At 59.3% G+C, this 57671-nt stretch carries 50 protein-coding genes and 2 pseudogenes (1 of these 52 running past the window's edge); 31 read left to right on the top strand and 21 right to left on the bottom strand.

Translation table 11 applies throughout. From position 1 onward, the window contains the following. From AC1DZP_RS31645 to AC1DZP_RS31605, 9 genes are all read left to right on the top strand, one after another. A protein-coding gene (locus tag AC1DZP_RS31645; protein WP_477307803.1) for an MBL fold metallo-hydrolase crosses the window boundary here: on the top strand, window positions 1-718 show its 3' portion. The gene continues 233 nt to the left of window position 1, outside the view; 718 of the gene's 951 nt are visible here — the last part of the coding sequence; the start codon falls outside the window, past its left edge; its stop codon occupies window positions 716-718. A gap of 32 nt (window positions 719-750) precedes the next feature. Continuing rightward, complete coding sequence (locus AC1DZP_RS31640) at window positions 751-2370, top strand: FAD-dependent oxidoreductase (protein ID WP_477307819.1); 1620 nt, start codon at window positions 751-753, stop codon at window positions 2368-2370. Then, window positions 2367-2570: a DUF2783 domain-containing protein gene (locus AC1DZP_RS31635; RefSeq protein ID WP_477307801.1), complete on the top strand. Its 204-nt coding sequence runs from the start codon at window positions 2367-2369 to the stop codon at window positions 2568-2570. The genes AC1DZP_RS31640 and AC1DZP_RS31635 overlap by 4 nt, the downstream gene beginning before the upstream one ends. Continuing rightward, a complete protein-coding gene (maiA, locus tag AC1DZP_RS31630; RefSeq protein WP_477307799.1) occupies window positions 2567-3202 on the top strand; it encodes a maleylacetoacetate isomerase in 636 nt (211 codons plus the stop codon). The genes AC1DZP_RS31635 and maiA overlap by 4 nt, the downstream gene beginning before the upstream one ends. A 613-nt stretch (window positions 3203-3815) precedes the next feature. Then, entirely contained in the window at window positions 3816-6263 is a 2448-nt protein-coding gene (locus AC1DZP_RS31625; RefSeq protein ID WP_477307797.1) for an FAD-dependent oxidoreductase, read from the top strand. Window positions 6264-6271: 8 nt separating this feature from the next. Further along, window positions 6272-7321 carry an NAD(P)-dependent oxidoreductase gene (locus AC1DZP_RS31620; RefSeq protein ID WP_477307795.1) on the top strand — a complete coding sequence of 350 codons (1050 nt, stop codon included), beginning with the start codon at window positions 6272-6274 and terminating at the stop codon, window positions 7319-7321. Between the two features lie 4 nt (window positions 7322-7325). Then, window positions 7326-8612 (top strand): aminotransferase class III-fold pyridoxal phosphate-dependent enzyme, encoded by a 1287-nt coding sequence (locus AC1DZP_RS31615; protein WP_477307793.1) that lies wholly within the window; start codon window positions 7326-7328, stop codon window positions 8610-8612. Further along, the gene (locus AC1DZP_RS31610; protein WP_477307791.1) at window positions 8612-9631 is read left to right on the top strand and encodes a phosphotransferase enzyme family protein; all 1020 of its coding nucleotides are present in this window, start codon (window positions 8612-8614) and stop codon (window positions 9629-9631) included. Before AC1DZP_RS31615 ends, AC1DZP_RS31610 begins: the two co-directional genes overlap by 1 nt. A 178-nt stretch (window positions 9632-9809) precedes the next feature. Continuing rightward, window positions 9810-10589, top strand: coding sequence for an IclR family transcriptional regulator (locus AC1DZP_RS31605; RefSeq protein WP_477307789.1), 780 nt, complete (start codon window positions 9810-9812; stop codon window positions 10587-10589). 10 nt (window positions 10590-10599) lie between these two features. On the opposite strand, the gene AC1DZP_RS31600 is transcribed toward AC1DZP_RS31605, so the two are convergent. Continuing rightward, window positions 10600-11391: an SDR family NAD(P)-dependent oxidoreductase gene (locus AC1DZP_RS31600; protein ID WP_477307787.1), complete on the bottom strand. Its 792-nt coding sequence runs from the start codon at window positions 11389-11391 to the stop codon at window positions 10600-10602. Between the two features lie 424 nt (window positions 11392-11815). On the opposite strand from AC1DZP_RS31600, the gene AC1DZP_RS31595 reads away from it, so the two are divergent. Genes AC1DZP_RS31595 through AC1DZP_RS31555 form a run of 9 tightly spaced genes read left to right on the top strand, consistent with a single transcriptional unit; the run spans window position 11816 to window position 23883 of the window. Beyond that, window positions 11816-13201 carry an aminotransferase class III-fold pyridoxal phosphate-dependent enzyme gene (locus AC1DZP_RS31595; RefSeq protein ID WP_126070425.1) on the top strand — a complete coding sequence of 462 codons (1386 nt, stop codon included), beginning with the start codon at window positions 11816-11818 and terminating at the stop codon, window positions 13199-13201. Next, a complete protein-coding gene (locus AC1DZP_RS31590; protein WP_477307785.1) occupies window positions 13201-14730 on the top strand; it encodes an aldehyde dehydrogenase family protein in 1530 nt (509 codons plus the stop codon). The genes AC1DZP_RS31595 and AC1DZP_RS31590 overlap by 1 nt, the downstream gene beginning before the upstream one ends. Beyond that, on the top strand, window positions 14727-16412 hold the full coding sequence (locus AC1DZP_RS31585) for a thiamine pyrophosphate-requiring protein (RefSeq protein WP_477307784.1): 1686 nt from the start codon (window positions 14727-14729) through the stop codon (window positions 16410-16412). Before AC1DZP_RS31590 ends, AC1DZP_RS31585 begins: the two co-directional genes overlap by 4 nt. Window positions 16413-16455: 43 nt before the next feature. Next, complete coding sequence (locus AC1DZP_RS31580) at window positions 16456-17505, top strand: ABC transporter substrate-binding protein (RefSeq protein ID WP_126070422.1); 1050 nt, start codon at window positions 16456-16458, stop codon at window positions 17503-17505. 60 nt (window positions 17506-17565) lie between these two features. Beyond that, window positions 17566-18777 (top strand): ABC transporter permease, encoded by a 1212-nt coding sequence (locus AC1DZP_RS31575; protein WP_477307782.1) that lies wholly within the window; start codon window positions 17566-17568, stop codon window positions 18775-18777. Window positions 18778-18779: 2 nt separating this feature from the next. Continuing rightward, window positions 18780-19607 carry an ABC transporter permease gene (locus AC1DZP_RS31570; RefSeq protein WP_477307780.1) on the top strand — a complete coding sequence of 276 codons (828 nt, stop codon included), beginning with the start codon at window positions 18780-18782 and terminating at the stop codon, window positions 19605-19607. Between the two features lie 30 nt (window positions 19608-19637). Continuing rightward, a complete protein-coding gene (locus tag AC1DZP_RS31565; protein ID WP_477307778.1) occupies window positions 19638-21302 on the top strand; it encodes an FAD-dependent oxidoreductase in 1665 nt (554 codons plus the stop codon). Further along, window positions 21299-22765 carry an NAD-dependent succinate-semialdehyde dehydrogenase gene (locus AC1DZP_RS31560; protein ID WP_477307776.1) on the top strand — a complete coding sequence of 489 codons (1467 nt, stop codon included), beginning with the start codon at window positions 21299-21301 and terminating at the stop codon, window positions 22763-22765. The genes AC1DZP_RS31565 and AC1DZP_RS31560 overlap by 4 nt, the downstream gene beginning before the upstream one ends. After that, window positions 22762-23883: an ABC transporter ATP-binding protein gene (locus tag AC1DZP_RS31555; protein WP_477307774.1), complete on the top strand. Its 1122-nt coding sequence runs from the start codon at window positions 22762-22764 to the stop codon at window positions 23881-23883. Before AC1DZP_RS31560 ends, AC1DZP_RS31555 begins: the two co-directional genes overlap by 4 nt. Before the next feature lie 666 nt (window positions 23884-24549). Here AC1DZP_RS31555 and hpaH read toward each other — a convergent pair. The 5 genes and pseudogenes from hpaH to AC1DZP_RS31530 all read right to left on the bottom strand — a co-directional run bounded on the left by hpaH (window position 24550) and on the right by AC1DZP_RS31530 (window position 29200). After that, window positions 24550-25353, bottom strand: coding sequence for a 2-oxo-hept-4-ene-1,7-dioate hydratase (gene hpaH / locus AC1DZP_RS31550; protein ID WP_477307772.1), 804 nt, complete (start codon window positions 25351-25353; stop codon window positions 24550-24552). Next, the gene (locus AC1DZP_RS31545) at window positions 25350-26228 is read right to left on the bottom strand and encodes a fumarylacetoacetate hydrolase family protein (RefSeq protein WP_477307770.1); all 879 of its coding nucleotides are present in this window, start codon (window positions 26226-26228) and stop codon (window positions 25350-25352) included. The genes hpaH and AC1DZP_RS31545 overlap by 4 nt, the downstream gene beginning before the upstream one ends. Window positions 26229-26262: 34 nt before the next feature. Beyond that, window positions 26263-27243, bottom strand: a complete 981-nt coding sequence (gene hpaD, locus AC1DZP_RS31540) for a 3,4-dihydroxyphenylacetate 2,3-dioxygenase (RefSeq protein ID WP_477307768.1) — start codon at window positions 27241-27243, stop codon at window positions 26263-26265. Between the two features lie 14 nt (window positions 27244-27257). Continuing rightward, a pseudogene (gene hpaE / locus AC1DZP_RS31535) lies at window positions 27258-28762 on the bottom strand (5-carboxymethyl-2-hydroxymuconate semialdehyde dehydrogenase). Window positions 28763-28792: 30 nt separating this feature from the next. Next, window positions 28793-29200, bottom strand: coding sequence for a 5-carboxymethyl-2-hydroxymuconate Delta-isomerase (locus AC1DZP_RS31530; RefSeq protein WP_407067897.1), 408 nt, complete (start codon window positions 29198-29200; stop codon window positions 28793-28795). Between the two features lie 138 nt (window positions 29201-29338). Between AC1DZP_RS31530 and hpaR the strand changes: the two are divergent. The 4 genes and pseudogenes from hpaR (at window position 29339) to AC1DZP_RS31510 (ending at window position 34834) form a co-directional block, all read left to right on the top strand. Further along, window positions 29339-29793, top strand: a pseudogene (gene hpaR, locus AC1DZP_RS31525) (homoprotocatechuate degradation operon regulator HpaR). A 384-nt stretch (window positions 29794-30177) separates the two neighbouring features. Further along, window positions 30178-33153 carry a Tn3 family transposase gene (locus tag AC1DZP_RS31520; RefSeq protein ID WP_477307766.1) on the top strand — a complete coding sequence of 992 codons (2976 nt, stop codon included), beginning with the start codon at window positions 30178-30180 and terminating at the stop codon, window positions 33151-33153. A 1108-nt stretch (window positions 33154-34261) separates the two neighbouring features. Further along, window positions 34262-34468: a hypothetical protein gene (locus tag AC1DZP_RS31515; RefSeq protein WP_477307764.1), complete on the top strand. Its 207-nt coding sequence runs from the start codon at window positions 34262-34264 to the stop codon at window positions 34466-34468. Window positions 34469-34591: 123 nt separating this feature from the next. Next, entirely contained in the window at window positions 34592-34834 is a 243-nt protein-coding gene (locus tag AC1DZP_RS31510) for a catalase (protein ID WP_477307762.1), read from the top strand. Here the strand turns inward: AC1DZP_RS31510 and AC1DZP_RS31505 are convergent. The 4 genes from AC1DZP_RS31505 to AC1DZP_RS31490 form a co-directional block, all read right to left on the bottom strand. Beyond that, complete coding sequence (locus AC1DZP_RS31505; RefSeq protein WP_477307760.1) at window positions 34818-34961, bottom strand: hypothetical protein; 144 nt, start codon at window positions 34959-34961, stop codon at window positions 34818-34820. The two genes, AC1DZP_RS31510 and AC1DZP_RS31505, sit on opposite strands and share 17 nt — an antisense overlap. A 117-nt stretch (window positions 34962-35078) precedes the next feature. Further along, the gene (locus AC1DZP_RS31500; protein ID WP_477307758.1) at window positions 35079-35537 is read right to left on the bottom strand and encodes an RrF2 family transcriptional regulator; all 459 of its coding nucleotides are present in this window, start codon (window positions 35535-35537) and stop codon (window positions 35079-35081) included. A 61-nt stretch (window positions 35538-35598) separates the two neighbouring features. Then, a complete protein-coding gene (locus AC1DZP_RS31495; protein ID WP_477307756.1) occupies window positions 35599-36003 on the bottom strand; it encodes a group III truncated hemoglobin in 405 nt (134 codons plus the stop codon). 1306 nt (window positions 36004-37309) lie between these two features. Then, on the bottom strand, window positions 37310-37807 hold the full coding sequence (locus AC1DZP_RS31490) for a PTS sugar transporter subunit IIA (protein ID WP_477307754.1): 498 nt from the start codon (window positions 37805-37807) through the stop codon (window positions 37310-37312). Between the two features lie 625 nt (window positions 37808-38432). On the opposite strand from AC1DZP_RS31490, the gene AC1DZP_RS31485 reads away from it, so the two are divergent. The 3 genes from AC1DZP_RS31485 (at window position 38433) to AC1DZP_RS31475 (ending at window position 40308) form a co-directional block, all read left to right on the top strand. Further along, window positions 38433-38846: a DUF5602 domain-containing protein gene (locus tag AC1DZP_RS31485; RefSeq protein WP_477307752.1), complete on the top strand. Its 414-nt coding sequence runs from the start codon at window positions 38433-38435 to the stop codon at window positions 38844-38846. A gap of 17 nt (window positions 38847-38863) precedes the next feature. Then, the gene (locus AC1DZP_RS31480; RefSeq protein ID WP_477307750.1) at window positions 38864-39367 is read left to right on the top strand and encodes a plastocyanin/azurin family copper-binding protein; all 504 of its coding nucleotides are present in this window, start codon (window positions 38864-38866) and stop codon (window positions 39365-39367) included. Between the two features lie 110 nt (window positions 39368-39477). Further along, window positions 39478-40308, top strand: coding sequence for a two-component system sensor histidine kinase NtrB (locus tag AC1DZP_RS31475; protein WP_477307748.1), 831 nt, complete (start codon window positions 39478-39480; stop codon window positions 40306-40308). Between the two features lie 17 nt (window positions 40309-40325). Here AC1DZP_RS31475 and AC1DZP_RS31470 read toward each other — a convergent pair whose 3' ends face one another. Further along, window positions 40326-41177 carry a LysR family transcriptional regulator gene (locus tag AC1DZP_RS31470; RefSeq protein ID WP_477307746.1) on the bottom strand — a complete coding sequence of 284 codons (852 nt, stop codon included), beginning with the start codon at window positions 41175-41177 and terminating at the stop codon, window positions 40326-40328. Between the two features lie 865 nt (window positions 41178-42042). Here AC1DZP_RS31470 and AC1DZP_RS31465 point away from each other — a divergent pair. The 4 genes from AC1DZP_RS31465 to AC1DZP_RS31450 all read left to right on the top strand — a co-directional run bounded on the left by AC1DZP_RS31465 (window position 42043) and on the right by AC1DZP_RS31450 (window position 47201). Then, window positions 42043-42492 (top strand): (2Fe-2S)-binding protein, encoded by a 450-nt coding sequence (locus tag AC1DZP_RS31465; RefSeq protein ID WP_126067797.1) that lies wholly within the window; start codon window positions 42043-42045, stop codon window positions 42490-42492. An 11-nt stretch (window positions 42493-42503) separates the two neighbouring features. Further along, window positions 42504-44759, top strand: a complete 2256-nt coding sequence (locus tag AC1DZP_RS31460; RefSeq protein ID WP_477307744.1) for a xanthine dehydrogenase family protein molybdopterin-binding subunit — start codon at window positions 42504-42506, stop codon at window positions 44757-44759. A 230-nt stretch (window positions 44760-44989) separates the two neighbouring features. Beyond that, the gene (locus AC1DZP_RS31455; protein WP_477307742.1) at window positions 44990-46285 is read left to right on the top strand and encodes a c-type cytochrome; all 1296 of its coding nucleotides are present in this window, start codon (window positions 44990-44992) and stop codon (window positions 46283-46285) included. A gap of 196 nt (window positions 46286-46481) precedes the next feature. Next, window positions 46482-47201 carry a uracil-DNA glycosylase family protein gene (locus AC1DZP_RS31450; protein WP_477307817.1) on the top strand — a complete coding sequence of 240 codons (720 nt, stop codon included), beginning with the start codon at window positions 46482-46484 and terminating at the stop codon, window positions 47199-47201. 191 nt (window positions 47202-47392) lie between these two features. Here AC1DZP_RS31450 and AC1DZP_RS31445 read toward each other — a convergent pair whose 3' ends face one another. The 6 genes from AC1DZP_RS31445 to AC1DZP_RS31420 form a co-directional block, all read right to left on the bottom strand. After that, window positions 47393-47608, bottom strand: a complete 216-nt coding sequence (locus AC1DZP_RS31445) for a hypervirulence associated TUDOR domain-containing protein (RefSeq protein WP_199645970.1) — start codon at window positions 47606-47608, stop codon at window positions 47393-47395. A 110-nt stretch (window positions 47609-47718) separates the two neighbouring features. Further along, complete coding sequence (locus AC1DZP_RS31440) at window positions 47719-49254, bottom strand: FAD-dependent oxidoreductase (protein ID WP_477307740.1); 1536 nt, start codon at window positions 49252-49254, stop codon at window positions 47719-47721. A 138-nt stretch (window positions 49255-49392) separates the two neighbouring features. Next, a complete protein-coding gene (locus AC1DZP_RS31435; RefSeq protein WP_477307738.1) occupies window positions 49393-50214 on the bottom strand; it encodes a universal stress protein in 822 nt (273 codons plus the stop codon). A 207-nt stretch (window positions 50215-50421) separates the two neighbouring features. Next, the gene (locus AC1DZP_RS31430; protein WP_126067802.1) at window positions 50422-50709 is read right to left on the bottom strand and encodes a hypothetical protein; all 288 of its coding nucleotides are present in this window, start codon (window positions 50707-50709) and stop codon (window positions 50422-50424) included. Between the two features lie 98 nt (window positions 50710-50807). Continuing rightward, the gene (locus AC1DZP_RS31425; protein WP_477307736.1) at window positions 50808-52343 is read right to left on the bottom strand and encodes an FAD-dependent oxidoreductase; all 1536 of its coding nucleotides are present in this window, start codon (window positions 52341-52343) and stop codon (window positions 50808-50810) included. Between the two features lie 270 nt (window positions 52344-52613). Continuing rightward, window positions 52614-52877, bottom strand: coding sequence for a hypothetical protein (locus AC1DZP_RS31420; protein ID WP_477307734.1), 264 nt, complete (start codon window positions 52875-52877; stop codon window positions 52614-52616). Between AC1DZP_RS31420 and AC1DZP_RS31415 the strand changes: the two genes are divergently transcribed. Then, window positions 52876-53862 (top strand): hypothetical protein, encoded by a 987-nt coding sequence (locus AC1DZP_RS31415; protein WP_477307732.1) that lies wholly within the window; start codon window positions 52876-52878, stop codon window positions 53860-53862. The two genes, AC1DZP_RS31420 and AC1DZP_RS31415, sit on opposite strands and share 2 nt — an antisense overlap. A 116-nt stretch (window positions 53863-53978) precedes the next feature. On the opposite strand, the gene fsa is transcribed toward AC1DZP_RS31415, so the two are convergent. Beyond that, window positions 53979-54635 (bottom strand): fructose-6-phosphate aldolase, encoded by a 657-nt coding sequence (fsa, locus tag AC1DZP_RS31410; protein ID WP_477307730.1) that lies wholly within the window; start codon window positions 54633-54635, stop codon window positions 53979-53981. Between the two features lie 143 nt (window positions 54636-54778). Here fsa and AC1DZP_RS31405 point away from each other — a divergent pair, with 143 nt between their 5' ends. After that, window positions 54779-55150, top strand: a complete 372-nt coding sequence (locus AC1DZP_RS31405) for a DUF488 domain-containing protein (protein ID WP_477307728.1) — start codon at window positions 54779-54781, stop codon at window positions 55148-55150. Window positions 55151-55155: 5 nt separating this feature from the next. Here the strand turns inward: AC1DZP_RS31405 and AC1DZP_RS31400 are convergent, their stop codons facing one another. From AC1DZP_RS31400 to AC1DZP_RS31390, 3 genes are all read right to left on the bottom strand, one after another. Then, complete coding sequence (locus AC1DZP_RS31400; protein ID WP_477307726.1) at window positions 55156-55368, bottom strand: hypothetical protein; 213 nt, start codon at window positions 55366-55368, stop codon at window positions 55156-55158. 42 nt (window positions 55369-55410) lie between these two features. Further along, complete coding sequence (locus AC1DZP_RS31395) at window positions 55411-55818, bottom strand: c-type cytochrome (RefSeq protein ID WP_477307724.1); 408 nt, start codon at window positions 55816-55818, stop codon at window positions 55411-55413. 115 nt (window positions 55819-55933) lie between these two features. After that, the gene (locus tag AC1DZP_RS31390) at window positions 55934-57670 is read right to left on the bottom strand and encodes a GMC family oxidoreductase (protein ID WP_477307722.1); all 1737 of its coding nucleotides are present in this window, start codon (window positions 57668-57670) and stop codon (window positions 55934-55936) included. Between the last annotated feature and the right edge of the window lies 1 nt (window position 57671).

The raw sequence follows: 57671 nt of genomic DNA, 5'->3' as shown, positions 1-57671 counted from the left end.
GCACTATCATGCTGTCCGGGTTCTCGGTGCCTCCGCCTACAATGCGGAGCAGATATTCATGTCGGAAAAGGCGCGCGGCATGGTCGCCGAGCGCGGCAAGGAAGATTGGGATTCGGAGTTCCAGCGCTTCCCGCGCCTATTCCAGGGACACGAAAGCATTCCGGGCCTGACCTGGCCAACCATGACCTTCAAGGAACGCATGACGGTCTATATGGGCCAGCGCCGGGTCGACCTGATGCATCTTGGTCGCGCTCACACCGCGGGTGACATCGTAGCCTATGTCCCCGACCAGAACGTCATGTTCACCGGTGACATCATCGAATATCACTCTGCTTGCTACTGCGGCGATGGTCACTTCAGCGACTGGCCGGCAACGATCGAGGCGATCCGTGCATTTGACGTCGACGCGATCGCGCCGGGGCGCGGCGACGCGCTGACCAGTAAGGAGCTGGTGAAAAAGGCTCTGGACAACACTGTCGACTTCGTGCGCTCGACCTATCGACCGATCGCCCGCGTTGCCCAGGGCGGCGGCACGCTGAAGGAAGCGTGGGACGCCTGCCGAGCCGAGTGCGACCCGAAATTTGCCGCCTACGCGATCTACGAACACTGCCTGCCATTCAACGTCGCACGCGCCTACGACGAAGCGCTCGGCATCGACACTCCACGGATCTGGACCGCCGAACGCGACCGCCAGATGTGGGACGCCCTGCAGCGATAAATGCTGTCGAAAGGTTCGATTGGGAGGCACACATCACCAAGATCTTCGAAACACCGCTCTATACCTACCGGCGATCGTCTGACCAGGACGCCGAGAGACCCGTGCGCCGCCCTGTCGCCATCGTCGGGGCGGGGCCTGTGGGCCTTGCTTTGGCGATCGACCTGGCCAGTCAGGGCATTGCCGTCGTTGTACTCGACGACAATGACAAGGTGAGCTTCGGTTCGCGCGCCATCTGCTTTGCCAAGCGCTCGCTGGAAATCCTGGATCGGCTCGGCTGTGCGGCTCCGATGGTGGAGAAGGGTGTGCAGTGGAGCGTAGGCAAGGTGTATTTCGACGAACGACAGGTCTTCGAATTCAACCTGTTACCCGAAGGTGGTCACAAACAGCCGGCTTTCATCAATCTCCAACAATACTACCTCGAGCAGTATCTGGTTGACCGTGCCTGCACGCTGGAGGCGGAAGGGCGACCGATCGAGCTGCGCGGCAAGAATCGCGTGACAGGCGTCAATGATACCGGAAACGGTGTCCGTGTCTCCGTCGATACGCCGGATGGCCCGTATGATCTGATCGCCGACTGGTTGATCGCCTGCGATGGCGCAGGTTCCCCCGTGCGCAAGGCACTCGGCCTCGATTTCATCGGCAGGATCTTCGAGGACAACTTCCTGATCGCCGACATCGTTATGGAAGACAGTCCTGCTTTTCCGGTTGAGCGCCGCTTCTGGTTTGATCCGCCCTTCAACCGCGGCCAGTCCGCGCTTTTGCACAAGCAGCCTGACAATGTCTGGCGGGTCGACCTGCAGCTTGGCTGGAACATCGACAAGCAAGCGGAATCGACGCCGGCAAAGGTGGTCCCGCGGTTAAAGGCTTTTCTCGGCGAGCACGCGCAGTTCGAACTCGACTGGGTCTCGATCTATACGTTCCAATGCCGGCGCATGGAGAAATTCCGCCATGGTCCTGTGATCTTTGCCGGCGACAGCGCGCATCAGGTCTCGCCCTTCGGCGCTCGCGGCGCCAATTCGGGCCTGCAAGACACTGACAATCTTGCCTGGAAGCTCAAGCTGGTGATCGACGGCAAAGCGCCTGCGAGCCTGCTGGACAGCTATGACGCCGAGCGGGTGCAGGCAGCGGATGAAAATATCCTCAATTCGTCGCGCTCGACAGACTTCATCACGCCGAAGTCCGAGACCAGCCGCCTCTTCCGCGACGCCGTGCTCGATCTTTCAGAGCACCTTCCAGCCACGCGCCCCATGGTCAACTCAGGCCGCCTTTCGGTTCCATCGACCTATGACGGCTCTCCGCTGAACGGGCCCGATTGTGACGGTTTGCCGATGCAAACCCGACCAGGTTCGCCGGCTGTGGATGCGCCTGTGGGCGGAGGCTGGCTACTCGACCGCCTTGGTGGCGGCTTCCAGCTTCTTACCATCAATGCCGGAGCGCCCGAGATGCTGGACATCGACGGCATTCCGATCGAACGCGTCGTCGTGGCCGCGACCGGCGGCGACACCGAGGCTTTTCGCGCACGTTGGCTCGGGACCGCCACGAGCGCCGTTTACCTGCTTCGTCCAGATCAGCACGTCGCTGCCCGCTGGCACGCATTCGACGAGACAGCGGTTCGGAGTGCGTTGCTGAAAGCCATCGGGAGATTGCGATGACGGCACTGACAACCATGCCCAACATAGCTCGACCCGACGATTTCTATGCGGAACTGCTCGACGCTCATGAGGGGTTGAGCAAGGCTGAAAGCGATGCTTTGAATGCCCGTCTTATTCTGCTGCTCGCCAACCATATCGGTGACCGAATGGTGCTGAGTGAAGCGCTCAAAACTGCGTTACACTGCGGCAAACCGACGTGAGCGACATCGTTCTCTACGACTACTGGCGCTCGTCTGCGAGCTACCGTGTGCGCATCGCGCTTAACAGCATCGGCCTCGCTTATCGAGCAGTCACCGTAAACCTCCTGGACAAGACCCATAAATCGCGGGACCATCTGGCACGCAATCCGCAAGGTCTCGTACCCGTGCTCGACATCGACGGCGTGATGCTGACCCAGTCGCTGTCGATCATCGAATATCTCTGCGAAACCCGCGAGGCCACGTTGCTGCCGAAAGATGCGCCGGGCCGCCAGCGCGTTAGGGCTCTCTCCCACGCGATCGCCATGGATATTCATCCTGTGTGTAACATGGGCGTCTGCGCCCATGTCGTGGAACTCACTGGAGGCGGCGACGCAGTCCGCACTGCTTGGATGCGTAAGTTTATCGGCGAGGGGCTTCGCGCGTTTGAAACCCTGCTCACGCATCCGTCAACTGGCAGATTCTGTCATGGAGACAGCCCGACTATGGCAGATTTCTGCCTTGTGCCGCAGGTCTACAATGCTGAGCGATGGGGTGTCGATCTCAAGGACATGCCCCGCATGAGGGCCATCGATTCCACTTGTGCGGAACTGCCAGCCTTTCGCGCGGCCCATCCGGAAGCGGCAAAGACATGATTGCGAAAGTTCGCCCCGTGCACCTAGGGCGACCACTTGAACGCCAGCTCACGACATAAAAAGCAGCCCGATAGCCTTCCCATGAAGGCCGGTGCCGCGTCGGTCGCGGGCGCGCTGTCACAGGGCCAGAACTGAGCCTCACCAAAAACTTCTCCGGACCGGTGCGTCCGATTTGGCCTGCTTCGCCGGCTTCGGCGTCGGCAATCCTGCCCTTTGCAATTCTTCGCGTAAACACCGAACTGACATCGCATTGCTGGTCTGACTTCGCTTGCGCCGAGTTCTATCGGACGTCACCGCCGGCCGCAGGCTGACGAGCCTGATAACCGAGGCCGTGCAGAGGCGCTCTGGGTCAACGGCTTTGCACGACGGTCCAGCCTTCAATCGGCTCCTTCACTGCTGGACGGGCATTGACAGTCGCGTTTGCGCCGGAAATAGTAATGAAACGGCGTTGCGATATAATCAACGATTCACGATCGTATCGAACAAGCGTCGCGTATGGACCGATAGGCGGCAAGACAAACGCGGAGGGCTGATGCCTGAAGGCGATCACTTTTCCATCTTGTTCGAGCTTATCCAGATCGGCTTGGAAGCCGCTTTTTGAGGGAGAAAGTCAGTGTCCAAGCAAATTCCCGCACGCGCCGACGTCGTAATTGTCGGGGGTGGAATCGTTGGAACCTCGATTGCCTACCATCTGCCGAAGTTCGGAAAACGTGACGTCGTCTTGCTGGAGCGCAAGAAACTGACATCCGGAACGACTTGGCACGCGGCCGGCATTGTCGGTCGACTGAGGCCATCGAGATCAATGGCTGATTTAGCGAAATATTCGATAGATCTTCTGCGCCGCCTCGAAGAAGAAACCGAGCAATCCACAGGATTCAAGCAGAATGGCGGCTTTATGATCGCCCTCGACGAAAATCGGCTGGAACTCCTGAGGCGCTCCTCTTCCTATGCCCAATATATTGGCGTTCTGGCCCCCATGGTGACGCCAGAAGAACTTCAAGAGGCGTGGCCGCTTCTGAACATTGATGGCATCCTAGGGGCGCTTCATATTCCCGAAAATGGTCAGGTCAATCCTGTGGACTATACCATGGCCCTGGCCAAGGGCGCTCGCCAAGGTGGCGTCAGCATCTTCGAGGATACAAATGTCACTGGACTCCTCAAACGCGGCGATAGGATCGTCGGCGTCGAGACTGATGACGGGCAGATCGAGGCGAACACGGTTGTTCTGGCCTGCGGCATGTGGACTAGGGAACTGGCGCGCAAGGTCGGCGTGGCTGTGCCGCTTCACGCGGCCGAACACTTCTATATGGTTACGGAACCGATCGCCCAGCTCGACTCAAAAACACCCATTCTGGTGATTTCGGAAGAACGATCTTACTACAAGGAGGACGCAGGCAAGCTGCTTGTCGGTATTTTCGAGGAGCGTGGCAAGGCATGGGCCACGCACGGCATTCCAGAGGAATTCGAGTTCGATAGTCTGCCGGGGAACTACGAGCACTACGAAAACGAACTTGCCATGGCAACAAAGCGCGTGCCGCGTCTAGAAAGCGCTGGTGTGCAGACCCTTTTCGTCGGGCCGGAGAGTTTTACCGCAGACGGCCGCTATCTCATAGGGCCGGCCCCCGAGGTCGGCGGATTATTTGTATCAGCTGGCTTCAATTCCAGCGGCATTATGTCATCAGGCGGCATGGGCAAGGTCGTGGCGGAATGGGTTGCCTCAGGCAACAGCCCGGTCGATATGCATGCGTTCGCCCTTACCCGCACAATGCCATTCCAAGCCAATCGCCACTTTATGGCCGAACGAGTGACCGAGTCGATTGGCATCTGGTCAAACATGCCTTGGCCCGGCAAGCAAATGAAGAGCGCTCGCGATGTGCGTCGGATGCCATTGCACCATGAACTGAAAGCGGCTGGTGCGCGCTTTGGTGAGCGCGTCGGCTGGGAAATCCCGCTTTGGTACGCACCCAAGGATTCCAGCGAGTTCCGATACAGATTGGGGCGGCAGGATTGGTATCCGTTTGCGCGCGAAGAAAGCCTGGCTGTCCGCGACAATGTCGCGCTGATTGACCAATCGGCCTATGCCAAATTCGTCATCTCCGGTCCGGATGCACTCCGCGATCTCAACAGGCTCTGCGCAAACGAAATCGACGCACCGGTCGGAAAAGTGGTTTACACAGCTTGGTTGAACGAGAAGGGTGGGTTCGAGGCGGATCTCACGGTCACAAGATTGGCCGAGGATCGCTTCCTGGTCATTTCTGGTTTCGCCGATCAGAGGATCGATCTCGCGTGGTTGGATGCCAATTTGCCGAAAGGCGCGGCGACTGTCGTTCAGGATGTCACAAGTTCTTTTGGTCTCTTGGCTATAATGGGCCCCAAGAGCCGGCAGTTGCTACAGAGTCTGAGCGATTCTGACCTTTCGAACGATGCCCTCAATTTTGGGTATTCCGACGAAATCAACCTGGGACATGTAACAGTTCGCGCTTCTCGCGTGACCTTTGTAGGTGAACTCGGATATGAAATCCTGGTGCCTACCGAGATGTGTGGCTATCTCCACGACCTGATCGTTGGAGCAGGTGCCGGCTTCGGATTGCGCTATGCTGGACTCTATGCGGTAGCGGCGTGTCGCCTGGAGCGCGGATATCGCCTGATGGGCTTGGACATCACTGCCGACGAAACACCGGTTGAGGCCGGTCTCGGCTTCGCGGTGGGCTGGCACAAGGTGGGCGACTTTATCGGCCGGGAAAGGGTCGAGGCGCAGCGGGGACGCCCCCCAGAATCTCGGCTCGTTCAGTTCGCCTTGGAAGGCAACGACGCACCGATCCTGATCGGCAACGAGATCATCTGGCGCAACGGCGATCGGGTGGGCAACATCACCTCCGGTGGCTGGGGCTTTCGCATCGACCGATCGCTCGGCATGGGTTACGTATTCGCCCCCGGCGGTGCTTCTGCTGATTGGCTGAAACAGGGAAGCTTCGAGATCGAGGTGGCAGGTGCGAAGTTTCCTGCCGTGGCTCAATTGGCTCCATTCTACGATCCGACTGGCGAACGGACACGTATGTGAACCCCCAGATGCCACGTTCGAGCAAGATAGAACCGTCGCGATTTGTGGTCGCAGTCCCGGAGAGCGCGATTCTGCGCGATGCACTCGATCATGCTCGAGCGATGGTGAAATCCGCCGGCCACGAAGTGGTTTCACCACGATTGCCACCGGAAGAGTGGGGAGACCTCACTACCCGCGTCGACATTCTGGTGCTGACGCCGCGGGGTCGTTTCCCGGTCGCCTTGATGAAGAAGGCAGGGAGGTTAAGAAGCATTGTTTTTCCGACGATCGGCGTCGATCCACTCGACGTCAAGGCTGCAACGCTCGCCGGTATAGCGGTCGGCCATGGAGCACCGGCTGAGAGTGTCTACAGCATGGCGGAAGCAACGGTGATGCTCATTGCGAGCTTGATGCACCGTGTTGCAGAAAAGCAAACGGTGTTGATGAATGGAAGTTGGCGCGAGCCGTTGGTGCTTGGCCGTATGCTACGAGGAAAGACAGTAGGGCTGGTCGGATTTGGCCGCATCGGTCGAGCGGTGGCTGAGCTTTTGGCGCCGTGGCAGGTGAGAATCCTTGTCGCCGACCCCGCAGTGACGGATGCAGACCTGGACGCGACCGCAGTGCCTCTAACAAATCTCCTTCGTGAGAGCGATGTCGTATCGCTCCACATGACGTTGACCGGTGCCAGTCGTAGCTTGATTGGGAGAGATGAACTTGCTCTGATGAAACCAGGCGCCGTGATCGTCAACACGTCACGAGGCGCGTTGATCGACGAAGATGCGCTGGCAGACGCGCTACAGGCAGGTCGCCTCGGCGGGGCGGCAGTTGACGTCTTCGCAATCGAACCCCTGCCAGCCGAAAGCCGGCTGCGTCATTGTGCCAACGCAATCCTCACGCCGCATAATGCGGGTCACACCGTTGAACTGATGCGCGCACTTACGGAGTCCTTGATCGACAATCTGCACGAATTGCTGGCCGGTAACCCTCCGCGCCATTTGTACAATCAAGAAGTCGCTGCCAATTGGCAAGGGCGCTTCGGCTCGGCAGCGCCCAAACTTCATACAATCGTTGACAGATAAGAACATGGCCCAGCAATCCGATCTGGTGGCGCGGCGCGCCAAACTTTTGGGGGCCAAGTCTCAGCTCTTTTACGCCAATCCGATCCACCTCGTGCGTGGGGAGGGTGTTTGGCTTTTCGACTCGGACGGCAGGCGCTATCTTGACGCTTATAACAATGTGGCCCATGTCGGCCATTGTCATCCGCATGTCGTAGAGGCGATGCATCGACAGGCGTCGCTGCTCAACACCCACACTCGCTATCTGCACACGACCATTCTCGACTATGTCGAACGTTTGACAGCGACGTTCGCTCCGCCGATTTCGACTGCGGTTCTTGCGTGTACCGGCAGCGAGGCGAATGATATCGCGCTACGAATGGCGCAAGCTGTTACCGGGCGCCTGGGCGTTATCGCTACGGACGCGACGTATCATGGAAACACCGCCGCGGTCTCACAGCTAAGCACGCGCATGCCGCCGATCGGCGGCCATGCTCAACATATTCGGCTCGTACCGGCACCGGATAGCCTTAGGCCAGGGGATGGGCAGGAAGGTGAGCGGTTCGCTGCCGACGTCCGCGAAGCTATCGCCTCGCTGCAGGCCGCCGGAATAGGCATGTCGGCCTTGATCGTGTGTCCGATGCTGGCCAATGAGGGATTTCCAAGTTTGGTCAACGGCTTCTTCGATGGCGCCATCGAAGCCGTGCGCTTGGCTGGTGGACTGGTGATCGCCGACGAGGTGCAACCTGGATTTGGTCGCACAGGCACGCATTTCTGGGGCCACCAGCGCGTCGGCTTCCTGCCTGATATCGTAACCATGGGCAAGCCGATGGGTAATGGCCACCCCGTTGCTGGCGTTGCGACATCAGAAGCGATTTTGGCATCGTTTCGCGAGGCCTTCCGCTACTTCAACACTTTCGGCGGCAATCCAGTGTCGTGTGCGGCAGCCAACGCGGTGCTGGACGTGCTAGAGGGCGAGAACCTCATCGACAACGCACAGCGAGTAGGTGAAGCGTCGCTGGCACTGATGCGCCCCTTGACCGAGAGTCATAAGTGCGTCGGCGATATCCGAGGTACGGGGCTGTTTTTCGGGCTGGAGTTGGTCCGTAACCGCGCTATCCGCGACCCAGCGCCTGACTTGGCGACCGCCGTCGTCGATGAAATGCGCGAACGTGGCGTTCTGATAGGCAAGACCGGCATTCACGGCAACGTTCTAAAAATAAGACCACCAATGCCTTTTGGCATTGAGAATGCGACATTCCTCGTTGGTATCCTTGATGAGGTTCTTGCCGACCTTGCCTGCGAGGCGCTCTGATGACCGGGCATCAGAACAACGCCGATGAAGCCGTCGCGATGAAGAATCTGGCTCGTCAGGCGCTGATAGCCTGGGGGGTCGAAGACTGCGATCCAGTATTGCTCAAATACCGGGAGAACGTCGTTTTTCGTGTCGTCATGCCAAGTGGCCTGCCTGCGGCATTGCGTATCCACCGGTTTGGCTACCATTCCGACGCCGCGTTGCGATCGGAGTTGCAGTGGATGAACTACCTGCAAGCCAGTGGCATCCCGACGCCCCGGCCGATTGCAGCTTTGTCGGGTGAGTTGTTCGTGCATGCTCGGACGGAGGCTTCCTCTCAGTCGCGGCAAGTTGACTGCATGTCCTGGGTGGAGGGGCGGCCGCTTGGCCAGAGTGGCGTCCCGCTAAACATGTCAGGTGACGAAGCGAAGCGTTCTTTCTCAGCCTTGGGACGCACGATCGCGCGGATGCACAATCTGACTGAGGCGTGGCCTCTTCCCTGTGATTTTGAAAGGCACGCATGGGACTTCGGAGCTTTCTTCTCCGAAAATCCATTGTGGGGGCCTTTTACCAACTCGCGTCTGCTCGATCATGCCTTGCGTGACCTCGTATCGAAATCTCGGGAAAAGGCGATGGGTGCTTTAGTGGGTTTCGAGAAAAGCGCCAGGACTTTCGGATTGATACATGCAGACCTTGTGCGCGAAAATATTTTGATGAGCGAGGACCACTCGGCCCAAGTCATCGATTTCGATGATTGCGGCTTCGGATGGCGTATGTACGACGTTGCGGTGAGTCTCTATCAGAATCGAGAGGATCCGCTCTATGACGTCATCGAATGCGCATTGCTGGAGGGGTATGCCTCCGAAAGGACGTTGACAGCGCGTGACATCAAGGCACTGCCATTGTTCACCGCCTTACGCGCTTTTGCAATGATAGGGTGGATGCAAAGTCGAGCCGACAGCGATGCGGCGCGTGAGACCGGAGTCAGAATGTCAAAGAAAGCGGCCGAAACGGCAACTTGGTATTTGGATCATGAATAGAAACGACAGGTTGGTTCGCATCGCGGTCATATTGGTTTGTGCGGCTCCGTCCGCACCGTGCCTTTTTCAAAGCCTGCTCTTTCCAACCGCGCGCTCCTGGTCCCATCGCACCATTGCAGCTACTTGACCGAGAGGTTGCGAGGGGACTAGTCACGAGGAGCATTTAAGTCAGGGCGCTATGAAAACGGCAAAGCTTACGATCCGATTGCTTCGAGAATTTAGTGTTCAGCATCCCGAACTCGGGGTCAGCGAACTCGCCCGCCGGCTGGTGCTCGACAAGGCAACAATACATCGACTCCTGCGATCGCTGTGCGAAGAAGGCATTATTGAGCAGAATTTGGCGACCAAGAGGTACCGCCTAGGGTTGGCGATTTTGGATTTGGCGGCTTCGCGTCTTCAGGCGCTTGGCTTTGTTGAGCTCGCCGCAGGCGAGATGCGCAGCCTTCGCGAAGAGGTTGGTGAAAGCGTTGGCCTACATGTACGAGATGGCCGCGATATGGTTTGCGTACACTATAACGAAGCGTCACACCCGCTGACTGTTCGTTTCACTTTGGGTGAGCGATCACCGGTCCACGTCACGGCTACAGGGCTCATCAGTCTCGCGGAGATGTCGGCGCAAGATTCGGCGAGCGTGGTCGAGGAGGCAGCCCGCGCATATCCGGCATTTCCCGCGCCAGACATCAACGATTTTTCGGAGAAGCTGGCCAAGGTACGGCAAGAGCAGCTGTCAGTTGCCGACCAAAGTTACCAGAAAGGCGTGCGGGGAATTGCGGTTCCTATTCGCGATGGGGATGGTTCCCTGATTGCCACGCTTAGCATAGTTGCGCCGGCCAGCCGGCTCTCGACAGTGGAACTGCTTAAACACCGATCAGTGTTAACCGAAACGGCCCGGAGAATTGGTCGTAAAATTCCAGTCGGAATGGAGGTGTTGGCGGCGAACGCGGCGCAGACGTCCTAGTTAAGGCTTTCTAGACAGCGCTTCTACCGCCTTCGCAAGGTAAAATAGCGCCCGTCGTCCAGCGCGATTCATCCGACAACAGGAATAGCGCTGCGCGAGCCATGTCCTGAGGGTGCGCGACATAATTCATCGGGAATGCCTCTGCGAGTTGCTCGCGATCCTCTTCAGATGGCTTCCAAGCATCGAACATTTCCGACCGCGTCGGGCCAGGTGCGATGGCGTTGACGCGAATTCCATCACGGGCATAGTCAAGCGCGGCGCAACGCGTTAGCGCGGTCAAGCCCCACTTGCTGGTAGCGTAGATGCTGTTGCCAGCGGCGCTGATCATGCCAGCAATGGACGAGGCATTGACGATCGACCCACCTCCCGATTGAAGCATAGTTGCGGCCTCGTGTTTCAAGCAAAGGAACACGCCACGCAGGTTGGTTTGCATGACCCGATCGAATTCCTTCACTTGTGCCGTGTGAATTGGCATCCGCGCGCCGCTCACTCCTGCACAGTTGAAAGCGCCATCCAGACGACCGAAACGTTCTGATGCGAAGCGAACGGCGTTCTCCACGGACACTTCATTACATACGTCACAGGCGACCGCGGCAGCCTGCAACCCCTCGGCACGCAATTTGGACATAGCGTCTTCAACACGTTCGGTACGTCGGGCCGCTGCTACGACTTTGGCGCCTTCCCGAGCGAAGAGCTCAGCCGCTGCTGCGCCAATGCCGCTCGAAGCGCCCGTTATGAAAATGACCTTGTCTTGCAGTCGCGTGTAGCAAGTCTCAAGTGGCGGTGGATTGAGATATCCCAAAGAGTTCCTCCGATTTTAGTTCTGTCGCTCGAACCACCCGAACCAGCTTTGCTGGTGCGGCACTCCTGGCGTTGATTTCGCGAGAGAATGCTCGCGGCCGCCGATGCGTTGGCGCACTACGCCGGTGATGGTGTGAACTCCTGTTGATACAGCGTTGACTTATTATCAATGACGTCTCGCGCGCAGAATGTAAATCATGCAATTGTTTAGGGAAAACTTCAGGCGTTCAGCCGGCACGAACGCCGTTCGCATGACGGTTTGGGATTTCGCCAGATAACAGCGCAGCCCCTAAGCCGAGCCCGTGGCAACGCGCCCGACAAAGTGGGCTCGATCCCCCGCCAGCTTTGTTGACACGAACTGCTTTTGACCATAGCGTATCGATATCGACACCGGTGTTGATTTATTTGAAACGAGACAGAATGCGATGAGCCCGGATTTCAAAAACTATGCTGCCTTCATCAAGGCCAACAACGCGCGGCACATTCTGCATCCGATGATTTCGCCTCAGGAGACGGCCAGGTCGGCGCCGTTAATCATCAGCAAGGGCAAGGGCGTGTTCGTCGAGGATATCGACGGACGGTCCTATCTCGATGCGGTCGGCGGTCTCTGGAACGTCAACATCGGCCATGGGCGTGAGGAAGTGAAACACGCAATCGTCGAGCAACTCGACCGCATCGCCTACTACACAACCTTCGGCAAGACCTCGAACCCGCCGCAGATCGAACTGTCGACGCGTCTGAGTGAAATGCTCGCGGCCGAGCAAATGGCCAAGGTGTTATTTTCATCCGGCGGCTCGGACGCAGTCGAGACCGCGCTCAAGCTCGCGCGCCAATATCATAAGCTGACCGGGCAGCCGGAACGCACGAAGTTCTTCTCGTTGAAATACGGCTATCACGGCGTCCATTTCGGCGGATTGTCGGCCGGCGGCAATCCGCCGTTCCGGCAGGCTTTCGAGCCGCTGATGCCTGGTTTCTTTCAGGTCGACAGTCCATTCCTGTACCGCAACCAGTGGACGACCGACCCGCAGGAACTGGGACGGATCTGTGCAGAGCAGTTGGAGCGTGAAATCGTCTATCAGGGCGCCCATACCGTGGCGGCCGTGATCGCCGAACCGATCCAAGGTGCCGGGGGCGTAATTGTCCCCCCAGAGAACTACTGGCCGTTGCTGCGCGATATCTGCGATCGTCATGGTGTGCTTTTGATCGCCGACGAGATCGTCACCGGCTTCGGTCGCACCGGCGAGATGTTCGGATGTCGGCTCTGGGGCGTAAAGCCCGACATCATGTGTTTCGCCAAGGGCATCACGGCAGGCTACATTCCCCTGGGCGCAACAATGGTCAGCGCCAAAGTCGCGGCGGCGTGGGATAACCCGGCCAATCCCGCACCGATCATGCATGGCTATACCTATTCTGGCCACGCGCTGGCCTGTGCGACGGCGACCGCGGTGCTGGACATCGTGGTGCGTGAAAAGCTTTCTGAAAACGCAGCCGCGCGGGGAGTTGAGCTCATGGACGGGCTCAAGGCCGTTGCAGAGCAGTCGACGATCATCGGTGATGTGCGCGGCCGCGGGTTGATGGTGGGCGTGGAACTGGCGCGCGACAAGGATACCAAGAAGTCTTTCGGGCCTGCTGATCCAGAGATGAGGGTTTTTGCCGAGACCTGCCTCACCAAGGGCGTCATCGTTCGGGTCATGGCCAGCAAGGTTATCCTGTCGCCGCCACTGACGATCAACGCCGAGCAGGTCACGACTATCGTCGAGACGATCGGTCAGGCAGTTGCCGCCGTAGAGCGGGTCCAGAAAGCCGCTTGATGAACACGAACCCCGATTTTCAACAACGCATCAATGCGGAAGCCGCCAAGTCCCTTTCGCCGGCCATGTCATTCGTGGACGGAAAGTCCTGTGAGGCCATTAGCGGCCAGCGCATGGACAGCATTTCGCCAATCGACGGACTGAGACTTACCGATTTTCCCGAAGGCGACGCGGCCGATATCGATGTCGCGGTTGAGTCGGCGCGGCGGGCCTTCGCGGGCCGGCGCTGGGTCGGGCTCGGTCGGCGCGAACGCAAGAAAATCCTCCTGGGGTTCGCCGATCTGATCGCCCAGCATCAATTCGAACTGGGTGTTCTGCAATCCAGAGACATGGGCATGCCGGTCGGGATGGCCATCCATATGGATGCCGGCGAAGCTGCCGGCACCATCCGCTGGTATGCCGAGGCGCTCGACAAGCTCAGCGATGAGATGCTGCCGATCTCGGATCGCGAGACCGGGCTCGTCGCCAAGATCGCGCTCGGAGTCGTCGGCGTCATCGTTCCATGGAACTTCCCGTTGATGATCGCAGCCTGGAAGTTGGGTCCGGCGCTGGCCAGTGGCAATTCCGTAGTCCTGAAACCAGCCGAAGACGCCTCGCTGGCGATCATCCGGCTCGCCGAACTTGCCAGTGAAGCAGGGGTACCGGACGGCGTTTTCAATGTAGTGACCGGGCGCGGCGACAAAGCAGGTCGCGCGCTTGCACTCCATCCCGACGTCGACGCGATCGCTTTCACCGGGTCGGGCCGGGTGGGCGGACGGATTCTACGCTACGCAGGCGAAAGCAATCTCAAGCGGGTCAGTCTCGAATGTGGCGGCAAGACCGCCAACATCGTGCTGGCCGACGCACCGGATCTGGAAGAGGCCGCCCAGACCGCCGCTCGCGCTATCTTTCGCAACCAGGGACAAATCTGCAATGCACCGTCCCGCCTCCTGGTTGATACCGCCATTCACGATGACTTCGTCAAGCGCATCACGGAAATCGCCGCAACGCTGAAGACCGGATCCCCGCTTCATCTAGGCAATGATCTCGGCCCGGTGGTCAACGCTCGGCAGCTCGATGGCATTACCCGRGCAATCGCTGTTGCCGAGGGACAGGAGGGCGTGAGCCTGATGCTTGATGGACGCAAGGCGCAACGGCCTTCCGAGGGCTGCTTTATTGGACCGACGATTGCCGTCGGTGTCGAACCCGCCTCGAAGCTGGCGCAGGAGGAAGTGTTCGGGCCGGTGCTCGCCGTAATGTCTTTCACGTCGCTCGATGAAGCCATCGCGATCGCCAATGGCACACGCTACGGCCTTGGTGCCGCTGTCTGGACACGTGACATAGACAAGGCACTCCACGCCAGCGAGCGCCTGCATGCCGGCAGCGTCTTCGTCAACGCCGCCGGAGGCGTGAACATCGAAATGCCGTTCGGTGGCTTCAAGGAGTCCGGCTTCGGTCGCGATCGCTCGCTGCACGCCTTCGACAAGTTCACGGATATCAAGGCGACGCTCATTCGCCGTTCTGCCCGCGCTGTCGGAGCCGTCGTATGATCGTCGCCACGCAACCGGTGAAAGCGACGACTGCAGCCACGGCCTTTCTCGAAGCATTGAAGCGGCGTGGAGTCGACTACCTGTTCGGCAATGCAGGAACGGATTTTGCCGCGATCATCGAGGCCTATGCGACGCATCCCCAGCCATCCGCCCTTCCTCGACCGATCACCGTGCCGCACGAAAATCTTGCGGTGGCCATGGCGCACGGCGCCTATCTTGCCACTGGCAATCCGCAAGCGGTCATGGTGCACGTCAATGTCGGGACGGCTAACGCAATCTGCGGGCTCATCAACGCCTCTCGCGAACAGGTGCCGCTCATCCTTTGTGCCGGCCGCAACCCGATCACCGAAACGGGTTCCCTGGCATCGCGCAACGCTTTCATCCACTGGGCTCAGGAGATGTTCGACCAGGGCGCCATGGTTCGCGAGGTCGTCAAATGGGACTATGAGCTACGTCGGGCAGATCAAACCGACCTTGTCGTCGACCGGGCGATAAGCATTGCCACGGCCCATCCACGTGGTCCGGTCTATCTCACCTTGCCGCGCGAGACCTTTGGCGAACCCGTGTCTGTTGAACCGGCACGGACTTCACCACAGGTGGCGCCGCCCGCTCCTGACGAGAACGCCATCAACATTGCTGCAAAATGGCTGGCTGAAGCGAGGCGTCCACTCATCGTGACCGGCGCGCTTGGTCGTGAGGCGCGCGAACGCCAAGCATTGGCGGCCTTTGCCGGAGCCCACTCGATTGCGGTGGCGGCGCACCGCCCGCGCTTCATGCCGCTTGATATTGATAGTGCAAGCTTCGTTGGTTTCGAACCCGGGCCCTTGGTTGAGGAAGCCGACCTGATCATCGTTGCGTCCTGCGACGTGCCGTGGATTCCCCTGCATCACAGTCCTGGTGCCAGGACGCGCGTGATCCACCTGGCCTTCGATCCGAACTTCTCGCGGTATCCCGTGCGTGGATTTCAGGCCGACCTGGCGATCGATGGCGATGTCGCCACAGCCATGCGTTTGATCCAGGCCGCAAGCCACGCCGAGGCAGATGTGGTCGAGGAAAGGATTGCCTGGCTCGATACCAAGCGGACTGCGTTCAGGACCCTGAGAGAACGAGCCGTAGCCGACGTCGAACTGCCAAGCTATGCTCAAGTGGCACGTTGCCTGGCCGACGTGTCGGGGGAAGGCGACACCATTCTCGCCGAGACGGCATTCCCGACTGAGCTTCTCGCACTCGATGGCGGTGGGGGCTATTTTGGCGCGCCAAGCTCCGGCGGTCTTGGCTGGGCACTCGGCGCGGCTCTCGGAATAAAACTGACCGCGCCGGAAAGACGCGTCATCAGCCTGGTTGGCGACGGCGCCTACATGTTTGGCAACCCGACCCCTGCCCATTTCGTTTCCCGGGCAAATCAATTGCCGACGCTGACCATCATAATGAACAACAGCATGTGGGCAGCAGTTCGGCGCGCCACGCTGTCCGTCTACCCGGACAGCGAAACCAGATTGAACAGAAATGCGGTCTTCACGTATCTCGAGCCAAGTCCCGAATATGAAAAGATCGTCGAAGCATCCGGCGGCTACGGCGAGCGGGTCGAGCAGGCGAAAGACCTGCCGGCAGCGCTTCGCCGTGCCCTGTATGCCGTAGAGCAGGAGGGACGTCAGGCCGTCCTCAACGTGTTGGTTGCCTGAACATAAAACCGGGGAATACTCAACAAAACGGAGGACTAAGAAAATGTTCAAATCTCACATCAAGGCACTGTGTCTCGGCGCCGCTCTGGTCACAGCCACCGCCCTAAGTGTCAGTGCTCAAGAAAAGCAGATCACCGTCGCCAACTTCGGCGGTCTCGTTCAGGACATGGTCCGGGAGCTCTATTTCAGCCCCTTCGCGGCCACTGGCGTGAAGCTGGTGGAAGACAGCCGTGACTATGGCATCGGCGTCATCCGCACCCGCATCGAAGGGGGCAACAACACGTGGGACGTTGTTGCCGCGGAAGATGTCGAGGTGATCCAGGGATGCCAGGAAGGGCTCTTCGAAAAAATCGACTACAGCAAGATCAAGGAAGCCGCCAAGCTGATCCCGGATGCCAAGCTCGATTGCGGCCTTGGTGAGGTACTCTACAACATGTCGATCGCCTACGATCCCGCCAAGACCTCAGAAGCACCTCAAAATTGGGCCGACTTCTGGAACGTCAAAAAATGGCCTGGCAAGAGATCTCTCTATCGCGACCCACGCGATACGCTAGAGGCAGCGCTGCTTGCCGATGGAGTTGCGCCGGCCGACGTCTACAAGACGCTCGCCACGCCGGAAGGCCAAGATCGCGCCTTCGCCAAGGTCAAGGAACTGATGCCCAACATCATCTGGTGGACCAATCCGGGACAGTCGCGGCAGTTTCTGGCAAGCGGCGAGGCGGTGTTCATTGCCACCTACGACAGCGGTATCAACGCCACCAATCTCGGCGAAGGGCTTAAGAACAAGGTCGTCAACAACAATTCGATCCGCCACATCGACTACTGGGCGATCCCGAAGGGGGCGAAGAATCTCGATACGGCCTATAGCTTCCTGAATTTCGCGACCGAAGCGGAGAGACAGGCGCAACTGGCATCCAAGATGGGGATCTCGGTTCCGAACACCGATGCTCTGCCCTTGGTCAAGCCGGAAGTGCTGCCGTTGTTGTCGGCCAATCCTGACAACATCAAGACGGCGATCCAGTCCAATGCAAGCTTCTGGCTGGACAATTACGATGCGCTGAACCAGCGCATGACGACCCTCATCGGCCAATGATAGAATGACACAGTATGGGCGCCTCCACAGGGTGCCCATACTGTGTGCATGTTCGGTTTCATGTTTACCAACCTCGCAAAGATAGCGGCCCCTCTCAGGCGGCTCGGGAACGCGCAGGCCCTTATCCTGGTCGCGCCGCTGTTCCTTTTCCTGCTCGTCACGTTCTTCGTGCCGATAGCGGCGACGCTGTGGCAGAGCGTTTCGGATCCGCTGGCCCGGCAGGCACTTCCGCGCACGATTGCCGCTCTTGGCGAGTTCGACGGAAGTTCGCTGCCGGACAGCCCAGCATTCGCCGGCTTGCAGCACGACCTAAAAACCACCGCTCCGGAAACACTGGCCAAGGCTGCCGTCCGCATCAATTCGGATCTGCCGGGTTTCCGGTCACTTCTGTTCAAGACGGTCACCGCCGTGTCGGCCGAGCCCGCTACGCTGACGGGGCCGGACTTCGTCGCCATCGACGCGCGATGGGGCCAGATCGCGACGTGGGCGGCAATCAAGCGCGCCGGCGGTCCGCTGACGGACGCCAACCTACTTGCCGCGCTCGACTTGAAGCGCACCGATCAGGGCGCTATCGCCAAGGTGGCGCCTGACAAGGCGCTTTTCGTCGGCATGCTTGTCCGTACGGTGGTCATGGCCGCCTGGGTGACACTCATGTGCCTGATCGTCGGCTTCCCGCTCGCCTATTTCATAGCCAGCTCACCGCCACGGCGGGCCGGATTTCTGATGATCTTTATTCTCCTGCCGCTGTGGACATCCATACTCGTGCGAACCCTGTCCTGGACCGTCCTCCTGCAACGCGAGGGCATCGTCAACGCCGTGCTTGCGGGGCTCGGTGCAGGTGGCGCGCCGTTCGACCTCATGTTTAACCGTATGGCAGTCTATGTCGGAATGACGCACATTCTGCTGCCGTTCATGGTCCTTGCCATCTTCAGCGTCATGAAAGCGTTCCCCGACGGCTATCTGAGGGCGGCATCCTCGCTGGGTGCCAAGCCGTTCACGGTGTTTCGCCGCGTCTACCTGCCCCTGGTTATGCCTGGCGTGGTGTCCGGCTGCCTTCTCGTCTTCATCCAGGCTCTCGGCGCCTATATTACGCCGGTGCTGCTCGGCAATCCGAACGACCAGACGATCGCGCCGATCATCGCCTTTTACGTGACGAAGAGTTCCAATTGGGGGCTGGCTGCAGCTCTCTCGCTGATACTCCTTGTAGCAATCGTGCTGCTGTCCAGTGTCTATCGCTCGATTGCTGGCGGCAAAACAGTCGGGGTGGTCTGACCATGGCACACGGCATCCGGGCCACGCCACTGCAGATTGCCTGCCGATGGGGAGTTCCTGTCGTAGCCACGCTCGCCTGCATATTTCTTGTCGCCCCGATCCTGATTTTCCTGCCGCTGTCCTTCAACTCCGGCAGCTTCTTTCGCTTCCCCCTCGATGGGTTGAGCTTGCGCTGGTATCAGGATCTGTTCACCTCACCCTTCTGGATCCGCTCTCTTTTCAACTCATTGCTGGTCGGCGCGTGTGCGACGGCGCTTGCCATGGCTCTGGGCGCGCCAGCGGCCTTCGGCCTGTGGAAAGCGACGTTCCGCGGCAAGAGCCTGCTGGTCGGACTGCTGATCTCGCCCATGATGGTGCCCGTCATCATCACCGGCGTTTCTGTCTACTACGCGTCGGCACCGTTCCTGCTCAACAACACCTATATCGGACTCATTCTGGCGCATACGGCGATCGCGGTGCCCTTCGTCATCGTGACGGTCTCGGCCAGTCTTTCTGGATTCAATCCGGATTATCTGCGTGCCGGTGCCAGCCTCGGCGCGCCGCCCTTGCTCATCTTCCGCAGGATCACCTTGCCACTCATTCTTCCGGGCGTGGTCAGCGGCGCACTGTTTGCATTTTCCGCTTCGTTCGATGACGTCGTCATCGCGCTGTTCATGGCCGGACCCGAACAGCGCACCCTGCCGCGCCAGATGCTCACCGCCAGTGTCGACGGCTTTCGCCTTACGATCACGGCGGCTGCCTCGCTGATGATCCTGATTTCGGTCGCTTTAATGGCTGTGATCCTGATGCTGCAGCGTCGCAGCCGGCGTCTGGCGGCGACGATCGCCTGATCACTTCAATCCCATAGGTATTCATTCGCAATGACACGAACGATAGAAACACAGGTGCTTGTCGTCGGCGGCGGCCCGGTCGGCCTCACCCTCGGCATGGATCTCGCGTCGCGCGGCGTGGAGACGCTGGTGGTGGAAATGCGGCATGAGGGGGAGCCGCCGAGTGTCAAATGCAATCACATAGCAGCTCGTTCGATGGAGATTTTCCGCCGCTTGGGCGTTGCCGGAAAGCTGCGGCAAACCGGCTTGCCGGCCGACTATTCCAACGACATTTCCTACCGAGTGAGCTTCACCGGCAAGGAATTGTCGCGCATCGAAATTCCGTGCCGGAAGGACCGCTATACGGCGACCGGCGGCCCTGACACATGGTGGCCGACGCCGGAGCCGCCGCACCGGATCAACCAAATCTATATCGAACCGGTGCTGTTCGCCCATGCCGCGGCGATGCCGAATCTCTCCTTGCTCAACCGTGTCCAGATCAATGATTTCACCCAGGATGACGATGGCGTTCAGGCAACGGGGCGGCTGCTCGATACGGGCGAGACCATCTCCATTCGCGCTCGCTATATGGTTGGCTGCGATGGCTCGCGTTCCGGCGTGCGTAAGGCGATTGGCGCCAAGCTTTCCGGTACGGCGGTCGTGCAGCGCGTCCAGTCCACTTATATCAGAGCGCCGTCGCTGCTGTCGCTCAGCAACCTGAAGCCCGCTTGGGCGACATTCTCCCTCAACCCGCAGCGTTCCGGCAATGTCTATGCGATCGACGGCAAGGAGAAGTGGCTGGTTCACAACTATCTCAGGCCGGGCGAGGAAGACTTTGAAGCCATCGACCGCGACTGGGCGTTGCGAACCATCCTCGGCGTCGGTCCTGATTTCGCGTACGAAATTCTTAGCAAGGAAGACTGGATCGGTCGGCGCCTGGTAGCCGACAAGTTCCGCGACAGGCGCGTCTTCATCTGCGGCGACGCGGCCCATCTATGGGTGCCGATGGCCGGGTACGGCATGAATGCCGGCATCGCAGACGCTGCAAACCTCGCCTGGCTGCTCGCCGCTCACCTGAACGGCTGGGCGCCGGCATCCATTGTTGACGCCCATGAGAAAGAGCGGCTGCCCATCACCGAGCAGGTGTCGCATTTTGCGATGAACCATGCGCTGGCGTTGTCGAAGCAACGCGGCGACATTCCTGACAACATCGATGATGACGACGCCGAGGGCCAGCGAGCAAGAGCCGCGCTTGGCAAACTCGCCTATGACCTCAACGTTCAGCAATATTGCTGCGGCGGGCTGAACTTTGGCTATTTTTATGACCAATCCCCCATCATCGCCTATGACGGAGAAAAACCACCTGCCTACGGCATGGCCGACTTCACACCGTCCACGGTTCCGGGCTGCCGGACCCCTCACGTCTGGCTCGACGATGGCCGCTCGCTCTACGACGCGATGGGTCCCGATTACACGCTGCTTCGCTTTGATCCTTCGATTGACGTGACCACATTCTTGGCCGCAGCGAACGCGATCGCTGTTCCTGTCCGGTTGCTCGATGTCACGGCGGAGGACGCTGCTGGCGTCTACGACAAGGCCTTGGTCCTCTCGCGGCCCGACCAGCATGTCGCCTGGCGGGGTGATACCGCACCGACTGATCCGCTCGGTCTTATCCAGCTTATTTGCGGAATGGCCATACAGCACGAGGCAGCATGACCAACAACCCTCAGAGGACCGTTTCAGCGGTTCAATCCTATCCCGATCTGCGCTTACTGATCGGCGGCGAATGGCATGAGCGAGGCGATCGTGAGTCAATACCGGTCTTCAATCCCGCGACCGAGGCCGTTCTTGGCAACCTGCCCGTGGCAACTCAGGCCGACATGGATGCCGCTCTAGCGGCGGCGGCAACCGGCTTCGAGCTATGGCGGAGACGTTCGCCCCTTGACCGTTCCGATATCATCCGCCGCGCGGCCGCAATCGTTCGGGAAAGGGGTGAGAGCATCGCGCGTCTGATCACGCTCGAAGAAGGCAAACCTCTGGCCGAGGCCCGTATCGAGGCGGAAGCCGCTGCGCAGACTCTGGAATGGTTTGCCGAGGAGGGGCGCCGGGCTTACGGCAGGATCATACCCTCGCGCATCGAAGGGATGCAGCAATTCGTGGTCAAGGAACCAGTCGGCCCGGTGCTGGCGATCGCGCCCTGGAATTTTCCAGCCGTCAATCCGGCCAGAAAGCTGGGCGCGGCATTGGCCGCGGGTTGCTCGTGCATTCTCAAACCACCCGAAGAAGCGCCAGCCAGTGCCATGTCGATCGTCCAGGCGCTGGACGATGCAGGGATTCCCAAGGGCGTGATATCAATGCTGTTCGGTATACCTGCCGAGATTTCATCGTATCTGATCGCCTCCCCGATCATACGCAAGGTATCGTTCACCGGTTCGGTGCCAGTCGGAAAACATCTGATGGCGCTCTGCGCCGCAGGCATGAAGCGGACAACGATGGAACTCGGCGGCCACGGTTCGGTCATTGTCGACCGTGATGTCGACATCGATGCCGTCGTGCGGCTTTCAGCGATGGCGAAATATCGCAATGCCGGCCAAGTGTGCGTGTCGCCGACCCGCTTTTATGTCCACAAGGCGATCTATGTTGAGTTTGTCGAACGCTTCGCTGCCATTGCGGATGGCGTTGTGGTCGGCGATGGCTTCCTGGAAGATACGGCCATGGGACCTCTTGCCCATTCGAGACGCGGGTCTGCGCTGGATGAACTCGTGGCCGATGCCGAAAAGCACGGGGCTAACCTGCGTGCCGGCGGCCATCGGCGTAACAGCCCCGGTTACTTCTTTTCACCGACGGTGTTGTGCGATGTATCAGAACATGCGCGTGTCATGAATGAGGAACCGTTTGGCCCCGTGGCTCTGATCAATCCGATCGACTCGATCGAAAGTGGAATCAAGCAGGCCAATCGGCTTCCCTACGGTCTGGCCAGCTATGGTTTCGGCGCGACCGCAGACGCGGCGAAGGCATTTTCCAGCGGGCTCGAAACGGGGATGGTCGGGATCAACAGCTTTACCATTTCCTTTCCCGAGACGCCGTTTCTGGGCATTAAGGACAGCGGACACGGGGCCGAAAACGGTGTCGAAGGCCTTGAGACCTGTCTCGTCAGCAAATTCGTGAGCCAGATATGATGAGCGACTTGTCGGCAAATCCCGCGCGAGCCCATGACGAGACCGCACTGGTCCGGTTCATCAATGTACAGAAATCGTATGGAGGCCTTGGCCTCGTCGTCAAAAACCTCAACCTCGACGTACTCAGGGGCGAATTCCTCACCTTGCTCGGCCCGTCGGGCTCCGGCAAGACGACCACTCTGATGATGCTTGCTGGCTTTCAGGATGCCACCTCAGGAGAAATCCTGCTGGACGGACGGCCAGTGACCCAGACGCCGCCGCATGAGCGCGGCATCGGCATGGTGTTCCAGAGCTATGCACTGTTCCCGCACATGACCGTGGCACAGAATCTCGCCTTTCCCCTTGAGGTGCGCCGCGTCGCCAAGGCCGACATCGCCAACCGGGTCAAACGCGCGCTCGAGATGGTTGAGCTGCCCAATTTCGCAGGGCGACGCCCCTCGCAGCTTTCCGGCGGCCAGCAGCAGCGCGTCGCGCTGGCGCGGGCACTCATCTTCGAGCCGACAGTGGTTCTGATGGATGAACCGCTGGGCGCGTTGGACAAGCATTTGCGAGAGCAGATGCAATACGAAATCAAGGCGCTGCATGATCGTCTCGGCATCACAATGATCTACGTGACCCACGACCAATCCGAAGCCCTGACCATGTCGGACCGGATAGCCGTGTTCAAGGATGGCATCATCCAGCAGCTTTCGACACCGCAGGACCTCTATGAACGTCCCGCCAACGCGTTCGTCGCCCGGTTCATTGGTGAGAACAATACGCTGATAGGGAAGGTCGCCAAGTCCGGCAAGGACGGACTGTACGATGTTGCCTTGTCAGGCGGTGGCGTTGTGCGTGCAGTCGCCGATGAGTCTCTCGCGCCAGGCGATAGCGTGATAATTTCGGTCCGCCCGGAACGCTGTCTATTGGGCCATGACTTTCCAGACCCGATGAACCAATTCGATGGCAAGGTGCTCGATACGATTTATCACGGCGACCATATTCGGGTGAAAGTTCACGCGGCGGGCTCGGAGAACTTCATCATTAAGACAGTCAACGCAAGATCCGACCTGCCACTGCGGCCTGGCGTTGATGTGAAGATAGGCTGGGACCCAAAAGACTGCCGCGCCTTTCGGTGAGGTCTCTGTCAGCAAGCCACCGTCGTTCTTCGCTTCGACTAACAGCAATGTCTCCCCAGCATTTAATCAAAGCACGGGTAGAGGCACGCGTATCGGATGCAAGGCGTGCGCCCAGGAAGTCCGCACTTTGTCCGGGCTTCAATTTCTCTCGCTCGTTAACGATCGGCCATATTCAAGTCCAGGTGCTGGGACTCCGAACGATCTCCGTCCGTTCATGCGGCGATTGGCGGCAAATACGCGTCATTCGGAGCCATTCTGCCTGACGTGGACCATTCCACCGATGGTGGTTTCCACTCGACCCAGCGTCCCGTCAAGGATCTAGGCTCGCTACAGGTGAGAGCAGTGCCCCTATGCAGCCGATTCACCTCTATCGGTCCGGCGGGAACTCGGTGCTGTCGCCCAGATGCGACGAAGGATGACCGCGAGCTTTCGGGCGAGTGCGATCTTGGCTTTTTTCGGAGCCTGCCGATTGGCGGCCTCACGGCCCAGACGCGCGGACCATTGACCATACGGCTCATATGTCGTTGCCACTTCTTAAGGTGAGGGCGGTCCGCACCATCTCGGCTTTGGCTTTGCTAATGCGGCCGGTGCGGGCGAGTTCGACCGACTGAAGCTTGCTCATAGGCTGAAGTGACGAGGCACAGCAAGTCTGTTTCAAGCGCCGCTCTAGCGGGCGAACGCGATGCGGATTGTTCCATGAGGGCCGAAATCGGCAACGATGCTGTCGCCGTGGCGCGCCTCCACCGGGCGCACGAACGAGCCTGACAGCACAACCTGTCCGGCGGCGATCTGCATGCCGTATTGATGCAGCCGGTTGGCCAGCCAGACGATGCCCTTGGCCGGATGGTCGAGCACGCCGGCGCCAAGGCCGGTTTCCTCGACCTCGCCATTGCGAGACAGGATGGCGCCGATCCAGCGCAGGTCGGCCTCGCGCGGCCCAGACGCGCGACCACCGATGACGATGCCGGCATTCGCGGCATTGTCGGAGATGGTGTCGAAGAAGGTCCTGATCTTGCCGGTCTCTTTGTTGACGCGCTCGATGCGGGTGTCGAGGATTTCAAGGGCAGGGGTAATGTAGTCGGTGGCGTCGAGCACGTCGTCGATCGATACGTCCGGCCCCGACAGCGGCGCCTTCATGACGAAGGCGATCTCGGCCTCGATGCGAGGTTGGATGAAGCGGTCGGCGGGAACGGTGCCGCCATCCTCGAAGAACATGTCGTCGAACAGAATGCCGGAATCGGGAATGTCGATGGCAAGCGCCGACTGCATGGCCTTGGAAGTCAGGCCGATCTTCCAGCCCTTGATCGTCAGGCCCGACGCGACCTTGCGCTTCACCAGTGCTGCCTGCACCAGGTAGGCGTCGTCCATCGTCGCATCGGGAAAATCGAGGCTGAGCAGCCTGATCTGCCGGCGGTTGCGTTCGGCTTCGAACAGCCGCGCTGCGGCGTCCTCGACTTGCTCGGGGGTCATTGCGCTGTCCCCTCGTCGACGACGCCGTTGCGCAGCAGGCCAATGCCGTCGGCCTCGATCTCGATGACATCGCCCGGCTTCAGCCAGATCGGCGGGTCGAAACGGGCGCCGGCGCCGGTCGGCGTGCCGGTGACGATGACGTCGCCGGGCACCAGCGTGGTGAAGGTCGAGACATAGTTGATGATCTTGCGGAAGGAAAAGATCATGCGGCTGGTGCGGTCCTGTTGCCGCAGCTCGCCATTGACGCGGGTGGTCAGCGCGATGTCGGCGATCTGCGCCTCGCTGGTGTAGGGCACCAGCCATGGGCCGATGGCGCCGGTGCGGTCGAAATTTTTGCCCTGGGTGACGTTGAACTTGGCGTGGCGGACCCAGTCGCGGATGGTGCCTTCGTTGCAGAGCGAAAGTGCTGCGATGTGGTCGAGCGCATCCTTCTCGGCGATCCGCCGGCCGGCCTTGCCGATGACGATGACGATCTCACCCTCATAGTCGAGCTGCGGCGATTCCGGCGGCCGTACCAGCGGCGCGCCATGGCCGACGAAGGAGCGCGGGAAGCGGATAAACAGCGACGGGTTGGAGGGGGCTGCCTGGCCGTCCTTGTACTCCTCGTTGCGGTCGGGAAAGTTGACGCCGACGCAGATGATCTTTTCCGGGGAGGGGACCGGAGTGTCGTAGGCGATGTCGTCGAGGGAAAAATCGGCGGCAAAGGCATCCGCCTCTTCCGCCAGATGTTGCAAGGCGCCGGCCTCTATCACTTCGCGCAAAGTCGGCCACTGGCTATGGCGCGCCGACAGGTCGACGACGCCCTTGCCGGTGATCGCGCCGTAGCGTGTCTTGCCGCCGATGGTGAAGGTAGCGAGCCGTGCCTGTGCCGTCATGCTGATTTCCCTATCACGCCTGTTCCAGCCATCGTCACGGCGCGATGATCGGTGAGGCCGAGAGATCGGGCTGGCGCGGCTCGATGCCGGCAAAGACGCTGCCTTCCTCGAACCAGCTTTTTGGCGCCGGCGCGCCCCACAGCGTCTGTCGCTGCGGGTCCTTCAGGTCCCACTTGATCGGCTCCAGATCGGGATCGACCGTCTGGTAGTCCGAACAATAGATCTCGATGCGGTGGTTGTCCGGATCGCGGATATAGAGGAAGAAGGCATTGGATATGCCGTGCCGTCCGGGTCCGCGCTCGATGTTTGCGAGGTAGCCGGTCGTCGCCATCAGGTCGAGCAGATCGATGATGTTGAGCGGGGTCGGCACCCAGAAGGCTACGTGGTGCAGGCGCGGTCCGACACCGTTGGTGAAGGCGATGTCGTGGACGCCGCCCTTGCGGTGCGTCCACGCCGCCCAGAGCTTTCCACTGCTGGCATCCTCGGTGTACTCGGTGACACGAAAGCCGAGCTCGTTGTAGAACGCCACCGATTCATCGACGTTGGGCGAGAAGCAGTTGAAGTGGTCGATGCGCAACGGCTTGACGCCCTTGTAGAGCGCGTATTTTTGGTGAATCGGCGGCAGCCGCTCCATCTTCGAGTAGAACTCCAGCGGAATGCCGTGCGGGTCGCGGGTGCGGAAGGTCCGTGACTGGTACGGCCGCTCGACCCATTCCACCGGCAGGCCTTTGCCTCTGAAGAAGTGCTCGGCCTTGTCGAGATCCTCGTCGGAGAACAGCTTGAAGCCGAGGTCGCGGGCTTCCGGCTTGGCAGCCTTCCGCAGCACGATGCAATGGTGGCCGCGCTCTTCCAGCGCGCGCAGATAGATCGCGTCCTTGCTCTCGTCGGTCACCTGCAGGCCGAGCGTGTCGACATAGAAGGCGCGTGATTTTGCGAGGTCGGTCACTGCCAGTTCGACATGGCTCAGCCGCACGATGTTGAAGGCCGGGTAGAGGTTGGGTGTGGGCAAGGGCATCTTGATGTCTCCGGTCAGCCGCCGAGCTTCTGGATCGAGTGTGGCGCGGTCGCGAACGCGATGTTCTTGGTTTCCATGTAGAAATCGAACGACCAGTCGCCGCCGTCGCGACCGATGCCCGAACTCTTAACGCCGCCGAACGGCGTCGGCAGATGGCGCACATTTTCTGAGTTGACCCAGATCATGCCGGCGTCGAGCGCGTCGGTGAAGCGGAAGGCGCGGGTGACGTCCGAGGTCCAGAGATAGCCGGTCAGGCCGTACTGGGTGTCGTTGGCCAGCGCCAGCGCCTCGGCCTCGTCCTTGAACGGGATGGCGGTCAGCACCGGTCCAAAAATTTCCTCCTGGGCGATGCGCATGCGGTTGTTGGCGCCGGTAAACAGCGTCGGGCTGACATAGCAGCCGCCGCCCGGACCTGCGAATTTGCCGCCGCCGGCAGCGACCGTGGCGCCTTCCGACTTGCCGATCTCGATGTAGGAGAGAACCTTCTCCTCATGCACCGGATGGATCAGCGGACCGACCACGGTTTCGGGGTCAAGCGGGTGGCCTATCTTGATGCGCTTTGCCTTCTCCGCCACCAGCGCGGTGAATTTGTCGTAGACCGAGGCCTCGACCAGCAGGCGCGAGGACGAGGTGCAGCGCTCGCCGTTGAGCGAGTAGATCATGAAGACGGCGGCGTCGGCGGCGCGCTCCAGATCGGCGTCGGCAAAGACGATGACCGGGTTCTTGCCGCCGAGCTCGAAATGCACGCGCTTCAGCGTATCGGCGCCTTGCTTCATGATCATCGAGCCGGTGCGGCTTTCGCCGACGAAGCCGATCGCCTTGATGTCAGGGTGTTCGGTCAGCGCCTTGCCGGCATCCTCGCCAAAACCGTTGACGAGGTTCCAGACGCCCTTGGGCAGGCCGGCTTGCTCGGCGATCTCGACCAGCAGCCGCGCCGTCAGTGGTGACAGTTCCGCCGGCTTGTGGACGATGGTGCGAGTGCCGGCGCGATCTTCCACGTCGAAAGCATGAAGGGCGTATTCCATGGCGTGATGACGCCGACCGGGCCGATCGGCACGCGCGTGGTCATGTTGACCTGGTTCGGCGCGCGGATCGTGCGGCCATCGCGCGCTTCGGGCGCGCGATCTGCGTAGAAGCGGAAGTTCTCGGCACCACGCAACGCTGCCTTGGCCATGAACTTCAGCGACTGGCCGGTGTCCATGCACTCGACAAAGGCGATCTCCTCGGCGCGTGCGACGATGGCGTCGGCAATCTTGTGCAGGAGTTTCTTGCGGGCGTCGCCGGCAAGCGCCGCCCAGTCGCGAAAGGCCGCCTTCGCCGCCTTGGCGGCGCGGTCGATATCGGCTGCCTTGCCGCGCGCAACGGTGGCGATCGGCTTCAGGTCGATCGGCGAGATCGTCTCATAGATCGAGCCGTCGGCAGCGGGTACCGCCTCGCCGCCGATCTGGTTGAGCACGCCGCCCTTTTTGAAGCGGTCGAGATAGGCCTCGGCCTTCTTCAGATTGTCGTCTAGAGCCATGAGGTCTTTCCTGTCACTTGCCACGCCCTGTCACTTGCCTCGCAGGCGCGGGTGGATGGCATTCTTCTTCCAGCTCAGTTCGGCGTCGATCTCGCGGATCTCCAGCGACAGCGCGAAATGCGGCGTCGTGAACAATGAAGCGAGATGCTCGGACACTGCCGCGAAGATCGCTTCGCCGGTGCGTTTCTTCTCTTCGTCAGTGCGGCCCTTGCCGATGCGGAAGTTCAGGTCGATGAAACCGTTCTCGGGCAGACGGTCGGCGATGGCATAAGCATCAGCGCGAAAGGCGCGCACCCTGACCGCGCCCGGCTCGAACAGACCGGTTTCGAGGATTGTCCGCGAGACCAAAGCGCAGAGCTCCGTCATGTCGACCCTGGCGTCGAGATTCGCCGAATAGTCGATCACCATGTGCGGCAAGCTGTCGCTCCAGTCGGACATATACGCTGTCTTTAATTAACGTGCGTATTACATTTTGTTGATGTATTGTCAATTGCTTTGCAGTTTGGTCAACATCCTTTCCCGTGCGCTCGACATCCTAACTTGGCTGTGAGTTCGCGGGTGATTGCCAATGGGCTCATGCGCGCCTTCGTGGAGTCTTCCTTGCGAATAACGGAAACCAAACGCTCCCTGCCAATGGCCCTGCTTCGTGCCCGTGAAGTGATCATGGCGTCTTTCGACCGATGCTTGCCCGACACGACATCACCGAGCAGCAATGGCGCGTGCTGCGGGTGCTTGCCGAAACCGGGCCGCTCGAAGCAACCGAACTCGCCAATCGAGCCTCGATCTTGCCGCCTAGCTTGACCCGCATCATCAAGGCGATGGAGGAGCGGCAGTTCATCACCCGCAACAGGGTAAAGGATGATGGGCGTCGGGCACTGATCGCCATCAGTCCGGCCGGGCTGGCACTGATCGAGGACCTGTCGCCTGAGCGTGCCGCGATCTATGAGGCGATCGAGCAACGCTACGGTGCCCAGCAGCAGGACCGGCTGCTTGATCTGCTAGAAAGCCTGATCCAATCGGAATCCTCTTAACCACCGAAGCTACCAGTGCAGTCGGCAGCAAGCAGTTGCGACTGACATAGAGCAATGCCGCCTCTGCCTCCTATGGCCATTTCCGCCAATAGTGAACAAAAAGAGAACAAAGAGTCAAGCATGCCCTTGACGGGGGAGGAATATGTTCCTTATTTCAGCGTGATCTGAAGCAGAAAAGGACCATGGCTCGGCGTCAATCGCGCTGGCCGGCGAAGCTATGGCAAAAAGGGGGCGGAACAAGAACCGTTCCCGCAGACACGCTAAGGTCGAACGAAGCGCGAACACGCGCATAGATCTGTAGATGAAGCCACTGGGCTGGTTGAAAGCCTCCGGCCGATGACGAACCAATTCCCTTGGAATTTAGTGTGCCGAGGGAGAAGGCGAGTGGGTAGAAGACGGCTTGTCAGTTCAAAGGAAGCGGCGATACTTCTGGGCATAGCGACGGACGAGGATAGTCTGATCCGTCACTTTACACTGGACCCGTCAGATAGATTGGAATGCGAACTCCGCCRGCGACCGCAGAACAAGCTGGGCTTCGCCGTTCAACTCTGCACGATGCGACAAACGGGGCGGCTCTTGTGGGATAACGAGCAGCCACCCGCGGCTGTGATCGACTATCTTGCGGATCAGCTTGGTATCGACGCGCGCCTCTACGCCTTCTATGCGCATCGAGTACAGACGCGCTTCGATCACAGCCGATCGTTGATGGCTTACCTCGGTCTCCGGACTGCATCTAGAGACGATCGCCGCGCCGCCCTTGTGGCTGCAATCGATGCGGCGACCAATGGCGATCACGGGTTGCCGATCGCGACGGCAGTCATTGCCGAGTTCCGGAAACGAAACGCACTCCTGCCCTCGCTGCATTCCATCGAGAAGATCGGCCTCGGCGGTCGCGCGATAGCTCGCCGACGGGCTGAGAAAGAACTCGTCGAAGGTATCCCGCCCGATCGGCTTACATTTTTGGACAGGCTGTTGGAGGTGGACCCGGCCCTCGGCCAGACGCGCTTTCATTGGCTGAGATCGGCGCCGGATGCGCCTGGTGCTTCGAACCTGATTGGGCTGACCGAACGGATCGCATTTTTGCGCACGCTGGAGATCGATCCGAAATTGCAGATGCGCATATCCTCCGGACGGTGGGATCAGATGATCCGTGAGAGCAACGCCACACCGGCATGGCTGGCCAACGACTTCAATACCAGCCGTCGACACGCCCTGATCGTGGCGCAGATTATCAAGCTCGGCCAGAAGCTCACGGACGATGCAGTGTCGATGTTCAACAAGCTGATAGGTCGGCTGTTCTCGCAAGCCAATAACCGCAAGAAGCAGCGGCACATGGACTGCAGGCCGGATACCGCCAAGGCGCTGCGCATGTTCCTCCAAACCATCACTGCTCTCCAATCCGCGAACGACTATGGCCGGAACGCATTGGAGGTTCTCGATCAGGAAGTCGGGTGGCACCGCCTGCTCCGAATCAAGCCTGAGCTTGAGTCGATGGTCGATGACAATGAGGCGTCACCGTTGACCTTGGCGGCAGAGCAATATGCGACCGTCAACAAATATGCCGGTGCGTTCCTACAGGCGTTCACGTTCCGCTCAGCGCGCCGCCACGATCCGCTTCTTGCGGCAATTTCGGTCCTGAAAGGCCTCTATGCCGAGAAGCGTCGGACACTTCCGGATCGCGTTCCCGTCACTCACCTAAGCCAGTCCGATCGAAAGCTCATCTTCGGCCAGGACAAACCTGATCGTCGTCTCTATGAAATTGCGACGCTCGCGGCTTTGCGGGACCGGCTTAGATCTGCGGACATTTGGGTCGATGGCAGCCGATCCTTCCGGCCGATCGACGAGCATCTGATGCCGCGGTCAACATTCACGTCCATGAAGGAGGAGGACCGTCTTGGACTGGGCGTCCAAGGTGACGGCGCGCAGTGGCTTGCCGAAGCGCGTCACATGCTCGACTTCAACCTGAAGCGTCTGGCGCATAGAGCGCGGTCCGGAAAGCTCGAAGGTGTTCGTCTTGAAAATGGAACGTTGATCGTCACGCCGATCGTCGGTGAGGTGCCTGCCGCAGCCGAAGAATTGAATGCCGAGATCAGCGAGTTGTATCCGTTGGTCGAAGTTCCCGACCTGCTGAGGGAAGTGCATGAATGGACCGGCTTTGCGGATTTCTTCACGCATGTTCGCACCGGCGACGTCCCAAGAAATGTCTCGGCCATGCTGGCCGGCGTGCTGGCCGATGCGACCAACCTCGGTCCGAAGCGAATGGCGAGCGCGTCCAAGGGCATCAGCGCGCACCAGATCGGCTGGATGCGCACCTTCCACGCGCGGTCCGAGACCTATCGGGCGGCGCAAGCATGTATCACCGATGCACACACCCGACATCCGCATTCTCGACTGTGGGGCAACGGAACAACATCATCGTCCGATGGCCAATTCTTCCGCGCGAGCGACCGTGCCGCAAAGCGCGGTGACGTCAATCTGCACTATGGCAGCGAACCCGGATCGAAATTTTACAGCCATCTTTCCGATCAGTATGGCTACTTCAGCATTCTGCCCATCAGTCCGACCGAAAGCGAGGCCGCCTATGTGCTCGATGGGCTATTCGACCAGGACACAATCCTCGACATCCAAGAGCACTTCACGGACACCGGCGGCGCGAGCGATCACGTCTTTGGGCTATTCGCTCTGATCGGCAAACGCTTCGCACCGCGACTGCGCAATCTTAAAGACCGGAAATTCCACACATTCGAGAAAGGCGATGCATACCCGGCGCTGTCGAACCATATCGGGGCACCGATCAACACCACCCTGATTCTCGACCATTGGGACGATCTGCTCCATCTGGCGGCGTCGATCACGACGCGATCCGTGGTGCCGTCTACGATCCTGAAGAAGCTGTCCGCATCTCCGAAGGAAAGCCAACTCGCCAGAGCTCTACGCGAACTCGGTCGGATCGAGCGATCGCTCTTCATGATCGAATGGTACTCAAGCCCGGCACTGCGGCGAAGGTGCCAAGCTGGCCTCAACAAGGGCGAGGCCGCGCATAAGCTGAAGCGCGCCGTCTTTTTCCACGAGCGTGGTGAAATCCGTGACCGATCATTCGAAAGCCAGGCGTTCCGCGCCTCCGGCCTCAACCTCGTCGTTAGCGCGATCGTGCATTGGAACACGGTCTATATCGAACGGGCCGTCACCCACTTGCGCAAAATGCATCGCGAGATCCCGGACCATCTGCTCAAGCACGTCTCGCCGCTGAGCTGGGAACACATCAATCTGACCGGCATCTACACCTGGGATGCAGAACATCAGATGCCTGAAGGCTTCCGGTCGCTCAGACTTCCGGCTCGGTTACGCCACGCCGCATGACGTTCACGCTCGGTTCGACCTTAGCGTGTCGCTGGGAACAGTTCTTGTTCCGACCCCATTGGCATCGCACGCGCCACGACGACGAAGATTGGCATGGCCAACATCCTCTACAGTATAACATCCCTCTACAGTATGAAGCGCCTGATCTATCTGGACCGCGTCGCCATCGCATGAACCGCCGCCGAAAGGGCCGCGCGTCGCCGCAAAAGTGAGGTGTTGACGGCCGATGGGCGCGGTTGCGCGCCGAAATCTGTCGGTCACCCTTCAGCCGGTACGTTGATCAAACCGTCCAGCTTGGCTAGGGGGCGGACAGCATCCACGAACGCGAGCCCGGAATTGGGCCTACCCGAATAGTGGAAGCAAAAAAGCTGCGGTCAAATGACAAAGAAATTCGTTTGTCAAATTAACGAGAAACAATACACTCCGGTTGTTCCGAGGTGCGTGGCAAGAGGTGTCAAGCCGTATTGTATGCAGAGCCGAGAGTGAATTGATTTCTTATTGCCAACAACTAGAATTTTTTTTGTTAAAATTTATGTAGACTAATGCTGGATGTCAGGAGGTGTGCATTGTGATCATCTACGATGTTTATTTTATGAGGCCGGAGTTCTAAAATGACGCTTTCTCTCTTTTTCGCAACGCGCTCGACAGAAGACGTGGCTGACGCTTATGTGCGGTCCAGAGGTAAATCGGGATTCTTGTCGACGGCTCGCGCGATCCAGGCAATGCGTCTTTGTCTGCCAAATTGCGATGCGACTGATCGGGAATTAGAGGAAATTGTCGTAGCCTCGGCCATTAAGCGTGGTGTTTCTATCAAACTTGACGTTGCTTGCACGGCAGTACCCGCGTCTCAAAGACCTTTTGTACTCACGTCTTAAGATAAGACGAGCAGACCGCCGGGGTAACCGTCCGTTCCCAACCACGCTCGATCCCTTCACCTGCAACCGTTACCAGTGTGCGCAATACACACGTGAAGCGTTTCGACATAGGCATGCGCTACATCGGCCTCCGCTGCACAGCAAGCCACACCATATTCACTTGGCCACACCGTGCCCGGCAGTCGCTAGTCGCGCGTCTCTATTCCTCTAGAAATCCTCTTGGAGTATTTGTCATGCCCCTTGAAAAGGAAAAAACTGTTTTAACTCAAACTGTTAGAATTCGAGAGCTCTACGCGGATGACACTGTCGTGGCGCTCAATGACGCTCTTTTGGAACGTGGCGTCGAAATCGAACAGATTATCTCTGTGCTCACTGTCCCGGGGCAAGCGATGGGGCGACCCGTACCGCCGCAGTTCCGCGTTCTTTATCGGTCTAATTGACGTCGAAATAATTGCGGACCTATGACCGCAAAGATCAAAGATATTTTGGCGACGAGCCGGAGGCGGTCCGGAAAGGAATGACGATATGAGCGACTGGATAAGAAGGAGAGCATCGGCTCCACCATGAGTAGTGGTGCACCAGCGCCAAGTGATCGGAACTCCCTGTCAATCGGATCGAACGGTCCTCTGCTGCTGCACGACGTACATTTTCTGGAACAGATGGCGCATTTCAACAGGGAGAAGGTTCCTGGCTTCTGGAGGCATCGCACCGGGGATGTCGCACCCCACACGGCAGTCAAAGAGCGTAAGGCGGTCTGTCGGTCGAACCTTTCGCTGCCTCGTCCCGAAACTAGACAAACATCATGACCACGATCGCGCCGACAACTATCAAGACAAGCCCGGCGATCAGCATTGGCAGCAAGCTGTTGTCCTGGTCGATTCCAGACTCAAACTGTTTTACTACCCGCTTTTCGTTCTTCTTTCGTTCAATCATGGCTCGTCTCCATCCGAGGAAAAGCACGTAGTCGATGCACTGACCGTGGCGATAGTGGTGCTCTTCATTCATCGCGTCACAATCGCTCTGTCTCCAGCGACACAAAAAGATAGAGCCTTATCCGCTGCCCCGCTGCGCGCCGTTTCGACCAGGCAGCGGCCCGCCAAAGAAGTCCTCAGGCATCAGCGTGACGTCGGCAAGCGTGTAGCGGTCAAGGGTGTTCTGGAAAGAGGCCATCGCTTCGCCAAACATGCCCGAAAGCTTGCAACAGCGAGTGAGTACGCATTGGTTTCCGGTGGCGAAGCATTCTACGAGCGCGAAATCGGGCTCGGTCAGCCGTATGACGTCGCCGATGCGGATCATTTCGGGCTGGCGCCCGAGAACCAAGCCGCCGGAACGACCGCGGATGGCCTTTAGGTAGCCGCTGCGCGTCAGAGTATTGGCAACCTTGTTGAGGTGCGTCCTCGACACGTTAAAGACGCGCGAAACTTCCTCGATCGTGATGAGGCGACCGCCCGAAGCAGCCGCGTACATCAGCATTCTCAACGCATAATCCGAAAAGTTGGTCAACCGCATGGACGGCTCCTCCAATGGATCGTCGTGCTGCTACAGGAACCGATCAGAAACCAGTCTGGCATTACAGCCCTTCTTCGGTGATCGGTTCGATGCCAATCGTGGTCTCGCCGCGGCTGAAAGCGACCGCCAGGCGGAAACTGTGAGCGATGCGCAGTGCGCGATCCATGAACAGCGCTGCGACCTTGGGCGGGCAGATGCGGCGCACCGTTGCGCGAAACAGCTTCAACCAACGCCGGAAATGAGTCTCGCCAAGGCCCGGGATCGCCAGATGTGGCGGCAGTGGCCGCCCTTCGTATCGGGATGTTCGCAGCAGTGTCGCTGACCAGAAGTCGCACATCTTCGCCAGATGGCGCGGCCATTCGTCCGGATCGATCCTGCTTTGGAAGATGGGGCCGAGCAGCTCATCGCTGCGAATTTCATCGTAGAAGCCGTGAACCACACCGTGGATCATGGCCTCGTCGAGCACTTCAGGCAACGGAACGCCGTCGATGACAATCGTTCTCGCGCTTCGACCATTCCCAGTCATCCGCCAGCTCCGTTTTTCGCACGGCCAAGCCGCCGTTCAATATCGTCGTCCACCATCTGCCGGGTCCCTGACGGTTCACATGCCGGATAAACCTCGACGTAGTGAATTCCACGCGAGATCGAGGCAGCCGACTGTACGGCTCGCTTTGTACGGCTGATGACCCGATAGCCGATGTGAGCGACGTCCTCGACGCAAGCAGCGAAAATGCGCAACCTTGCAGCTGTGTCATGGGACGATGATCGATGGATTTGCATTCGTATGATGTCTCAGTCTGTGTATTTCAGCCAGCATCCCCGCTAAAAGATATATTGTCAATCTATGTTTTAGGAGAAGACAGCCATAAAACGGGAATGCAATTGCAAGGTAGGTTTTATGGTGGACGTGCTGTTGGCCTTCGGCGAAAGGATCGTGATTACCCAGGACGGCCGGACGAGCCTTCGCGAGTGTCTCTTTCGCGCCTGCGAGCTCGTCGCCTAAGGAGTCACGATCAACCGGGAGGCTACGTCGTAATTGGCGCTCTGTCTGTTGAACGCTTTCAGGTCCTGACAGTAGCGGCGACAGAAAGGCCCGTTGTGACGGTCGACGTCAGCAACCCGGCGCCTGACCCTTTCCGCGGCAGAAGAAGAAAGGTGATAGCGGTGGAACGCAGTGGGCAGTTTTTTGAAGGCTTTTTTAGGAAGAAAAGGTCAGTGTCCTAGACGGGCTCGAGCGCTCCGGCAGCGTCAGGATGATGGCCAAGGTCTTAAAGGGGGAACTTGTCGGACGTAGCGACCTCGACGTCGGAGAATGGCATCGTCGGCGGGGCGGCTGCCAGTTGGGTGCGACTGCCAGCGACCTGCTTCAGAACCTCGGACCCAACGCCTTTCTTGCCCAGCTGCTCATTTCCACGTTGCATCTGTGATAGCCGCACGCTTTGGCAATCCCTTTTTAAGCGCCTCGGGCGACGTCACTCCTAGCTTGAATGCTGTGAACACCCGCAGGGCGATATATTCGCGGTCGGTCGCATCGGCATACGATTTTCGTGGCAATACTCCTCTACCACCTGATGCAACATTTTCAGCTCGTGTGGCGTGGCTCCGTCCATCATTGCGGCCCTTCACTCTCGTCGCATCACGACCTCATTTAACGGCGTATCGAGCTTGTGCAACGGTTTGCCGATCGGCCAGGGCAGGGACTTCGTACTTGGTTTCGCGAATAGGCTGCGGCGTACGTCCGCGACTAATGCGTCTAGGCATTACTCAACTGCCTAGGCATGAAGCCCGGCCTGGTAAGTGTGCGAATTGATGGAAATGGCCGGACGGAGCTCAGCATCCAGTACCGCCATCACCTCACTGTCTGACTGTGCCTGTCGCAGTCCCTCTCGAGTCCGAGGCGCCCGAAGCACCCGGCACACCTGTGAAAGAGCGGGAAGGAAGGCGGAAACGGCGGAGCGCGGCCAGAGCAACGTGTAAACGATGTCGACGGGATCGTCGTCCGGTCCGTCGAAATCGATAGGCGGAGCCAGTCGTGTGAAAGACGCGGCAGGCGAAGAGATCATGTCGAACAAAGCGTGTGGGATCGCCACGCCGCGGCCGATGCCGGTCGAGCCGAGGCACTCGCGGTGCCAAAGACCGCGGAGAACCATCTGTTCGTCCAGCCCGGATCTCCGTGCAATCCTGACGGCGATCCTCGACAAGGCCGAATGCTTTCCCTTTGTGACGAGGTCAAGCGAAATGTCTTCTTCTGACAAGAGGTGGGGGATCATCACGGTCGCCTCTAACCTGATCCAAACGCGATTGCGAACGAGCGTTCGGCCACATTGCCTACGCAAGGCGATGTTCGCTTTGGACTGAATTGGGATCTGGCTGTCCCGGACGCAAAGCCAGAGTCTTTTCGCGTCCGGGCTAGAGGCCTGCTTTGAGGCGCTGCGGCTCTCGTCGGAAATGGAGTGTTGAACTATTCATGGCAATTCAAATGTAGTGAAAGGTTTTTCGAAATCAAGCAAACAGCGTGGGGCAGAGAACTCCGGCCCTACCGCGGACTGTGTTAAGGTTCGGACCAACAAAAGGCAGCCGTGACGGGGAGTGCAACCCGACCTGCCTTGTGGCGGCTTGCTGGCAAACGACATCCTGCAACGCGCGTTCCGAACCTGTCCAATAGGTTCGGAACCAGGATTCATTGGTCTCGAACCGGATCCAAAAGAATACCAAACAAAACGCACGGGCATGCAGAAATAGTGCACTGAAATGCCAGTTAATTTCGTTTGACGAACATAAGGGCCTCCTACTTACTGGCGGCGCGAACAGGCCGTATCAACAGCAAAATCACATTTTTACCGGTCTCCCAAATTCGGCCATCGCGGCTTTTGAATTCAACAAGGAGATACCCCTATGAAAAAGCTCGCCCTCGCACTTGTCGTGACAATGGCCAGCTCGCTTTGCGCCATGGCGGCAGCTGACGTAGCCAAATCGCCGCCGGCCGCGCCTTACCAACAGGTAAGCAAGCTAGTAAAGTTGCCTGACTTTCTGCCGGGCATGGGCCAGCTCTTCGTCGATCCGGCGACACTGCCGGCCGGTCCGTTCCTTGCTTATGATCACGATGGCAAGCTTGTCAGCACGATCTACATGTTGCCGATCAAGGATCTCAACCCGGACAAGCGTTTTGACAACCTCGCGGCACCGGGCGGGAATGTCGACCATGTCGACGTCTACTACAATGCCGGCCATCCAGGCGTCGAAGTCCCGCATGCCCACGTCGTGCTGTGGCATGTCTCGGTTGCCGACGAAGCGCGGGTTGCCAAATGACACTCACGCGTCGTGAGATGCTGGGCGCGGGCGGCGGGCTTGCCGCCGCCCTTTCCCTATTCCCATTGACGGCGTGGGCCAGCGAGGTGGTGGACATTAGGATGCAAGGGCGCGACGACGGCTCACACGTCTGGTTCGACCCGATCGGTATTCTGATCAAACCAGGACAGACGATCCGCTGGACCAATCTCAATCCTGGCAATTCGCACACGACGACGGCGTATAATCCGGCAAACTTCGAGCGACCGCTCCGTATGCCCAAGGCCGCAAAGCCGTGGGATTCCGACTATCTCCTGCCCAACGAAGGCTTTTCGGCTACCTTCACCGAGCAAGGGGTCTACGATTACTATTGCATCCCTCATGAGCATGCTGGAATGGTCGGCCGTATTATCGTCGGCGAACCCGAGGCACATGGCTGGCCTCAACTGGTGGGAGCGAATGGCGACCTACCGGAGGAGGCCCTCAAGGCATTTCCGACCATCGAAGACATCATGACGAAAGGGATCGTCCGGCGCGCTTAGATCATGCGCATGAGAGGCACGACCCTTGGCAACAACTGGACCGAATAAGACGATACGAATGAGAGCGCGAGCTTCTCGGGCGTCGTCAGTGACCTGTAGGGGCGACTTTCATGACAGGCTGCGTGTTTCCGTGTGAAACTCAACCACCATCTCAGTCGGAACGCGACGCGCGCACCCAGGCGCCGGACACGCCTCTCGATGTCCAAACTGCAGCTGAGCAACGGGAGCGCGCAACGCACCGGCTTGCCGCGCTGGGCGAAATGACAGGCGGTATAGCCCATGATTTCAGAAATCTCCTGACAGTAATCGAATCCGGGCTCGGGCTCGCCGAGCGGAGAGCAGACGAGCCCGAAAGTGTGCGTGCCTACATTGCGGCAGCGCGGGAAGGGATCGATCGAGGGGTCGAATTGACGTCGCTATTGCTCGCCTTTGCAAAGCATCAGGAACTCGATGCCCACACTGGCGACATGAATGAATTTCTCAGGAGTTTTGAACCTTTCTTGAGATATGGCGGCGGGCCAGATGTCCGCGTTAAGCTCGAACTAGGTTCCGATGTCCCGGGGTGCCTGATTGACCCGGCATTTTTCGACGCAGCAGTGCTTAATCTCGTCATCAATGCGCGCGATGCCATGCCAAATGGCGGCGAGATCCGCGTCATTACCGGGCGAATGGTACAGACGGCGGCATCACCTGATCCGCCCGGGCCGGGAAGCTATGCGCGCGTTCGCGTCAAGGACCCCGGTTGCGGCATGCCTGAAGAAGTCTTGCGAAAGGTGTTCACTCACTACTTTACGACGAAAGGTGAGAAAGGTACCGGAATAGGGCTGTCGCAGGTACGTGCATTCGTGCAAATGGTTGGTGGTCACGTTAGCATTGCAAGCGAACCCGGGGTTGGAACAACAGTTGATCTTTTGTTCCCGTCAATCCAACCGAGTCCCTGAACGTCGTACCAGAATTCTTATGGTTTGATATCGCCGCTCGCGACGGTATGCAGTCCTGCCAAGGCAGGGACCGCTACCGTTTCATCGGCGTTAGCAGATTGCACCGCATAGACCGGGTAGGAGAACTGCGGCATTTCAGGTACGAGGTAGAGGCGCCCGGCCGCAATGTGAGACCGCGCCTCGCTCATCCTGAAATAACCGGAACCGCCGGCCGCAAGTACATAGTTCAGTGCGAGCGGACCGAGGTCGAAAGAAAGATCCGGCGCAGCACTCGGGAAATTCATCCCATGGTGAAGCGTAAAGTCCGGCCCCCAATCCATATAAACATAATCGGATCCGCCCAGGAGGTGCGCTTCTGAATTGGTAGTTACGAGGACGAGTTTTTCCTCCAGCAGCAGATCGATCTTCAAACCCGGTCTGTGCGGGGGCGCGTACATGATAGCTAAGTCGACCATTCCCGACGCGACCTGATTGATCAAATCCTGCGGCACATCGACGTGTACCCGAAGTGCGATATCCGGAAGGGATCGACGCATCCATCGAACCCAGTCAAGCAGAAGAGGTTGAGCAAGACTGACTTCGCTGCCGACGGTCAGAACAGCACGACGGCCGGGCGGGACAGCAACCTGATGGAGCGTGCGCTGCCATAGCTGGACGAACATCGGAGCGTGGCGCAGGAACTGTTCGCCAGCGGGGGTGAGCGAAGCGCCGCCTTTATGCCGGACGAAAAGCGGGCGGCCGAGTTGTTGCTCGAGGCTGCGAATTCGCGCGCTCACGGTCGTTTGAGCAACATTCAAACGTTCCGACGCCCGGATGAAGCTTCCGCTGGAAACAATCTCGATAAAAGTGCGAGCGAGCTCGATGTCCATAGGCAGTATAACATAAAAATTGCGTTCAAAGGTCAATCGAAATCATTTGTCAGATAGATAGCACCCATATTTAGGCCTCGGAAAATCCGCCAAGCGCGGCGTCGGTTGGTTTCGTCGGCGAAGGTTGGCTCGGCCCGATGCTCGTCTCAGTACTTGCATCATGTTGCTCATAACGAGACAGGGGAGATCATATCGACGAGAGAGGAGAGGTCGTCGCTGCCGGATCTGGCGGCCGGACGTGCCGAGCGGGCGGGAACGGACCAGATGCCAGGGGCTGTCAGTGACATGGGGTGCTGCCGTCTAGGGCGAGCTCTTTTGTGGAAGCTACCGTTGTAGTGCGCGGACGACAACGCGTCGCCTCAAAAGGTATCGAGCTGGCTGTCTCCTGCGAGCATGTCGACCTCGTCGCAGGGATCGCCGAGGCCATCTCTTTGCCTGGCTCGCCAATGGGCAAACAATCGCCACCCGGCGACATGACTCGAACGCTCAACGAGGAAATCTGCCGTTGCCGGATCACCTCGTGGAGTTCGATATCCACATACCTAATGTGGCAGCACAAAAAGTGCACTTAAATAACATTTCTATTCGTTTGCCAAATAGCTATCGCGGTCAGTAGGCTTTTGCTGAATTCGCCAGTCGGAACGCTAGATGCGTCGTCGACTTTGTACAGATAGCGCGGGAGACTTTGCACTCATCGAACGGTCGTAGATTGCACGCAGCTAAGCCTGGTTGAGCCGCTGCTGGTTCCTCGAAGTAACAGCGACCTCGTCGGCATTTTCCGATGTTCTGCTTCTCATTGCCTCCAACTGATAAGCCAACCGAGTAAACACTACCATACGGACGCGACGATCCTGGAGATGCGAAGATGTTAAATTTCCAACTCAATGGTCAAGATGTCACTGCAGACGCGCCAGACGATGCGACGTTGTTATGGGTGCTCACAGACGATTTGAAGCAACACGGCCTGAAATTCGGCTGTGGATTGTCACAATGCGGAGCGTGCGACGTGATGATTGACGGTGAGGTCGTCCGTTCCTGTCAGACCAAGGCCAGCAGCGCCGGGGGACGGTCGGTCACCACGCTTTCCGGGCTCATGGAGAACGGCAAGGCAAGCAAGCTGCAGCAGGCGTTCATTGACGAACAGGCGGCGCAATGCGGCTATTGCCTATCGGGGATGATCATGACTGCCCAAGCGCTCATCGATCGCAATCCCAAGCCGACCGAAGCAGACGTACGCGCCGCGCTGAATGGCAACCTCTGCCGCTGTGGGACGCATACGCGGATTATCCGCGCCGTATTGCGCGCGACGGAATAGGGAGGCCAATCATGAACACAATGCTCAAAAAGATGACCCGGCGCGAGCTTCTCGCAACGACTGGCTTTCTTACTTTGACCTTTGCCATGCCGTCGAATTTGTTCGGTCAGCAGGCGCCGGAGGCGTTGGGTATTGCTGGTGGACCGGGTCTTCCGCATGACCTGAAGAATAACCCGATGCTCAGCGCCTGGCTGCGCATCAACTCGGACGGAACCGTCACGCTGTTGATCGGTAAGGTCGAATTCGGCCAAGGCAACAGAACCGCCATCGGGCAAGTATGCGCCGAAGAGCTCGACGTCGATTTCAGCCGCTTGCAGATCATCGCCGGCGACACCAAACTCTGCCCGGACGAAGGTGTCACCTCGGGTTCGACGTCGATGCCTGACGGTGGGACCGCTGTCCAATATGCTTCGGCCGAAGTCCGTGGCATCCTTCTCGGGTTGGCAGCAGAAAAGCTCGGTCAGCCAGCTGAAACCATGAAGGTCAAGGACGGCACCATTACTGCCGCCAATGGCAAGACCACGACCTACTGGGAACTCGTGGTCGGCAAGGCACTGGACGTCAACGCAACCGGGAAGCCGATACTGAAGGACCCGGCGATATACACGATCGAAGGTACCTCGGTGCCGCGCGTCGACATTCCGGCGAAGATGACCGGTGGCGAGTCCTTCGTTCAAGATATGCACCCCGATGGTGTGGTCTACGGTATGGTCGCTCGCCCGCCCAACTACCGATCGAAGCTGACAAGTATCGACACAGGGCCGATCGAGAAGATGCCCGGCGTGATTAAGGTGGTGCGCAACGGCAGCTTTCTTGGCGTGATAGCCAAGACGAAAGACGAGGCCATGGCGGCCTCGGCCGCGCTGGGCACGGCCGGGAAGTGGGACGTTCCCAACGACATGATCGGGAACGCAGGCATTTATGACTGGCTGTTGAAGGCGCCGAGCAGTCCTAACATAATCCACGACCAGAAGCGCGCAGACGGCGCCGCACCCGTCAAGACGATTGAGGCGACGTTTCAACGGCCGTATGTCATGCACGGTTCTATTGGAACGTCGGCGGCTATCGCGCAGCTGGGCGCGGACGGTGTGATGACCATCCACACGCACAGCCAAAGCGTGTGGCAGACCGCGGAAGCGATCGCGAAGATGCTGAAGGTGGATACTGACAAGGTCCGCTGCATCCACACCCAGGGCTCAGGTTGCTACGGTCACAACATGGCCGATGATGCCGCGGCCGACGCGGCGTTGTTGGCAGCTGCCGTTCCTGGCACAACGGTGAAACTTCAGTACACGCGCGCCCAGGAGCACCAGTGGGAGCCTTACGGCCCCGCGATGGTCATTAAGATCAAGGCCGGCGTGGACGGCGACGGCAACGTGCTCGATTGGGAAACCGACGTGTGGTCCACGTCGCACGCCACGCGGCCGGGTGGAAACCCAGGCAACCTCCTGTCGGCGCGCTATCTTGATCCGCCGTTCGAGCAGCCGACGCCAAAAGAAATCTCCGGTCCGAATTATGGCGCTGGCCGCAACGCCATCCCGCTGTACGAGTTTCCGGGGCAGACCGTAACAACGCATTTTGTCAGCGAGATGCCGATTCGCGTGTCGTCTACGCGCTCGCTCGGCGCCTATGCAAACGTCTTCGCGTTGGAGTCCTTCATCGATGAGTTGGCGCATGACGCGAAGGTGGACCCGCTCGAGTACCGACTGCGCTTTCTCAAGGACGACCGGGCGCGGGCCGTGCTGACGAAGGCGGCCGACCTGTTCGGCTGGAGCAACTACAAGCGTAAACCAAACCAGGGCCGCGGCATCGCTTTCGCGCGATACAAGAACTACGCGGCATTGACCGCGGTTGCGATAGAGGTTCGCGTCACCCCGCGTAGCGGGCGGGTGCAGGTGCTGAGAGCGTCGGTCGCCGACGACAGCGGTCAGGTCGTCAACCCGAACGGTATCGCCAACCAGATGGAAGGAGCGGTTATCCAGTCATTGAGTTGGACGCTCAAGGAGGAAGTTAGATTCAGCGATTCGGCGATCCTGTCAGCCGATTGGGCGAGCTATCCGATTATCACTTTCCAGGAAGTGCCCAGCATAGACGTTGCGGTGATCAATCAGCCGGGCATGCCGTTCCTCGGCACCGGGGAAGCTGGTCAGGGGCCGACTGCCGCGGCAGTGACGAATGCAATATTCGATGCAGCAGGCGTGCGGTTGCGCACGTTGCCTTTCACGCCTGATCGCGTGAAGGCGGCGATGGACGCCAAGAAAGGCTGACCTCTCCAACCAGGACAAAAGAAGACCGGCACGGTTATGCGTCAGTTTTGTTACAAACTTTCTGTAACTGGCGCAGCTGCATGAAAGTCACCTCATTTTGGAAGTGATGTTGTCTCGCCTAGTGAAGAAAGCCGAATAGTAGCGCGTGCGGTTATTCTGAACTTTGCGACGGAACCTTTACTGCCGATGCGTCGATATGGAGGGAGGATTGTTGTGAAAGGGTGGACGCCATGCGTTATTTGATCTCTGCCCTTATTGTCCTCTTCCTGGTGATCGTAGGTCTTTACGCGTGGGTAGACCGATATTCCGAGATTGATGCGATCAAACCGTTAGCCGTCAACGCCTTCGACAAGACCGTGATCGACAAGGGCGCTAGCCTCGTCGCGATCGGTGATTGCGCAGTCTGCCATACTAAACCGGGGGGTGAGTCTCTCGCCGGCGGTCGCGAGATCAGGACGCCCTTTGGCACCATCGTCTCGACAAACATCACGCCGGACGTCGATACGGGCATAGGCGCTTGGTCACTGCCCGCCTTCACCCGCGCGCTCAGGGAGGGCGTAGATCGCCTCGGCCGCTATCTGTACCCTGCCTTCCCCTACGACCATTTCACCAAAGTCAAGGACGACGATATCGCTGCGATCTACGCGTATTTGATGACCCTTCCCCCGGTCAGTGCGCCAAAACCGAAGAACGAACTACCGTTCCCATACAACGTGCGCGTCCTGCTCGCCGGCTGGAATTTCTTATTCCTGCGCCAAGGCGCCTACTCGCCCGACCCGGCACGCGACGACCAATGGAACCGGGGTGCTTATCTCGTTGAGGGTATTGGCCATTGCGGCGCATGCCACACTCCACGCAACATCCTCGGTGCCGAGCGCCGCAGCAGCGCCCGTTTTGCCGGCGAAACGCTGGAAGGTTGGCATGCGCCGGCGCTGAACATGGCCTCGCCTGCGCCGGCACCGTGGACGGCCGACGCTATGGTCAACTTTCTTCTTGATGGTTGGGATGGCGATCATGGCATCGCTGCCGGTACCATGACAGCTGTGGTCAATGGACTCGGCTCACTTTCGGAAGACGACGCCTACGCCATCGCGACCTATATCCTCTCCTTCCAGGATCAGACCAACGTGGACGCGCGGACGAAGGCAGCCAAGTCCTTCGCCGAGAAGGTCGCTTTCGGCCCGTCTTCGCCGGCACCGTCGCAGCTGGGTGCCGCCTCCGAGCGCGGCGAGGCGACTTTCGCCCGCGTCTGCGCGAACTGCCACCGCGCCGGCACCAACACGGCGCCTTTGGCGCTAAGCAGCGTCGTGAGCGGGCCTGACCCGAGAAACCTGATCCACATTATCGACCAAGGCATCGAGCCGCCCCAGAACGCTCTCGACCACTCCATGCCGGCGTTCGGCGGATCGCTCTCCGCCAGCGACCTTGCTGACCTGGTGACGTTTGTGCGCAGCCGCTTCTCCGAGAAGCCCGCATGGTCGAACGTGTCCGTTCTCATCATGGAGGCGCGAGCCGCCAAACAGTGACCCAAAAGACCAGCATGAATGAGGTTGTTGCAACGGCTGGCTGGATGCGCAAAGAGGCTAGGTTCGAGGCCAATTATGCGGCAAGAATTTCGGACTGCTCGGCCAAGGAGGGCGGGCGACCCGCCTCAAATCGGAACCCTTTATCGAGTGATCGCCGTACTGTTGTTCGTCATCGCGGCCGTCCTCCTGTTTGGGCATGATGCCACGGAGGCTTCTCTCATCTCAGGAATGGAACGACCTGGTGGACATTGCTGCAACTAACTTCGACCTGCGGAGCCCCAAAACAAGCGTTAGCTCGGAAGAGTCGCAACTCGACGCGTTACTCTCGAACATTCGTGCCTGTCGCGCATGTGCTGGGGAATTCAGCCATGAACCCCGTCCGGTGGTGCAGGTAACCTCCGAGACCCGGCTCTTGATCTGCGGCCAAGCGCCAGGACGACGGGTGCATGAGAGCGGATTGCCGTTCGACGACCCTTCAGGTGATCGCTTGCGCGAGTGGCTTGGGCTCGATCGTCATGTCTTCTATGGGGACTCGCGAATCGGCGTGGCTCCGATGGCGTTCTGCTTTCCTGGGACCAATCCCAAAGGCGGCGACTATCCGCCACCGCCCCGGTGCGCCACGCTCTGGCGCCGGTCGCTTCTGGCGTGCCTGCCGAGGGTGGAACTGACGCTCCTCGTCGGTGCTTACGCTCAACGGTGGGCGTTGCAGCACACATCGGGGCCGTCGATGACCGCGACCGTCGCCGCATGGCGCACCTATGGTCCCGCAGTGATCCCGCTGCCTCATCCATCGTGGCGCAGTACAGTCTGGCTGCGTCGCAACCCGTGGTTCGAGAACGAATTGGCGCCTCATCTTCGCACCCGGGTTGCTGCCATCCTCAGCGGCGCAGCTGCCCGTCATGAGCCGGCGTCATGATCAACTCGCGGCGGACTCGGTACCGGTCGTATTAACCGCAGCCGTGACACTCCTCAGCAGTCGAACGGTTGTCGCCCCGCGGCGAGCGGGATCGTCGACGGCTATTCGGCAATGAATCCACGGGAGCACTCCGAAACGCCATGACCGCACGCCTACGCAGCCTGATTGATTCGATCAATTCGGCTAGGCCGTCAGTCGCTCAATCGTGTGAGCACCTGGCCGCGGTGCAGGGCCACGTGGTCGGTCTTGCTGCTCTTGATCTCGTATTGTGGAGACTGCGGGCTCGCGTGATGCGTGTGGCCCTTGTAGTCTACATCTTGGGTATGAATCTCAACGACCGTACCGCTGACGCGACCAGCCTCCGAATTCCAACTCACCCGATCCCCGACCTCAAACCGTTTCGTCATCACGAGCGTCGCGGCGCGGGGCCGCGGTACCTTCTTGTGTTCTGTCATTCTCTGTGCTCCGCTTGGGCAGACGCAATTCAGGTGCAGGCTGAGGGACTGGATCTTGGCGGTCACTCGTTCCTGACCATCGCCCGCTCGAACTCCAGTTCGGCGCGGAGTCCCGCCAAGTCGCGATGGACGAAGGCCTCGGCCAGCTTCTGGCCGCCACGGCGATAGGTGACTGTGCAGTCTCTTGCTGAGAGATCACCGTCGATTTCTGCCTTGTCCCATCCTTCGGCGTGGCCGACGTAGGCCAAGCTGAAGTCGTACTGTTCGGTCCAGAAAAAGGGCACGCAATCGAACCGCTCACGCCGTCCGAGCATGTTGCGTGCGGCGGTCTGCCCTTGGCGCTCAGCGACCACCCAGTGCTCGACGCGAATGTTCTCACCCGTGCGGCGGTCGGGCCAGCGCGCGATGTCGCCGGCGGCGAAAATCCCCGGAACGCTGGTTTCCAGATAGGGGTCCACCGTCACTCCGCGGTCGAGCTCCAACCCGGCCTGCTTGGCCAGTGTCAGAGTTGGGCGCACGCCGATCCCCGCGACAACAAAATCGGCCGCGAGTGTGGCCCCATTCTTCAGGGTGACGCCGCCGACACCGATCGAAGCCGCCGTCGTGCCGAGGTGGAAGACCACACTATGATGCTCGTGAAGCGTCCGGATATGCTGCCCGAGGTCGTCGCCAAGAATCCGCTGCATGGGGATTGCTCCGGGGGCGACCACATGGACGTCGACGCCACGCGCGCGCAGCGACGCAGCAACTTCCAAGCCGATGAAGCTGGCGCCGATCACCACGGCCCGACGTGACGCGACAGCGTCGGCGTTCAACGCATGGGCATCGGCAAGCGTCCGTAGGTAGCGGACGTGAGGTCGTTCGTCGCCTGCACCCAGCCGCACGGGCTCGGCGCCCGTGGCCAGCAGCAACGCGTCATAGGCATATCGGGTCCCATCAGTGAGTTCGACGTGCCGTGCCCTTGTGCCGATGAAACCCACACGCGCACCCAGCTTCAGCTGGATGTCCTGAGCTTGGTAGAATTCAGCCGTGCGCAGCGGATTCGAGTCGTCCGAGGCGGTCCCCGTGAGATACCCCTTCGACAGGTTAGGACGGTCGCAAGGGGCCGACGTATCGGCGCTCAGCATCGTCAGCCGGCCGTTGTAGCCCTCACGCCGGAGGGTTTCAGCGGCCGCTTGGCCAGCAGCGCCGCCGCCGACGATCACGATCGAGTCGGGCAGGCCGGAGTGGGCTGGAAGCGACCGGCGCGATGCGGGCTTGCGCCGCGCCCGAACCCGTATGCGGCCGTCTTTACGCTCGACATCAAAACACGGGATCGATGTCAGGGCAGGGGCGCGGAGCACCTCCCCCGTGCGCAGACTGAAGCAGGCATGATGCCAGGGACAACGAACGGTGTCGTCGACGAGGAGTCCGTCGGCGAGCGGTGCGCCGTAGTGCGTGCAAACCGATCCAACGGCGAATATCTCCTCGCCTCGGCGCGCCAGCAAGACGGGCTCGTTGTCAACACGGCCGGCGAGCATGGCGCCGTCTGCAATCTGGCTCAGAAGGATGCCAATGCCGAAGTCCAAATAGTCAATGTCAGGTGTACTGGAGTTCATGAAAAGCCTCCTTACTCGATCCTGCAGCCTGGGCGTGCAACTCGCTCCGGGGACGGCGAGACGAAACGCTCCGCCAGGGCAGGGTTCCCGCTCGCATTTTCCAATCTGACGGTGCGCACCGACTCTCGGGCAACGTGATCAATTCGACATGACCCGGTTCAATCGATCATTTTCCAGCAGCGAGCGGGTAGCACCGCCGAAGATCCACTCCCTGAATTTGCTGTGGCCGTAGGCGCCGGATATGACCAGATCCGCATGCATCGCGTCGGCCACATCGGCGATCGTTCCGCCATCGGATTTTTCCGGAAACACTTCCGCCTTCGCCTTTACGCCGTGAAAGGAAAGTAAGGCGACGACATCATCCAGACTGTTCCAGGTTTCGTCCGTTACGTCATTGTCGATCGTAACGACACGAACCTCCTGGGCCATTTGCAAAAAGGGCATAGCATCAGTAACCGCACGCCTGGCTTCACGCGTGTCTTTCCATGCTACAAGAACCTTGTTGATGCGGAAATTTTCCTGGTTGGTTGAGGCGACCAGTACAGGTCGTCCCGCTTGAAGGATCAGGTTGCCGAGATCGGTGGACCGATGGACGTTGCCAGAAGAGGCACCCTCGGGCGATGCTGTGACGATGAGATCGGCCATACGCGCCGAGCCGATCAGTAAGCCAGTCGGATTGCCCACGGCCCCACGCCATTCCGTCTCAACCGTTGCGCCAGCAAGATCTTCGAATTCCGCGCGGAGTTCCTCAATTCGTCGCTCGATGTTCTTGCGCTGGCACATCATGCTCTCTCCGTCGAAGGCCACTCCTCCTTCCATTACAACGGGCGGCGGAACGTCGGCGGCCGAAAGGCCGATCAGGCGCGCATCGAACCGCTGGGCCAATTCGACACCGAGCTTGATAACAGGAGCGACCATACCGTCGATGTCGAGATTGAGGACGATTGACTTGTAGGCCATTGGATTTCCTTCCTTGGATGGGTAATGAGTCGATCCTGCTAAGGGAGAAAGACCAACCGGCGATGCGCCGCAAAACGCGGCGCGTCAGCTGTCATCAAGCGTTAGAAGGACGAAGCTCTGCCCTGCAACGCCTCAAAAAGCTCGGCGTCACAACGATCATCGTCATGAAGCGTTCGCCGGCTGGGGTGACCGTCGATGTTCCTCGCCCTACTCGAACATGATCCGGGCAGTACCTTTCTTCGCGATCAACATTCTCCTAGCTTCCTGGATCCGCTCGGCCTGTAGTTTGGTATAGGGGCCCATCGGCTTGGTCTTTTCATCGCCGCGACGGACTTGGCAGTACCACTGGCCATTGATCGAGAAGATTTCAACCGACGTCGACGTCTCGTTGGGCTCGTCCTTAGCGACCGCCTCCATGAATTTGACGATCGTTGAATAATGTTGAGCGGGCGCGACCGTGCCCAAACCATTGGTGGTGCTCAGTTCCTGTTGCATTGTGGACATAATCCGAACTCCTTTCGGTCACGACGGCATTCCGCTCAGCCATTTCTCATTGCGCTCTTCTTCGGACTGCGGCGCCCGAGAGCGCTTTGCTAAGTCGCCATCTGGTGCTCCATTTCCATCTCTGCCTTCAGACTTTCGATGTCGCGGAAGATCGAGGCAACAGCCAGCGTGCGTCCTTCGCGTTTGAAGCGCAGCAGACAATCCTTGGCTGTGATGTCTCCATCGACCGCGATCTCATCCCATTGTCCGGCATGGCCGACATAGTTGATGGGAACATCGTAATGCTGGCTCCAGAAGAACGGCACGGCCGCGAATTTCTCCCGATCGCCGAGCATGTTCAGGGCCGCTGTTTGCCCCTGCCTCTCTGCAACCACCCAATGCTCGACCCGAATGTTCTCGCCACTGTGGGGATCTGGCCACTGCGCAATGTCGCCGGCCGCGAATATCCCTGGCTCGCTCGTTTCCAGAAAGGCGTCCACAACAACGCCGTGGCCAACGACTAGCCCCGCCGTCTTGGCAAGTCCGGTCCGCGGCCGCACGCCGATGCCGGCGACGACGAAATCCGCCGCCAACGTACCGCCACTGCTAAGTTTCACCTTCCTGCCGTCGACGCTTATCGCCGTGTTCTCGAGATGGAATACGACGCCATGCTCTTCATGGAGGGCGCGGATGAAGTCGCCCATTTGCGGCCCCAGGACCCGTTCCATGGGCCGTTTTTCCGGCGCCACGACATGAACCTCGATATCGCGCGCCCGCAGGGCCGCGGCAACCTCGAGCCCGATGAAACTGGCTCCAAGCACGATCGCGCGGCTTGCCGTGTTGGCCTGCTCGATGATCGCCTTGCAATCTGCAAACGAGCGCAGCGTGTGAACGTGAGGCAGGTCGGCGCCGGGGATGGTAAGATGGACGGGTTCGGCGCCGGTCGCAAGCAGCAGCCTGTGGTAAGGAATCCTTCCTTCATCAGCGAGGATGACCTCGCGGGACCGCAGATCGATGTCAACGGCCTTCACATTGAGACGCAGGTCGACGTTGTTTTTTGAATAGAACTTCTCGCCGCGGAGCGGAATCCAATCCTCCGGGGCCTTTCCTGCGAGGTAGTCCTTGGAGAGGTTGGGTCGGTCGACGGGCGGCGCATGGTCGTCGCTGATCATGACGATGCTGCCCTGGTAGTGCTCCCGCCGCAGCATTTCAGCCGCTGCGAAACCCGCTGCACCGCCGCCGACAATGACGATTTTCTTGGGGACCTGGCCGGAGCCTCCGGTGCGTGGTTTCGGAGCTGTCCGTTTGAGTTTCTCGCCGACGAATATCCGATCATCGCGCTGCTCAACCGACCAGCAAGCGAGTGGATTGAAGGCAGGCGCTCTTAAGGCCTCGCCTGTGCGCAAATCGAAGCACGCGTGATGCCAGGGACACCGAACGGTATCCTCCACCACAAGACCGTCGACGAGCGGCCCGCCGTAATGTGTGCAGGTCGCCCCGACGGCGAAAACCTCGGCCCCACGGCGCACCAGCAGCACCTGTTCATCGCCGCTATGGCCTATCAGCTTTCCGCCATCGGGAAGATCGGAGAACGCGATCCCCTGAGCCAGATCCGGCCCATCCAGTTTGCTATGGCCTTCAGCCATTTTCTTCTCCCTTGGCGATCCCGTGTCATCACGTGTACGGTGAAGCGGGAACTCCTAAGCCCACCAACATCGCAATATTCTTTGCCTGGCTAGCGCGTCGTCAGGTTTTCAGGACTGCCAAAGGCCCAGACCAGCTCACTCGTTGCGACCGAGCCGCATACACAGTGTAGTCTCCCGCCTTCTTAGGTATCGTGCAAACGAATTTAATCAGCAATTGCATGCAATTTTTATGATACGTTAAACAACGGCTTTTGCTGGGGAGGCAAGTTGCTAGCAGGTTCTTTGCGAAGCAGGTTTGGCTTCTCGCTTTGCCTTTCTCGTCGACGCCGACACCACCATCGCGACGTTGTGCCATAGCCTATCGTTCGCGCCTTCAATGGTGGTCCGGCGTGCGTTGATGACGGGCTTCTCGATCGCTCTCGCCGCCGCCCAGAAAACCTTGAAGGGTGTGAAGTCCAGGAAAAGACCACCGATTCTTGCAGGTTGAGCAGGCAGCAGATAGACAACCCTTACGAAGCCCAGGGAGATGCCCATGCACGCAATCAGACTGGCCCTAGCGGCTCTCACCCTGATGCCATCTTTGGCCTCCGCTCAGGCATTCGTCTGGTCTGAACAATTGCAGAAATCGCCCTCCGAGCTTGAGGCTGCTCTAGGGGCGAACGCAAAATGTGCCCACGGAGTGCAACACTCCGTGCCGGTGGAGACCGTCGATTTGGGGACCACAATCGGGGCTGACCTTTTCTCGCCGGTTGCAGTGCACGACTTCATGTCATTGGTGTTCGTAGTTGGCAAAGAGAATCCGCGCGTAGATCGAGATCCAGACCGGCGATATGTTGCGCAACAGATCGAGAAATCCGTGTGCTCGATAGGAAGAGAGGCCACAGCGACCGCATATTCCTTTATGGATCGCATCTTCCGGATCGAACTGGTGTTTGACCGATGCGAGTCACGAGAGGAGAAGGCTCACTCGCTTTTGGTAATGGACGCGTCGTTGGTGTACGCACAATGCGAGGGTGTTGACCTCAAGGAAAAGGATTTCGACACCATACTCTACCAGTCGATCAAGGCCCGGAACTCATATGGCTACACCAGACAGGGACAGCCACGACTTCTGGACTTTCGATGGTCTCGCTTCATGGATGGTGAGTACGAAGCAGCGGAACGGAGATACGTTGTCGACTTCGGCTGCAGCGTTCGCGGCGAGATCGAGAGCCAGATGTCACATATGGATCAGTCACATCGATGCTTGATAGACGTCGATAATTCCGACCCCACACATTGGTCGGCGACTTCCATGTATGAAAGCTTCAAGCCCGGCATGATTTTCGATGACGTCAGCTCGCGCCTTACCGCGAACCGGCTGTTTGTCGACATGCCAGCTGAAAAACTAGCCATAGAATCCATGCGGCCTGAGCTTCAGGCAATGGTAGATGGCATCAAAAAGGGCATCGTTGACCGGTTAGCCGCGAAGGAATCCAAGGACAATGGCGTGTCCAACATCCTCGGCGCTGGCAACTGACGATCAGGACCTCGGCCCGTGATGCCCGGTCCAAGTCCTCGCGAGACCCTCCTACACACGCGATGATGTGGCTGGCGGACGGCAAGGTGTCTCCCAGGGAAGCCTGCTGCGGGCGATTACAGGATCGCTTGCCCCGTCTTGCTCCAGTCGGCGAGAAAGGACTCAAGTCCCCTGTCGGTGAGCGGGTGTTTGGCGAGGTTTCTGAGCACCGCAGGTGGCACGGTCGCGATATTGGCGCCTGCGATCGCCGCCTGTTTGACATGGAGAGGGGTGCGAATTGAGGACGCCAGGATTTCCGTCGTGAAGGATTTGTCGTTGTCGTAGATCTTGCGGATTTCCCGGATTACCTCCATTCCGTCCAGACCAAGATCATCCAGCCTGCCAACGAACGGCGAAATGAAGGTCGCGCCTGCCTTGGCTGCGAGCAGTGCCTGGTTGGCCGAAAAGCACAGGGTGACATTGACCTTGTGTCCGAGCTGACTGAGCGCCCGGCAAGCCCTGAACCCATCCCAGGTGGACGGCACTTTGACGGCCACATTGGCGGCAATGCCGGCCAAAAGCTCTCCCTCGGCGATCATACCGTCGAAGTGGATCGCGGTGACTTCCGCTGAAACCGGGCCCTCGATTGTCTGGCAAATTTCCTTGATCACATCCCTAATCGGTCGGCCGGTCTTTGCGATAAGGGACGGGTTCGTGGTCACCCCGTCGAGAAAACCAGCAGCAGCAAGCTCGCGAATTTCAGAAATATCGGCTGTATCGATAAAGAACTTCATTGTCTTCCTCCTCAACGTGAATACGTCCATCAATGATTTGATGAGATTTCCTTAGCTTGGTTCCAGAAAGATGATTTTGCTCTCGCAGTTGTGATCGCACGCCCTATGTACTTGAAGGCAATGAATAGTGAGGAGCGAAGTCAATGAGTGAGAAAATCTCCAACGAGAGAGTGAGATTGAAACGGGCATATGAGGACCCGGCTGCCGACGACGGCATGCGCGTGTTGGTCGACCGGCTTTGGCCGCGCGGGGTCAAGAAGACCGAAGCAGAAATCGACACTTGGATGAAGGAAATTGCGCCAAGCACCGAGCTTCGGAAATGGTTTGGACACGATCCAGCTCGCTGGGAGGAGTTCCGGCGCCGATACGCTGCCGAAATCCAGGAGCATCGCAATGAACTCGACCGATTGCATGGCCTGATGCGGGAAGGCAGGGTCACGCTCGTCTACTCGGCTCACGACGAGACGCACAACGATGCCGTCGTTCTCAGGGAGATCTTGCTGGCACATCGATAAAGAGGTCATGTCCCGTCCGTCTCCGGGTCGTCGACAACATCGAGGAGGTTGGAGAATTCGTTTCTAAGGATTGCCTGGTCGGCTGCATCCGACACAAACACGAAGATGTCACCCCGATATCGCTCGATCCAGTGATGACCTGTGCCATGGCTGCGCAAGTAGTCACCGATCTGATGGATCGTGAAATGGCCCAGACCCTGGTGCAGGAGAAATTTCATCAAAGTTGTGCTTTTGCAGGCGGGACAGGTCGCGCGCCTGACTCAGGGGACAACCTTCTGGCCCTGAGCGTTGAACTGTTTCAGATAGGCGATCACGTCGGCGATCTCCTGGTCCTTGTTGAGACCGGCGAATGTCATCTTTGTGCCGGGCACCAATTTGCGCGGCGCGTGCAGATAGGTCGTCAGCGTCGGTTCGTCCCACGTCAGACCCGAATTCTTGTTCGCCGTTGAATAACTGTAATCGGGATACGCGCCGGCCGCCCGGCCGACGACCCCATTCAAGACCGGACCTACTCCGTTCACTGCGTCAGGGCCGACCTTGTGGCAGGCCATGCACCTCCTGAAGACGACGGCGCCGGCTTCGGCGTTGCCGGGGGACGAGTCCTGCGCATGGGCCGAGCCGACTGCAGTGAGAATTGCAGTCATCAATCCAAGCAAGGTCGATTTCATGATTGCTTCTTTCAGTGAGCGCGGGTCGGTTCCTGACGAACCGGCCCCCTGCAATATGGGGTTCGAAACACGCCCAGCCTGCCGGATCCGAACCGCGGATCCGGCAGGCGTTGCCTCAGGAGGAAACTAGTGGGCCGGGGTTCTTCAGATACTGGTTCTTGATCGCGTCCACCGCCCAGTAGGCAAGAGCGCCTACCGGTCCGGTCGGGTTCTTCCCGGCGTTCTGGGGAAACACGCAAGCGCCTGTGACGAACACGTTTGGAACATCCCAGACCTGAAGATATTTATTCAGAACGCTGGTGTTCGGATCAGCTCCAAAGACTGCCCCGCCAGTGTTGTGCGTGCTCTGATAAGGCACAATCGAATAGGGCACGGGGGGAATGCTCCGATCGACCTTGGTCGCACCCATCTCCTTGGCGATCTTTACGCAGATGTCAGCCTGACCGTTCATCTGCTTTACCTCATTGTCCTGGAAGTCGAACGTCATCCTCATCAGTGGACGGCCAAAGACGTCGGTGTAGGTTGGATCGAGGCTGAGATAGTTCTGTCGGTAGGCCATCACCGCGCCTTGATTGCCAACGCTGGCCGCGTGGTCATAATTGTCGACCACTGCCTTCTTCCATTCAGAGCCCCAACGCGGCGTGCCGTGCGGCGTTGGATGCGATTGGATAGGCCGGGCGCCCGAGTTGCTGCAACTGATGCCGCCGCCGCCGATGTAGCCAGCCTTCACGAAATCGTAGTTGTCGCCGTTGAAATCGTCCATGGTCGTGCCGAGCGCGCCTGCGCCCATGAAGCGATTCAGGATGGTTTCCTTGTCGAAGAAGGCCGTAGCCCCTCCACCGCACTGATAGGCATAGTTGCGGCCGACCACGCCCTTTCCCGTTGCCGGGTCATAAGGCACGCCGATCCCCGAATGGAGCAGCAGGTTGACGTTGCCGAGCGCATAGGCGGAGAGAATGATGAGGTCGGCAGGCTGTTCGAATTCCCGCCCGCGTGCGTCGAGATAGGTGACGCTGACTGCCTTCTTGCGGGTCGAGTCGAGATTGACCTTCAGCACGATCGAGTTGGTGCGCAGTTCGAAATTCGGGTTCTCCAACGCCAGTGGGATGACGGTGAAGTGTGGGCTCGCCTTGGCATTCGCCTCACAGCCGAAACGCTCGCAGAAACCACAATAGTGACACTGGCCGAAGGCCACGCCATCGGGATTGACGTAATCCCGCGACGCGTTTGACGAAGGATTGGGAAAAGGGTGGTAGCCGAGATTGCGGGCGGCCTTGTCGAACATCACCATGCTCTGCGCGGCAATCATCGGCGGATTGGGATACTCGTCCTTGCGCGCCCCCTCGAAGATATTGCCTCCATCGACCTTCCGACCGTTGAGATTGCCGGCCTTGCCCGAAGTACCGCATGTCTTCTCGAACTTGTCGTAATAGGGCTCGAGATCGTCATAGGTGATCGGCCAGTCCTGCAAATGCATGTCCGAAGGGATGATCTTTTCGCCGTATTTGTCGATCGTCCTGGTGCGCGCCTGATGATCCCACTCGAGCCATCGCCAGGTGACGCCGTTCCAGTGCACGCCGGCGCCGCCGACACCCTGGCCAGGCAGGAACGAGCCGAGCTGTCGCATCGGCAGCGCCGTTTGCGATTCATTGTTGCGGAAGGTGATGGTTTCCCGCCGCACGTTCTGCATGAGGTCGTAGCGGGCGGCGTAGCGCAGTTCGTCATGGATCTGCGGATCGATAAAGTCCGGATTGGTGTCACGCGGGCCTCCCCGCTCAAGGGCGACGATTTTCAGCTTCGTCGACGCGAGCTCCTTGGCGATGATGCCGCCTGTCCATCCAAGGCCGACAATC

The organism is Mesorhizobium sp. P2_F8 (genome assembly GCF_056403655.1).
Note: the sequence above shows the minus strand (reverse complement) of the source record. Positions and strands in the feature narration are given on the sequence as shown.

Bases quoted from the DNA above. Each gene is read 5' to 3' on its own strand.
- AC1DZP_RS31470 (WP_477307746.1), bottom strand. From the start codon at position 41,177: ATGGACATCGAGCTCGCTCGCACTTTTATCGAGATTGTTTCCAGCGGA.
- AC1DZP_RS31430 (WP_126067802.1), bottom strand. From the start codon at position 50,709: ATGCAACAGGAACTGAGCACCACCAATGGTTTGGGCACGGTCGCGCCC.
- AC1DZP_RS31615 (WP_477307793.1), top strand. From the start codon at position 7,326: ATGGCCCAGCAATCCGATCTGGTGGCGCGGCGCGCCAAACTTTTGGGG.
- AC1DZP_RS31395 (WP_477307724.1), bottom strand. From the start codon at position 55,818: ATGAAATCGACCTTGCTTGGATTGATGACTGCAATTCTCACTGCAGTC.
- AC1DZP_RS31450 (WP_477307817.1), top strand. From the start codon at position 46,482: ATGATGCCACGGAGGCTTCTCTCATCTCAGGAATGGAACGACCTGGTG.
- AC1DZP_RS31480 (WP_477307750.1), top strand. From the start codon at position 38,864: ATGCTGGGCGCGGGCGGCGGGCTTGCCGCCGCCCTTTCCCTATTCCCA.
- AC1DZP_RS31555 (WP_477307774.1), top strand. From the start codon at position 22,762: ATGATGAGCGACTTGTCGGCAAATCCCGCGCGAGCCCATGACGAGACC.
- AC1DZP_RS31465 (WP_126067797.1), top strand. From the start codon at position 42,043: ATGTTAAATTTCCAACTCAATGGTCAAGATGTCACTGCAGACGCGCCA.
- AC1DZP_RS31505 (WP_477307760.1), bottom strand. From the start codon at position 34,961: ATGATTGAACGAAAGAAGAACGAAAAGCGGGTAGTAAAACAGTTTGAG.
- AC1DZP_RS31620 (WP_477307795.1), top strand. From the start codon at position 6,272: ATGCCACGTTCGAGCAAGATAGAACCGTCGCGATTTGTGGTCGCAGTC.
- AC1DZP_RS31405 (WP_477307728.1), top strand. From the start codon at position 54,779: ATGAGTGAGAAAATCTCCAACGAGAGAGTGAGATTGAAACGGGCATAT.
- AC1DZP_RS31460 (WP_477307744.1), top strand. From the start codon at position 42,504: ATGAACACAATGCTCAAAAAGATGACCCGGCGCGAGCTTCTCGCAACG.
- AC1DZP_RS31435 (WP_477307738.1), bottom strand. From the start codon at position 50,214: ATGGCCTACAAGTCAATCGTCCTCAATCTCGACATCGACGGTATGGTC.
- AC1DZP_RS31580 (WP_126070422.1), top strand. From the start codon at position 16,456: ATGTTCAAATCTCACATCAAGGCACTGTGTCTCGGCGCCGCTCTGGTC.
- AC1DZP_RS31400 (WP_477307726.1), bottom strand. From the start codon at position 55,368: ATGAAATTTCTCCTGCACCAGGGTCTGGGCCATTTCACGATCCATCAG.
- AC1DZP_RS31455 (WP_477307742.1), top strand. From the start codon at position 44,990: ATGCGTTATTTGATCTCTGCCCTTATTGTCCTCTTCCTGGTGATCGTA.
- AC1DZP_RS31585 (WP_477307784.1), top strand. From the start codon at position 14,727: ATGATCGTCGCCACGCAACCGGTGAAAGCGACGACTGCAGCCACGGCC.
- AC1DZP_RS31490 (WP_477307754.1), bottom strand. From the start codon at position 37,807: ATGATCCCCCACCTCTTGTCAGAAGAAGACATTTCGCTTGACCTCGTC.
- AC1DZP_RS31440 (WP_477307740.1), bottom strand. From the start codon at position 49,254: ATGAACTCCAGTACACCTGACATTGACTATTTGGACTTCGGCATTGGC.
- hpaH (WP_477307772.1), bottom strand. From the start codon at position 25,353: ATGACCCCCGAGCAAGTCGAGGACGCCGCAGCGCGGCTGTTCGAAGCC.
- AC1DZP_RS31415 (WP_477307732.1), top strand. From the start codon at position 52,876: ATGCACGCAATCAGACTGGCCCTAGCGGCTCTCACCCTGATGCCATCT.
- AC1DZP_RS31565 (WP_477307778.1), top strand. From the start codon at position 19,638: ATGACACGAACGATAGAAACACAGGTGCTTGTCGTCGGCGGCGGCCCG.
- AC1DZP_RS31560 (WP_477307776.1), top strand. From the start codon at position 21,299: ATGACCAACAACCCTCAGAGGACCGTTTCAGCGGTTCAATCCTATCCC.
- AC1DZP_RS31635 (WP_477307801.1), top strand. From the start codon at position 2,367: ATGACGGCACTGACAACCATGCCCAACATAGCTCGACCCGACGATTTC.
- AC1DZP_RS31575 (WP_477307782.1), top strand. From the start codon at position 17,566: ATGTTTACCAACCTCGCAAAGATAGCGGCCCCTCTCAGGCGGCTCGGG.
- AC1DZP_RS31445 (WP_199645970.1), bottom strand. From the start codon at position 47,608: ATGACGAAACGGTTTGAGGTCGGGGATCGGGTGAGTTGGAATTCGGAG.
- AC1DZP_RS31610 (WP_477307791.1), top strand. From the start codon at position 8,612: ATGACCGGGCATCAGAACAACGCCGATGAAGCCGTCGCGATGAAGAAT.
- AC1DZP_RS31595 (WP_126070425.1), top strand. From the start codon at position 11,816: ATGAGCCCGGATTTCAAAAACTATGCTGCCTTCATCAAGGCCAACAAC.
- AC1DZP_RS31420 (WP_477307734.1), bottom strand. From the start codon at position 52,877: ATGGGCATCTCCCTGGGCTTCGTAAGGGTTGTCTATCTGCTGCCTGCT.
- AC1DZP_RS31605 (WP_477307789.1), top strand. From the start codon at position 9,810: ATGAAAACGGCAAAGCTTACGATCCGATTGCTTCGAGAATTTAGTGTT.
- AC1DZP_RS31485 (WP_477307752.1), top strand. From the start codon at position 38,433: ATGAAAAAGCTCGCCCTCGCACTTGTCGTGACAATGGCCAGCTCGCTT.
- AC1DZP_RS31570 (WP_477307780.1), top strand. From the start codon at position 18,780: ATGGCACACGGCATCCGGGCCACGCCACTGCAGATTGCCTGCCGATGG.
- AC1DZP_RS31475 (WP_477307748.1), top strand. From the start codon at position 39,478: ATGACAGGCTGCGTGTTTCCGTGTGAAACTCAACCACCATCTCAGTCG.
- AC1DZP_RS31425 (WP_477307736.1), bottom strand. From the start codon at position 52,343: ATGGCTGAAGGCCATAGCAAACTGGATGGGCCGGATCTGGCTCAGGGG.
- AC1DZP_RS31500 (WP_477307758.1), bottom strand. From the start codon at position 35,537: ATGCGGTTGACCAACTTTTCGGATTATGCGTTGAGAATGCTGATGTAC.
- fsa (WP_477307730.1), bottom strand. From the start codon at position 54,635: ATGAAGTTCTTTATCGATACAGCCGATATTTCTGAAATTCGCGAGCTT.
- AC1DZP_RS31510 (WP_477307762.1), top strand. From the start codon at position 34,592: ATGAGTAGTGGTGCACCAGCGCCAAGTGATCGGAACTCCCTGTCAATC.
- hpaD (WP_477307768.1), bottom strand. From the start codon at position 27,243: ATGCCCTTGCCCACACCCAACCTCTACCCGGCCTTCAACATCGTGCGG.
- AC1DZP_RS31530 (WP_407067897.1), bottom strand. From the start codon at position 29,200: ATGTCCGACTGGAGCGACAGCTTGCCGCACATGGTGATCGACTATTCG.
- AC1DZP_RS31545 (WP_477307770.1), bottom strand. From the start codon at position 26,228: ATGACGGCACAGGCACGGCTCGCTACCTTCACCATCGGCGGCAAGACA.
- AC1DZP_RS31515 (WP_477307764.1), top strand. From the start codon at position 34,262: ATGCCCCTTGAAAAGGAAAAAACTGTTTTAACTCAAACTGTTAGAATT.